Origin of the sequence: Rhodobacter viridis, from assembly GCF_003217355.1 — a bacterium.
Taxonomy (GTDB): Bacteria; Pseudomonadota; Alphaproteobacteria; order Rhodobacterales; family Rhodobacteraceae; genus Rhodobacter; species Rhodobacter viridis.
Window position 1 is genome coordinate 56,665 of sequence record NZ_QJTK01000004.1, and the last position, 55,866, is coordinate 112,530.

Here is a 55,866-nt window from a genome sequence, read left to right on the forward strand (position 1 = left end):
GAGGAAATGATCCCCGCCTGGGTCGAGGGCGTGCTGCAACCCGTCGAGAAGCTGGAGGCCCACAGGAAGGGCCTCCGCCATCTGGCGATCTCGGTCTTCGTGACGCGGGGCACGAAGGTGCTGCTGCAACAACGCGCGCTGTCGAAATATCACACGCCGGGGCTGTGGGCGAACACCTGCTGCACCCATCCCTATTGGGGCGAGGACGCGGCCACCTGCGCCGCGCGGCGTCTGGGGCAGGAGCTGGGCATCGTCGGGCTGAAGCTGCGCCATATGGGGCAGCTCGAATACCGGGCCGATGTGAACAACGGCATGATCGAGCACGAGGTGGTGGAGGTTTTCACCGCCGAAGCGCCCGAAGGCGTCGAGCCGCAGCCCGATCCCGAAGAGGTCGCGGATACCGAATGGGTCCGCATCGACGCGCTGCGCTCGGAGATCCACGCCAATCCGGAGCGCTTCACGCCCTGGCTGAAGATCTACATCGAGCAACACCGCGACATGATCTTTCCGCCGGTCGTGGCGTAAGATTTCGCCCGGGGCGCAAGCGCCCCGGGCGACCCGCGGGGGGCTCCGCCCCCCGCACCCCCCGGCGTATTTTGCCAAGGAAAAAGCCGGAGTGGGTTGAGCGTTTGATCGCTTCGCGGGGCGGATCCCCCGGGTTACTCTTTATCTTGCTCCAAATATCTCGGGGGTCCGGGGGCAGAGCCCCCGGCGAGTCGCCTTGGCGCAGCCAAGGCGAAATCTCACCCCTCGAGCCAATCCAGAATCATCCCCGACAGCCCGTCCGGCGCCACCTCGTGGATCAGATGTCCGCCATCGATCCGCCTGAGAGTGGGCAGCGGCAGGAACCGCGCTGCGTCCGCGGAGACATGGGCGGGCACCGCCTTGTCGCCATTCCCTGCAATCAGGAACACCGGCTTGGCGATCCTGGGCAGGGCGCCGATCAGCGGCCCGAGCTCCCATTGCGCCATCATCCGCAGCCCGCCATCCACATGCTCGGGGTTCTGGATCAGGAACGTGTATTGCGCCTTGCCCGCCGCGTCGATCGTGCTGCCGGTCATGTCGAGAAGCTGCCCGATCCTTTGCCGCGAGGCGCCGAACCGCGTCACCAGCGGCGCGGTGAAGGGCAGTGCGGCGAGGCCCCGCGCCATCATCGGGAAGATCACCCCTGCAACGCCCTCGAAGTGATCAAGCGCGGCGTTGACCCCCACCACCCGCGGCACGGGTGTCTCCAAAGCCAGTTGCAGCGCGATCGCGCCGCCCGCGGAATGGCCGATCACCGCCACGGGCTTGATCGCCATCTGCTGGCAGAGCTTCCAGACATCCTCGGCCATCGGTTTCAGGCCAAAGCGGTTGCGCGCGGTCGAGCGGGAACAGCCATGCCCCGGCAGATCGGGGACAATCACCCGATAGCCCGCGGCCACAAGCCCCGGGATCATGCGGCGGAAACTGTGGCCCGAGGCGCCAAGCCCATGCAGCAAAAGCAACACCGGCCCGTCAGCAGGGCCGGTGTCGATCACCCACCAGTCGATGGGCCCGACCCTGTGGCGCGCTGCGGCCGACCGATAGGGCCAGTTTGCCGGCAGCACGCGTGGGTCCATCGTTACGCCTCCAGAGCCGCTCCCAGAACGTCGGCCATCTTGTGCGCCGTCGCCCTTGGCAGGGCAATGTAGTGGGCGTCCATGTTGCGGGCAAGGTCGACCAGCGCCGGATTGGGCCGCATCGCCGTGTCGATGATCACCGCCGGCATGCCGCTGGCCCGGATCGCGCGCGCGACCTTGGTCGCCTGCTCACCAGCGAGTTCGCGGTTCGCCGTGCCATCCAGCGCGATGTTCCCGCGACCGTCGGTCAGCACCGCGATCGTCGGCGTCATGCCGCGCGAGCGCGCCTGTTTCGCCGTCACCATCGCCATTTCAAGCCCGCTTGCGAGCGGCGTGCCACCGCCGCCCGGAAGGCCCTGCAACTGCCGCTTCGTCTGCGTCAGCGAGCGGGACGGTTGCAGCAGAACTTGCGCCGCCGTACCCCGGAAGGTGATCAAGGACACATGGTCCCGCGCCGCATAGGCCCGGCCCAGCAGCAGCTCGACCGCGCCCTTGGCTTCCGACAGCCGCGCCACCGCCGCCGAGCCCGAGGCGTCGACGGCAAAGATCAGCACGCGGTCGGACATCTCCTTGCGGCGCTTGATGTGGATGTCGGAGCTTTCGACCAGCAGCACCCGTTCGGTGCCCGCGGGTGCCTGACGGCGCCGCAGGCCCTGCCACGGCGCGGCCGAGCGCAGCGTGGCCACCAGATCGATCTTGGCATCGTCTTCCAGCTTGCCCTTGCGCGCAGGCAGGGGGCGGCCGCGGCGGTTGCCGATCTGCTCTTGCCCGGCACCCTGACCGCCCGAGGCCGCGCGCAACCGGCTGCCCATGTTCAGCGTTTGCAGGATGTTGTCGGGCAGCATCGCCCGGACGGCCTCGACCACGATCTCGGGCGGGATGCCGTCGAGCGGGTCGATCTGATCCTGTTCGTCCTGCTGGTTCTCGCCCTCGTTCTGCTCCGGCGGTTCCGGCGGCGGCGGGGGAGGGGGCGGCGGCAGCTCTTCGAGCGGCAAGGCCCGATGCGCCAGCGTCAGTTCCGCAGCATGCAGCACGTCCTCGGCCTCGACGGTGGTGCGGCCCGCCAAAGCGGTCAGGATCCGCGCCGCGGTCAGCGCCAGCATCGGCGCGCGCAGGCTGCCGATGCCCAGTTGCCGACAGCCCTCGACAATCTCGCCCACGCGGTCGGCGGGCATCTTGACATGGGGCAGCAATTCCCGCGCGCGCTCGATCTGCGCGGTGTCGGGCAAAAGCCCGGGCCCGTCGATCGACCGCACCTCGGAGAGATCGACGAAGAGCCCGAGCCGATCCGCCACCGCATGCGGCAGCGCCTCGTCGGGTTCAGCGGCCTCATCCAGCGCGATCAGCGCATGCTGGCGCAGATCGAGCGCCTGCGCCAGACGCGCGCCCAGTTTCGCCGTGCAGCGTTCCGCCATCGGCAGGATGAAAACGCTCGGCCGATCCAGCATCCCGCCCTTCAGGACGGGTTTGCCGGAATGCAGCGTTTCGGCCACGTCGAGCCCGCCATAAAGCGCGCCATCATCCACGTTCGGCGGCAGACGGCGCAGCGCCATCGGGAAGGGCAGCTTGGCCAGCGTATCGGTGAAGGCCAGCCGGATCGGACCGGCGCGCGAGCGCAGCCACAATCCGCCGACCGCGGCGGGGTCGACCGTCAGCACCGCGAGGGCCGACTTCAGGCGTTCGTGGTCCATGTTACGGCAACGTTTCTTCGACCGTCCGGGCCACGCGGGCCGTCGAGCCAGCTTCATCAAGGGGATCGCGGCGCAGACGGTGCGAGAGCGCCATCGTCGCCACCCGCTTCAGGTGATCGCGACCCACGGCCGGCGCGCCTTCGAGCGCGGCCAAGGCACGGGCAGAGCGCAGCAGCGTCAACTCGCCCCGCAGACCGTCCGAGCCAAGCGCGATGCAGAGCGCGGCGCAGTCGTAAAGCGCGGTGTTCGGCGCCTCGACCTTCGGCAGACGCTCGCGCGCCTCGAGGATCTGGTTGCGAATGTCCATGTCCTTCGGACGCCATTCCTCGAGGAAGGCCTTCGGATCGGCGTCATAGGTGTCGCGGCGACGGATCACCTCGACCCGGGTTTCGACGTCGCGGGGCGACAGAACTTCGACCGACAGGCCGAAACGGTCCAGCAGCTGCGGACGCAGGTCGCCTTCTTCCGGGTTGCCCGAGCCGACCAGAACGAAACGGGCCGGGTGACGGATCGAGAGACCATCCCGTTCGACCACGTTCTCGCCCGATTGGGCGACGTCCAAGAGCAGGTCGACGATGTGATCTTCCAAGAGGTTGCATTCGTCGATGTAGAGATAGCCGCGGTTGGCACGGGCGAGCAGGCCCGGCTCGAAGGCTTTCTCGCCCTTCGAGATCGCGCGTTCGATATCGAGCGCACCGACCACGCGGTCTTCCGACACACCGAGCGGCAGGTCGACCACCGGGGTCGGCTTGCGCACCACCTCGGTCGAGATCACGGTCGCCCAATCGGGGATCATGTCCACGTTCGGCGAGGACACCGGGCAGCCCGCGACCGCTTCGATTTCGGGCAGCAGGGCCGCCAGCGCGCGCACGGCGGTCGATTTGCCGGTGCCGCGGTCGCCAAAGACCAGAACGCCGCCGATGCCGGGATCAACCGCGGTCAACAGCAGCGCCAGTTTCATGTCTTCCTGACCGACGATGGCAGAAAAGGGAAATACGGGTCTCGTCTTCGCCCCGGAGGCGGAGGGTTGAAGTCGAGCGACGGCGGTAGTCATGCAGTTTCCCTTTCCAAGACTTTGCTGGCGAGCGGGTCCTTGCCCATCCAGCTTCCCTCGGTCCCAAGCAGTCGGAACCGGGCGTAGAGTTCTTCGGTGAACCAACCTTCTTCACGCGCAGCGCGGATCGCCTTGCCATGCGGCGTGTCGCCGCGGGCAAAGGCATTCATCTTTGCCACATCCGGCCAGATCGAGAAAGTCACTTGATGGAAAAGGGGAATTTCCCCGATCCCGATCTTGAACATCAGGTTCTGATCCTCGCCGACCTTTTCGGAAATCTTCGGCACGCGTGACCAGAAGGCATTGGCCTTGTGCGGCTTGATCGCGGCACGGGTCAGGGCGACGACAGGTTCGTTCGGGCTCGGTTCGGCGGGCGTTTCGGGCAGGAAGGCGTTCACACCGCCCCAGGTGCCGCGCGCCGAAAGCGGCTGCAGGTGAAACACCAGCGTTTCCGCGGCATGCGCGCGCCAGCGCTTCCAGACCGGATGGTTGGTCGTCACGTCGCGCGCGTCGGCTTCGGTGTCAAAGGCGGCCATGATCGCCCAGACGCGCCAGTTCGGCTTCGGCGTGAACCCCTCGCCGGTGCCGGACCCGCAGAGCTTGTAGAACTTCACCCGCGGCTCGTCGTTCAGGGGGCGGCGGGAGAGGATCATCTGGCTGATGACCCAGGGCAGCGAGCTTGTCCCGTCAAAGCGGAACAGGCTGAGTGAGGCGACAGGCATCTACGTCCTCCCCTAGAAAGTGTAACGTGATATTTACATCTGGCACCCTTGTAATGGAAGGCCTCAGACGTTTTGTCGCGAGACGGCGTCGACAGTTGTAAATCGGAATTGACGACCTATCATCCCATCAATGAAACCTGAAACTACCGAAGAAACCATGTCCAAGAACACAGAAGGTATGGGTCGCGCCGTCGTTATCGGTGCCGGCCTTGGCGGTCTTGCTGCGGCGATGCGGCTGGGCGCAAAGGGTTACAAGGTGACGGTCGTCGATCGTCTTGATCGGCCCGGCGGGCGTGGATCCTCGATCACCAAGGGCGGGCATCGATTCGATCTCGGGCCGACCATCGTCACGGTGCCGGACCGTCTGCGCGAGCTTTGGGCCGATTGCGGGCGTGATTTCGACAAGGACGTGACGCTTGCTCCGATGGAGCCCTTCTACACCATCGATTTCCCCGATGGCGAAAAATACACCGCTTACGGCGATGACGAGAAGGTCAAGGCCGAGGTGGCGCGCATCAGCCCCGGCGATGTCGAAGGGTTCCGCCATTTCATGTGGGACGCCAAGGCCCGCTATGAATTCGGCTATGAGAATCTCGGCCGCAAGCCGATGCACAAGCTGTGGGACCTGATCAAGGTTCTGCCGACCTTTGGCTGGCTGCGCGCCGACCGCTCGGTCTATGGCCATGCCAAGAAGATGGTGAAGGACGAGCATCTGCGCTTCGCGCTGTCGTTCCACCCGCTCTTCATCGGCGGCGACCCCTTCCATGTGACGTCGATGTATATCCTCGTCAGCCAGCTCGAGAAGAAATTCGGCGTCCATTATGCGATGGGCGGGATTCAGGCGATCGCCGATGCGATGGCGAATGTCATCCGCGATCAGGGCGGCGAAGTGCGGCTGAACACCGAGGTCGACGAGATCCTGGTGTCGCGCGATGGCAAGGCCACGGGCATCCGTCTGATGGATGGCACCGAGCTTCCGGCGGCCGTGGTCGTGTCGAACGCCGATGCGGGCCACACCTACAAGCGCCTGCTGCGCAACCGCGACCGCTGGCGCTGGACCGACGACAAGCTCGACAAGAAGCGCTGGTCGATGGGGCTTTTCGTCTGGTATTTCGGCACCAAGGGCACGGCCAAGATGTGGAAGGATGTGGGTCACCACACCGTCGTCGTCGGGCCGCGCTACAAGGACCACGTTGCCGACATCTTCATCAAGGGCGAGCTGGCCGAGGACATGAGCCTTTATGTCCACCGTCCGTCGGTCACCGATCCGACCGCCGCGCCGAAGGGCGACGACACCTTCTACGTGCTGTCGCCGGTGCCGAACCTCGGCTTCGACAATGGCGTGGATTGGTCGGTCGAGGCCGAGAAATACAAGGCCAAGGTGCTGAAGGTGATCGAGGAGCGGTTGCTGCCGGGCGTCACCGAGAAGATCACCGAAGAAGTGGTGTTCACCCCGGAGACCTTCCGCGACCGCTATCTGTCGCCGCTCGGTGCCGGGTTCTCGCTTGAGCCGCGGATCTTCCAGTCGGCCTGGTTCCGCCCGCACAACATCTCGGAAGAGGTCGATGGCCTTTATCTCGTCGGCGCGGGCACCCATCCGGGCGCCGGTGTGCCTTCGGTGATCGGCTCGGGCGAGCTTGTCGCGCAGATGATCCCGGATGCGCCGAAGCCCGAACCCACCGCGGCGGTTGCGCCCAAGGCCCGGTCGCCCCGGGCCAAGGCGGCGAAATGATCGCCGAAGCGGATATGGAGGTCTGCCGGGAGCTGATCCGCACCGGCAGTTACTCCCTCCATGCGGCGTCCAAAGTTCTGCCGGCGCGGGTGAGAGACCCCGCGCTGGCGCTTTACGCCTTTTGCCGCGTCGCCGATGACGAAGTCGACGAAGTCGGCGCGCCGCGCGACAAGGCTGCGGCGGTTCTGAAACTTGGCGACCGGCTGGAGGATATCTATGCCGGTCGTCCGCGCAATGCGCCCTCGGATCGCGCCTTCGCAGCGGTGGTCGAGGAATTCGAGATGCCGCGCGAATTGCCCGAGGCGCTGCTCGAGGGCTTCGCCTGGGATGCCGAGGGGCGGTGGTATCACACGCTGTCCGACGTGCAGGCCTATTCGGCGCGGGTCGCGGCGGCCGTGGGCGCGATGATGTGCGTGCTGATGCGGGTGCGCAACCCCGATGCGCTGGCGCGAGCCTGCGATCTGGGCCTTGCGATGCAGATGTCGAACATCGCCCGCGACGTGGGCGAGGATGCCCGTGCGGGCCGTCTCTTCCTGCCTACCGACTGGATGGTCGAAGAGGGGGTCGATCCGCAGGAATTCCTGCGTGATCCGCAGCCGACCAAGGGCATTCGCCGGGTGACCGAGCGTCTGTTGAACCGGGCTGACCGGCTTTACTGGCGCGCGGCGACGGGGGTGCGGCTTCTGCCCTTCGATTGCCGTCCGGGGATTCTGGCCGCGGGCAAGATCTATGCCGCGATCGGCACCGAGGTCGCCAAGGCGAAATTCGACAACATCACCCAGCGCGCGCACACGACCAAGGGCCGCAAGCTGTGGCTGGTGGCGAATTCCGCGATGTCGGCGACGGCGGCGTCGCTGCTGCCGCTCTCGCCGCGGGTGCATGCACGTCCCGAACCCGAAGTGGCGCATCTGGTCGATGCCGCCGCGCATCGCAACCTGCATCCGGAACGCTCGGAGGTGCTGATCTCGGCGCTGATGGCGCTGAAGGCGCGGGACAGGGGGCTGGTGGTCGATCGCGCCTCGTAAGGGGGTGTCCTGACGGGTTTCGTGAACGCCCGCGACGGAAAGTCACTGGATAAACACGCGCCCCGGGTTCACAACGGGGCGTGTTTCATTTGGGAGACCCGAGATGAGCCTGACCTTGTTTGCCGTCTATTTCGTTGCCTGCGCCTGCGCCGGGGCCACCGGGGCAATCTTCCGCCCGGGGGCCTGGTATGAAGGCTTGAAGAAACCGAGCTGGATCCCGCCGAACTGGCTGTTTCCCGTCGCCTGGTCCACGCTTTACATCCTGATGTCGATCTCGGCCGCGCGGATTTCGGGCTTTGCCGCGGAAAACGAACTGGCCGTGCTGGGGCTTGGGCTTTGGGCGATACAGATCGCCGTCAACACGCTCTGGACGCCGATCTTCTTCGGCCTGCACCGGCTGGCCGGGGGCATGCTGGTGCTGGTGCTGCTGTGGCTGAGCGTCTTTGCCACCTGCGTCGTGTTCTGGAGCGTCGATTGGGTTTCGGGGCTGATGTTCGTGCCCTATGTGGCCTGGGTCACCGCCGCGGGCGCGCTGAACTTCAGCGTCTGGCGGCTCAATCCGGGGGAAAAGCCGATCGAGCTTTGACCTGACTCAAGCTTGCAAAGGCCCGCCGGGATCACCGGCGGGCCTTTTTCTTAGTCCTTGTGTTTCCACCCGGCCCGGCGCGGCACCCGCACGGCCAGCATCGGTTTCAGGACCGGCTGGCGGAACCGCACCAGATCGAGCGCCTCGTGCATCCCCACCGTTTCCTCGCCGTCGATCTGCGTGCGCATCAGCGCGCGGGAATAGAACGGCGCTTCCAGCAGCGAATAGACGCCCGCCGGATGCGCGCCCGGATCGCAGCGGGTTTCGCGGCGCACGAACCACGGCGTGCGCTTCATCTTGACGAGCGGCGGCGGGGTGTCGATCTCGCACACCGACCCGTCCGGGTTGATCTGCACGGCCAGCGCCACCTTGGACCGGTCAAGCCGCGTCGCATCGTAGAAACACACCGTCCGGTCGCGCAGCGGAAACCGCCCCCAGGTCCAGAACGAGAAGTCCTCCTCCAGCGCGCGGTCGCCGAAATTGGCGTCGAAATAGCCGTGGCCGGTCCATTTGTGCCCCGGTGCCAGATCGACTTCGACATCGGCGATGGGCGCGAAGGGCCGCCAGGTGTGGCCCGCATCTGGCGTGAGCCGCACCTCGACCCCGGTCACCGCGCGCGGCGTCAGCACGACGCGACCCTTCAGCTTGCCCAGCTTCGGCAGCGCGCCCCATTCGTCAACGTCGATCACCAGTTCCTTGCCGGTCCAGGTCAGCTTCGACGGCCCGACCTGAAAGCTGTCGCGCGATTGCCGCAGGGCAGACCGGCCGCGGTCGGTCATCGTGAAGCGCCCGTCGGTGCCGGTCGTCACCATGTTGATGCAGCAGTGGTTTTGCGGCTCGCGCCGCCCCGACCAGCGATACCACGGGCTGAAGACCGAGCCGATGAAGGCGATCATCGAGAAGGCCTTTTCGCCGTCGTCGGAGATGCCGTCGCAATACCACCAGGCGTAACCGTTCGGCCCTACTTCGCGGCGGAAATCCGGTCCGCCAGCAAGGCCCGTGCTGCATGCGTCCCGGAAGTCAGCGCCATGGGCACCCCGGCACCCGGGTGCGTTCCCCACCCGCCAGATAGAGCCCCTTGAGCCCGGTTCGCGCCAAGGGCCGCCGGAACGTCGCCAGCGTCCCCTCCGGCGAGCCGCCGTAGATCGCCCCCAGCGAGCCCGGGAACCGCCGTGACAGCAGCGCCGGAGTTGTCAGCGCCTTGCTGTCCGGGTCCGGACTGAAGGTCAGTCCCATCGCGGCGAGCATCGGGAAGGTGCGTGCCCTGCATTGTGCCTCCTCCTGAGGAAAGGGTTGATGGCCTGCGGGGCCGTTCATGATGATCTCGAAGCGCTCGATTTCCGGCACCGGGGCGGCCATCTCGCGGTCCTGGGCACAGATGTAAAGCGTGGGTTCCTCGGGCATCTCGCCCGCGCCGATCGGGCCGAATTCCAGCTCGGGATCGGCGGTGAAGAAGACGTTGTGATGCGCGAGGTCCACCCCGATCGGCGTCGCGCCAAAGGCCCAGACCCAGGCGGAAAGGCTCGGATCGGGGCGGGCGGTTTTCTCCATCGAGGCGCGGGCGGCATCGCCCAGAAGCCCGTCGCGCAACGCCCCCGGATCGCCGTTGAAGATGCAGGCGTTGCAGGGGATCGAGGCGCCGGTCTCGATCTCGACTGCGGTCACCCGGCCTTCCTTGCGCACGATGCGCTTGGCCTTGGCGCCGTAATGGAACCGGACCCCCTTCGTCTCGGCGACGCGGGCCAGCGCGGCGGCCACGCCGTGCATCCCCTCGCGGATCGCCCAGACGCCCTGAACCTCGGCCTGCCAAATGAGCGACAGCACCGCGGGCGTCGCCCCCGGACGGCCGCCGACATAGGTGGCATAACGACCGAAAAGCTGCGCCAGCCGCGGGTCCTTGAAGGTCGCGCCGAGCAGATCGCGCATCGTCAGGCCGGGTCGCAGCGCGGGCCAAAGCTGCGGGCGCGTCACCGTTGCCGCAGCGATTCGCAGCAGATCCGGCTTCGGCGCGGCAATGACCGAGGCATGGAACGCCTCCCAGAGCCCGAGCGACAGCCGATCGAAGCGGCGGAATGCCGCAGCTTCCTTGTCGCCCGCAAAGGCGCGGATCGCCTCGATATTGGCCTCGGTGTCGGTGAAGAGGTCGAGCGAGGAGCCGTCGGGCCAGAAATGCCGGGCGAGTCGGGGCAGGGGGATCAGCGTCAGATGTTCGTCGGTGCGGGTGCCGCAGGCCGCGAAGAGCGCGTCCAGAACATGCCGCATCGTCAAGACCGTGGGCCCCGTATCCGCAGGCCCGCCGGGGGTCGGAACCGCCCGCGCCTTGCCCCCGGGCGCATCGCCCGCCTCAACAACCGTTACCCGCAGGCCCGCCGCCGCCGCACCGATGGCCGCCGCAAGGCCGCCCATTCCGGCGCCGATCACCACGACGTCCGTTTCACTCCGCATCGCTCGCTCCCGCACGCACCGCCATCCGCACCCCCTCGGGAGTGCAATTTTGTCCCATATTCTTGGGTGTACGTTTCAGTTTACACAGGTAGGTGCGAATGCCAATGTGCGTCGTGACGCAGCGGAGGGCTCTGTCATGTCTCTGGATAAACGTATCGAGTCGGCGCTGCTTAAGGCGCTGTCGCCCGAAGCTTTGGGCGAATGTCCGCCTCTGCTTGCCACCGCGCTGCCCTATGGCGTGTTCCCCGGTGGGGCGCGGATCCGGCCGACGATCCTTGTATCGGTCGCGCTCGCCTGTGGCGACGATTGCCCGGCCATCACCGATGCCGCGGCCGTGGCGCTCGAGCTGATGCATTGCGCGAGCCTCGTGCATGATGATCTGCCCGCCTTCGACAATGCCGACATCCGGCGCGGCAAACCGAGCCTGCACAAGGCCTATAACGAGCCGCTGGCGGTTCTGGCGGGCGACAGCCTGCTGATCCGCGGCTTCGAGGTTCTGGCCGATGTGGGGCACGTCAACTCCGACCGCGCGCTGAAACTGATTTCGAAGCTCGGTCAGCTTTCGGGCGCCCGTGGCGGCATCTGCGCCGGGCAGGCCTGGGAAAGCGAAACCAAGGTCGATCTGGCCGCCTATCATCAGGCGAAGACCGGGGCGCTGTTCATTGCCGCGACCCAGATGGGCGCGATTGCGGCGGGCTACGAGGCCGAGCCGTGGTTCGATCTGGGGATGCGGATCGGCTCCGCCTTCCAGATCGCCGATGACCTGAAGGATGCGCTGATGTCGGCCGAGGCGATGGGCAAGCCCGCCGGGCAGGACATCGCGAACGAGCGTCCGAATGCGGTGAAGACCATGGGCATCGAGGGGGCGCGCAAGCATCTGCAGGACGTTCTGGCCGGGGCGATCGCCTCGATCCCGTCTTGCCCCGGTGAGGCGAAGCTGGCCCAGATGGTGCAGCTTTACGCCCACAAGATCATGGACATCCCGGCCAGCGCCGAGAGGGGCTGATCGTGCCGAAGGACGACCAAGAGGGCGCGATGACCGATCAGACTTCCGCGCCGAGCCTGATGGGCAAACAGCCGCAAGTTCCCGGGCAGCCCGGGCCGGTGCCGGTGCAGCCGGGGCGGGTGAATTTCTTCACCCGTATCGCGCTGTCGCCGCGGTTGCACGAAATCTTCGAACGCATGCCGCTGATGCGCCGCGTCACCCGCCGCGAGGGCGAGGCACTGTTCGACGTCGTCTCGGGCTTCGTGCAAAGCCAGGTTCTGCTGGCCGTTGTCGAATTCCGGGTGCTGCACATTCTGGCCGGGGCGTCGTGGCCCTTGCCCGCGCTGGCCGAGCGTACCGGCCTGCCCGAGACCCGGCTGGCCGTGCTGATGCAGGCGGCGGCCGCGCTCAAGCTGGTGAAGTTCCGCCGCGGCCTGTGGCAGCTGGCGCCGCGCGGCGCGGCCTTCATCACCGTGCCGGGGCTCGAGGCGATGGTGCGCCATCACCCGGTCCTTTACCGCGATCTGGCCGATCCGGTGGCCTTCCTGAAGGGCGACACCGAACCGGAGCTGGCGGGCTTCTGGCCCTATGTCTTCGGGCCGCTGGCGCAGGAAGATGCGGGTCTGGCCGAGCGCTATTCGCAGCTGATGGCCGACAGCCAGCGCGTCGTCGCCGATGACACCTTGCGCATGGTCGATCTGCGCAACGCCAAACGGGTGATGGATGTGGGCGGCGGCACCGGGGCGTTCCTGCGCTCGGTCGCCAAGCAATATCCGGAGCTGCCGCTGACGCTGTTTGACCTGCCGCATGTGCTGGCCGTGGCGGAGCGCTTCAGCCCGAAGCTTGACTTCGCGCCGGGCAGTTTCCGCGACGATCCGATCCCGACGGGCGCCGATGTCATCACTTTGGTGCGCGTGCTGTATGACCATCCTGACAGCGTGGTCGAGCCGCTTCTGGCCAAGGTTCATGCCGCGCTGCCGCCGGGCGGGCGTCTGATCATCTCGGAAGCGATGGCGGGGGGCGCAAAGCCCGATCGTGCCTGCGATGTCTACTTCGCCTTCTACACGATGGCGATGAGCTCGGGGCGCACGCGCTCGCCCGAGGAAATCAAGCAAATGCTTGAAAAGGCTGGGTTCTCGAAGGTTTCCAAACCGCGTGCCCTGCGCCCCTTCATCACCTCGGTGATCGAAGCCGAACGCGGCTGACACGGCTGCGTTCGGACTTCGCCCCGCGCTCGAGGGGCAGAAAGTCGCACATCCGATTGGCGCAAAAGTGTCTAATCAAATTGACAGTCGGGCGTGTAAGTTCAATGATACACACAGGCGTGATCAGCCCGACTCTCCGGCTCGATCATACCGGGAGCACGTAATGGAAACGCAAGTCGTCATAATGTCCGGGCCGAAGGCCATCTCGACGGGCACCGCCGGTCTGACCGACCCCGGACCGGGGGATCTCGTTGTAGACATCGCCTACTCTGGCATTTCGACTGGCACCGAGAAATTGTTCTGGCTCGGCACCATGCCACCCTTCCCGGGCATGGGATACCCGCTTGTTCCTGGCTATGAAAGTTTCGGCGAGGTCGTTCAAGCCGCCCCCGACACCGGCTTCCGACCGGGCGATCACGTCTTCGTACCCGGCGCAAACTGCTTTACCGGCGGCGTGCGCGGGTTGTTCGGTGGGGCCTCCAAACGTCTTGTCACGGCCGCGTCGCGGGTCTGCCGCCTCGATGCCGCGATCGGACCCGAGGGGGCCCTGCTGGCACTCGCCGCGACCGCGCGTCATGCGCTTGCGGGCTTCGACAATGCTCTTCCCGATCTGATCGTGGGTCACGGCACGCTGGGCCGTCTGCTCGCGCGTCTGACCCTCGCTGCCGGTGGCAAGCCGCCGATGGTGTGGGAAACCAATCCTGCGCGTCGCTCGGGCGCGGTGGGCTACGAGGTTCTGGACCCCGAAGCCGACCCCCGTCGCGACTACAAGGCCATCTATGACGCCTCGGGCGCGCCCGGTCTGATCGACCAGCTCGTCGGGCGTCTGGGCAAGGGCGGCGAACTGGTGCTGTGCGGGTTCTATACCGTGCCGGTCAGCTTCGCCTTCGTCCCTGCCTTCATGAAGGAAATGCGCCTGCGCATCGCCGCCGAATGGCAGCCGGCCGACCTGTCGGCCACGCGCGCGCTGATCGAAAGCGGGGCGCTCTCGCTCGACGGTCTCATCACGCATCGTCGCCCCGCGGCGGAAGCGGCCGAGGCCTATCAGACCGCTTTCGAAAATCCTGACTGCCTGAAGATGATCCTTGACTGGAAAGATGCAAAATAATGACTGACGCACCCAACCTGAAGGGATTTGACGCCCGCCTGAGGGAAGAAGCCGCCGAAGATCCGACGCTCGAAATCCCCGAGCATCCGCCGACCAAGAAGACGCAGATCATCGCGATCTACGGCAAGGGCGGTTCGGGCAAGTCCTTCACGCTTGCGAACCTCAGCCACATGATGGCCGAAATGGGCAAGCGCGTGCTGCTCATTGGCTGCGACCCGAAATCGGACACGACCTCGCTCTTGTTCGGCGGCAAGAACTGCCCGACGATCATCGAAACCGCGACGAAGAAGAAACTCGCGGGCGAGGAAGTGAAAGTCGGCGACGTCTGCTTCAAATCGGGCGGTGTCTTCGCGATGGAGCTTGGCGGGCCGGAAGTCGGTCGCGGCTGCGGTGGGCGGGGCATCATCCACGGCTTCGAGCTTCTTGAAAAGCTCGGCTTCCATGATTGGGATTTCGACTTCGTCCTGCTCGACTTCCTCGGCGACGTGGTCTGCGGCGGTTTCGGTCTGCCGATCGCCCGCGACATGGCGCAAAAGGTGATCGTGGTCGGCTCGAACGACCTGCAGTCGCTCTATGTCGCCAACAACGTCTGCAACGCGGTCGAGTATTTCCGCAAGCTCGGCGGCAATGTCGGCGTGGCGGGGATCGTGATCAACAAGGATGACGGCACCGGCGAGGCGCAGGCTTTCGCGGAGGCGGCGGGCATTCCGGTTCTGGCCGCGATTCCGGCCGACGAGGAACTGCGCCGCAAGTCGGCCGCCTATCAGATCGTCGGCACCCATGCGACGCCCTGGGGCAAGCTGTTTGAAGAACTCGCGGGCAATGTTGCCGATGCGCCGCCGCTGCGGCCGCGCCCTCTGACGCCCGATGCGCTTTTGGGTCTCTTTGAGACGGATGAGGAATATCGGATCGTCGATCTGGTTCCGGCGACCGACGAAGACCTGCGTGGCTCGAACGCCGCGCCGAAGCAATCTCTGGAAGTGATCTACGACGATGTCTGACTGCACTGCCGTTGAAATCCGGACCGCTTGCATGGGGGGCCGGACATGACCGATCTTCCGCAAGCCGAAGGCGGCTGTGGCGCGGGCAACGAACGTCTGGCCGCTCAGGCCGCCGCTTCGGGCAATGCCGAGCTGATGGCGCGGTTCAAGGCCGACTATCCGGTCGGGCCGCATGACAAGCCGCAGACGATGTGTCCGGCCTTCGGCGCGCTGCGCGTGGGCCTGCGGATGCGTCGCGTCGCCACTGTTCTTTGCGGCTCGGCCTGCTGCGTCTACGGGCTGTCGTTCATCTCGCACTTCTACGGCGCGCGGCGCTCGGTGGGCTATGTGCCCTTCGATTCCGAAACGCTCGTCACCGGGAAGCTGTTCGAAGACGTCCGGGCCTCGGTCCATGATCTGGCCGACCCCGCGCGTTACGATGCGATCGTCGTCATCAACCTCTGCGTGCCCACCGCTTCGGGCGTGCCGCTGCAGCTGTTGCCGAACGAAATCAACGGCGTTCGCGTTGTGGGCATCGACGTGCCGGGCTTTGGCGTGCCGACGCATGCGGAAGCCAAGGACGTGCTCTCGGGCGCGATGCTCGCCTATGCGCGGCAGGAAATCATGGCGGGGCCGGTGCCTGCGCCGGTCTCTGGCCGGTCGGACCGCCCGACCGTCACGCTGCTGGGCGAGATGTTCCCGGCTGATCCGATGGTGATCGGGGCAATGCTGGCACCGATGGGGCTGGCCGTGGGGCCGACCGTGCCGATGCGCGACTGGCGCGAGCTTTATGCCGCGCTCGACAGCAAGGTGATTGCGGCGATCCATCCGTTCTACACCTCGGCGATCCGGCAGTTTGAAACCGCTGGCCGCGCCATCGTCGGCTCGGCACCGGTCGGCCATGACGGCACGATGGAATGGCTCGCCAATATCGGCCGCGCCTATGACGTCTCGGCTGACAAGATCGCCGCCGCGCAGAACGCCTTTGGTCCGGCGATCAAGGGTGCCATTGCGGGCGCGCCGATCAAGGGGCGGATCACCGTCTCGGGCTACGAGGGCTCGGAACTGCTGGTGGCGCGTCTTCTGATCGAATCCGGTGCCGAAGTGCCCTACGTCGGCACGGCCGCCCCCCGCACGCCCTGGAGCGCCTGGGACAAGGAGTGGCTCGAGGCGCGGGGCGTGGTGGTCAAATACCGTGCCAGCCTCGAAGACGATTGCGCCGCGATGGAGGGTTTCGAGCCCGATCTGGCCATCGGCACGACGCCCTTGGTGCAAAAGGCGAAATCGCTGGGGATCCCCGCGCTTTACTTCACCAACCTGATCTCGGCCCGGCCGCTGATGGGGCCTGCGGGCGCCGGATCGCTGGCGCAGGTGATGAATGCCGCCATGGGCAACCGTGAGCGCATGGGCAAGATGAAGGCCTTCTTCGAGGGCGTGGGCGAGGGTGACACCGCCGGGATCTGGCAGGATACGCCGAAGCTTTACCCCGACTTCCGCGAACAACAGCGCAAGAAGATGGAAAAAGCCGCCAAACTGGCCAAAGCCGAGGAGATGATCTGATGTTTCTCCTCGATCACGACAGGGCAGGGGGCTATTGGGGCGCGGTTTATACCTTCTGCGCCGTCAAGGGCCTGCAAGTGGTCATCGATGGGCCGGTGGGGTGTGAAAACCTGCCGGTGACCTCGGTGCTGCATTACACCGACGGGCTGCCGCCGCATGAATTGCCGATCGTCGTCACCGGGCTCGGCGAGGCCGAGCTGGGCCGCGACGGCACCGAAGGCGCGATGAGTCGGGCGTGGAAGACGCTTGACCCGCTGCTGCCCTCGGTCGTCGTCACCGGCTCGATCGCCGAGATGATCGGCGGCGGCGTGACGCCGCAGGGCACGAACCTGCAGCGCTTCCTCGCGCGCACCATCGACGAAGACCAGTGGCAATGCGCCGACCGCGCGATGACCTGGCTCTTTACCGAGTACGGCATGACCAAAGGCCGGATGCCGGGCGAGCGGATGCGCCCCGAAGGGGCGAAGCCGCGGGTCAACATCCTCGGGCCGATGTACGGCGCCTTCAACATGGCCTCGGACCTGCACGAGATTCGCCGTCTGGTTGAGGGAATCGGGGCCGAGGTGAACATGGTCTTCCCGCTCGGGACTCACCTGAGCGAGGTCCGAAACTTGGTGAATGCCGACGTGAACGTCGTCATGTACCGCGAATTCGGCCGGAACCTGGCAGAGATTCTCGGCAAACCCTATCTGCAGGCGCCGATCGGGCTCGAGAGCACGACGAAGTTCCTGCGCAGCCTTGGCGAACTGCTCGGATTGGACCCCGAGCCCTTCATCGAGCGCGAAAAACATGCAACTTTGAAGCCCTTGTGGGATCTGTGGCGATCTGTCACGCAAGACTTCTTCGCGACGGCGAGCTTCGGAATCTGCGCCACCGAGACCTATGCCCGCGGCATAAAAGCCTATCTCGAGGGCGATCTGGGCCTGCCTTGCGCCTTTGCGGTGGCCAGAAAGGCCGGAGAGAAGACGAAAAGCGACGAAGTTCGCGGTTTGATCCGCCAAACTCGCCCTCTGGTGGTGTTTGGCTCGATCAACGAGAAGATTTACCTGGCCGAAACCAAGGCCGGTCACGGCCCTGCGGCCTCGTTCGTGCCCGCCTCCTTCCCCGGAGCGGCAATCCGCCGCGCGACGGGCACCCCCTTCATGGGTTACATGGGTAGCGTCTACCTGCTGCAAGAAATCTGTAACGGACTGTTCGACGCGCTCTTCAATATCCTGCCGCTTGCTTCCGAAATGGACAGTGCCGCGGCAACGCCTGCTACCTTGCGTCGTGACATGCCCTGGGATGCGGATGCACAGGCAGCTCTGGACCGGATCGTGTCGCAACACCCGGTTCTGACACGGATTTCGGCGGCCAAGTCGCTGCGTGATGCGGCCGAGAAGGCGGCCCTCGATCAGGGGGCCGAGAGAGTGGTTCTAGAAATGGTCGAAGCCCTCGGGGATGCGACCATGGATCGGAAGGGGGGGAACTGAAATGCAAAGTCAACGTCTTCGCGCTCATGGCGTCCACCATGTCGACCGTGTGCCGCGGCCCGAGTTCGCCCTTTACTTCACGCTGATCCTGATCGTTGCGGTGCCTTTCGCGCTCGTCGGCTGGGTCATGTCTCTGGTGCGGGAACGCCGTGTCCCCGAGTGCGGGCCCTTCGCCCGTGCCTGGCGCGAGGCCGGCGAGATCACGCCCGAGATTTTCCGGCCCTGAGCCGGTGAGGAATTCCGGCGGGGGCCATATCCCCGACGGTTCGAGTTCTCCACGGGTGGGATGAGCCCCTCGTGGTGGAAATGCGGGATGGCAGGTGCCATTTCGTTTGCCCAGCCGCAGGGAATGCGGCGTCAGTCTGCCAATCCGGAGGTTGTTATGGCTGATAAGAACGACCTGAGCTTCACAGGTCTTACCGACGAGCAAGCGCAAGAACTGCATGCCGTCTACATGAGCGGGCTGTCGGCGTTCATCGCCGTCGCGGTGCTCGCCCATCTGGCGGTCATGATCTGGCGTCCGTGGTTCTGAGGAGAAACTGAAAATGTCCAAGTTCTATAAAATCTGGCTCGTTTTCGACCCCCGTCGCGTGTTCGTGGCTCAGGGCGTGTTCCTGTTCCTGCTCGCGGTGCTGATCCACCTGATCCTGCTCTCGACCCCCGCTTTCAACTGGCTGACCGTTGCCACTGCCAAGCATGGCTACGTGGCTGCTGCCCAGTAAGCGTTACTGAGCGTTGCGGGCGGGGCGAGGGTCTCGCCCCGCCCGCGACCATACCGCAAGACGCAACCCATCGGCACGATCTGAGGCCTTTTGCCGGGCCAAGGACCGTCCCGCAACAGCGGAGACACGGGCATGGCTTTGCTCAGCTTCGAACGAAAATACCGTGTGCCGGGCGGCACCTTGATTGGCGGGAGCCTTTTCGACTTCTGGGTCGGACCCTTCTATGTCGGGTTCTTCGGGGTCACCACCATCTTCTTCGCCACGCTCGGCTTTTTGCTTATCCTTTGGGGAGCCGCGATGCAGGGCACGTGGAACCCCCAACTGATCTCCATCTTTCCGCCGCCGGTGGAAAATGGTCTGAACGTGGCCGCGCTCGACAAGGGCGGTCTTTGGCAGGTTATCACCGTCTGCGCGACGGGGGCTTTCTGCAGCTGGGCGCTGCGTGAAGTCGAAATCTGCCGCAAACTCGGGATTGGCTTCCATATCCCGGCCGCCTTCTCGATGGCGATCTTCGCCTATCTGGTGCTGGTCGTGATCCGTCCGATGCTGATGGGGTCGTGGGGCTATGCCTTCCCCTATGGGATCTGGACGCACCTCGACTGGGTCTCCAACACCGGCTACACCTACGGCAACTTCCACTACAACCCGTTCCACATGCTGGGCATCAGCCTGTTCTTCACCACCGCCTGGGCGCTGGCGATGCACGGGGCTCTGATCCTTTCGGCGGCCAACCCCGTCAAAGGCAAGACGATGCGGACGCCGGACCACGAGGACACCTACTTCCGTGACCTCATCGGCTACTCGCTCGGTACGCTCGGCATCCACCGCCTCGGCCTGCTTCTCGCGCTGAACGCGGTGTTCTGGTCGGCCTGCTGTATGCTCGTCTCCGGCACCATCTACTTCGATCTGTGGAGTGACTGGTGGTACTGGTGGGTGAACATGCCGTTCTGGGCTGACATGGCAGGAGGCATCAATGGCTGAGTATCAGAACTTCTTCACCCAAGTGCAGGTGAGCGGTGAGCCCGAAATGGGGCTCAAGGAAGGGGTCGACACGTTCGAACGCACCCCCGCCACCTTCGTGAGCCTGCTCGGCTGGATGGGGAACGCCCAACTCGGGCCGATCTATCTGGGCATCGCCGGCATCACCTCGCTCGCTTTCGGCGCGGCTTGGTTCATGACGATCGGGGTCTGGTACTGGTATCAAGCCGGTTTTGATCCCTTCATCTTCATGCGCGACCTGTTCTTCTTCAGCCTGGAGCCGCCGCCGGCCGAATACGGTCTTGCGATTGCTCCGCTGAAACAAGGTGGCGTGTGGCAGATCGCGTCGCTGTTCATGGCGATCTCGGTCATCGCGTGGTGGGTCCGTGTCTATACCCGCGCCGAACAACTCGGCATGGGCAAGCACATGGCCTGGGCCTTCCTGTCGGCCATCTGGCTGTGGTCGGTCCTCGGCTTCTGGCGCCCGATCCTGATGGGGTCCTGGAGCTATGCTCCGCCCTACGGCATCTTCTCGCACCTCGACTGGACCAACCAGTTCTCGCTCGACCACGGCAACCTGTTCTACAACCCGTTCCACGGCCTCTCGATCGCTTCGCTCTACGGCTCGGCGCTCCTGTTCGCCATGCACGGCGCGACCATTCTTGCGGTGACCCGCTTCGGTGGTGACCGCGAACTCGAACAGATCGTCGACCGCGGGACCGCTTCGGAACGCGCCGCCCTGTTCTGGCGCTGGACGATGGGCTTCAACGCCACCATGGAAGGCATCCACCGCTGGGCGATCTGGATGGCCGTGATGGTGACGCTGACCGGTGGTATCGGCATCCTGCTCTCGGGCACCGTTGTCGACAACTGGTATGTCTGGGCGCAAGTCCACGGCTATGCCCCCGTGACCCCGTAAGGAGAAGAGACCATGTCCATGTTCGACAAACCCTTCGACTACGAAAACGGTTCCAAGTTCGAGATGGGACTCTGGATCGGTCGTCAGATGGCCTATGGTGCCTTCCTCGGCTCGATCCCCTTCCTGCTCGGCCTCGGCCTGGTGATGGGGTCCTACGGTCTCGGCCTGATGCTTCCCGAGCGGTCGCACCAGACGCCGACGCCCTACCCGAACACCAGCGAAATCGTGGTGATGCACACGACCGACGTCGTGTAAGACCCCTTCCCCCGGCCGCGCGTCGATGCGCGCGGCCGGGGTATTCCGTTCCGGGCCAAGGCTCCGGAAACTCCGGGGCCCACAGCCCCGAATCCCTTCCCTGTTAATTCAGGCACCTGGTGCCGCAGGTCCGACCCCCGCGGCACCCTTTTAGACCAGAAGGCTCATCGGAGGACGCAACCATGAGCGCCACGCCATCCCGCACCCCCCATCTTGACCGCGTGACCGGTCCCGCCGATCTGAAGGCGATGAGCATTGCCGATCTGACGGCGCTCGCCTCCGAAGTCCGGCGCGAGATCGTCGAAGTGGTCAGCCAGACCGGGGGGCATCTTGGTTCCTCGCTTGGCGTCGTCGAGCTTTCGGTCGCGCTGCATGCGGTCTTCAACTCGCCCGGCGACAAGCTGATCTGGGACGTGGGGCACCAATGCTATCCGCACAAGATTCTGACCGGTCGCCGGTCGCGCATGCTCACGCTGCGTCAGGCGGGCGGGATCTCGGGCTTCCCGAAACGGTCGGAAAGCCCGCATGACGCCTTTGGCGCGGGCCATTCCTCGACCTCGATCTCGGCCGCTTTGGGCTTTGCAGTCGGTCGGGAACTCGGTCAGCCGGTCGGTGACACGATCGCCATCATCGGGGACGGCTCGATCACCGCGGGCATGGCCTACGAGGCGCTGAACCACGCCGGCCACCTGAAATCGCGCATGTTCGTGATCCTGAACGACAACGACATGTCGATCGCCCCGCCCGTGGGCGCGCTGCAGCATTATCTGAACACGATCGCCCGTCAGGGTCCGTTCGCGGCGCTGAAAGCCGCCGCCGAGGGGATCGAAATGCATCTGCCCGGCCCGGTGCGCGATGGCGCACGTCGCGCGCGGCAGATGGTCACCGCCATGCCCGGCGGCGCGACGCTCTTTGAAGAACTCGGCTTCGACTATATCGGTCCGGTTGACGGGCATGACATGGCGGAACTGGTGGAAACGCTGCGCGTCACCCGCGCCCGCGCGTCGGGTCCGGTGCTGATCCACGTCTGCACCACCAAGGGCAAGGGCTATGCCCCCGCCGAAGGCGCCGAGGACAAGCTGCATGGCGTGTCGAAATTCGACATCGAGACCGGCAAGCAGAAGAAATCGATCCCGAATGCGCCGAACTACACCACTGTCTTCGGTCAACGCCTGACCGAGGAAGCCGCCCGCGATCAGGCGATCGTGGCGGTGACGGCGGCGATGCCGACGGGCACCGGTCTCGACATCATGCAAAAACGCTTCCCGCGCCGCGTCTTTGACGTGGGTATCGCGGAACAGCATGCGGTGACCTTTGCCGCGGGCATGGCGGCCTCGGGGCTGAAGCCCTTCTTGGCGCTCTATTCGAGCTTCGTGCAGCGCGGCTATGACCAGCTCGTGCATGACGTTGCGCTGCAAAACCTGCCGGTGCGGCTGATGATCGACCGCGCGGGTCTGGTCGGGCAGGACGGGGCGACCCATGCCGGGGCGTTTGACGTTTCCATGCTGGCGAACCTGCCGAACTTCACCGTGATGGCCGCCGCCGACGAGGCGGAGCTGTGCCACATGGTCGTGACCGCGGCGGCGCATGACAGCGGCCCGATCGCGCTGCGCTATCCGCGCGGCGAGGGGCGCGGCGTCGAGATGCCCGAACGCGGCGAAGTGCTGGAAATCGGCAAGGGCCGGGTGCTGACCGAAGGCACCGAGGTCGCGATCCTGTCCTTTGGCGCGCATCTCTCGCAGGCGCTGAAGGCGGCCGAGATGCTGGAAGCCGAGGGGGTCTCGACCACCGTGGCCGATGCGCGCTTCTGCCGTCCGCTCGACACCGATCTGATCGACCGGCTGCTCGACACCCACGCGGCGCTGATCACCGTCGAGCAGGGCGCGATGGGCGGCTTTGGCGCGATGGTTCTGCACCATCTGGCTCGCACCGGACAGCTGGAAAAGGGCCGCGCCATTCGGACGATGACGCTGCCCGATCGCTACATCGATCACGGTTCGCCCGAGGAGATGTATGCCTGGGCCGGTCTGACCGCCGAGGATATCCGCGACACCGCGATGGCGGCGGCGCGGCCGTCGAAAGCGGTGCGGATCGTTCACAGCGCGTAAGCGCGGCTTGTGCATCCTTGCGCGGACGGGACGGAATTTCGTCACGTCTGCGCAAAATGCTTGCCTGCGACAAGTTGTACATGAGACAGTCGGACAGGATCTCGCGGTCGGGCGGGGTCTGCAGTCGGGCGAATCTCTTGAAATTCCAACAAGTTTACTACGTGCTTGATCCGGAAAGCCGGATTCTGTGGATCGGCGGCGAATGGGACGAGTTTGCGCTGGCAAATGGCGGTTCGGGCGCGCGCTCGAACGCCGTGCTGGCCACGCCGCTTGCCCATCATGTGGCAGGGGTCGAAACGCGGGCGGCGCTGGCGCGGATGATCGACGCCGTGCGCGCGGTGCAGGGGCCATTGCGCATCGACTATCGCTGCGACAGCCCGACGCTGCTGCGCCGTTTCCAGATGACGATCCAGCCGATGAAGGACGGTCGCGTGCTGATGGTGCATGACCTGCGCGATGCCCGCGGTTTCGAGGAGGCGCTGCCGCACTGGCATGCCGACGAAGCGGCCGAGGCGCGGAAATGCTCGTTCTGCGGTGCGGTGCATCAGCCCGGACAGGGCTGGAATTTTGCCGAGGATCTGGGCGCGGATCACCCCGCGGCGGTCGATTACGTCATCTGCCCGGGATGCCGCGCGCAGATCGACGAAGTGGTGACAAGCCTGCACCAGCGCCGCGCGCCCAGCACCCCGATGACGGGCGGCTTTGGTCCCGGCGTGGAAGGCTAGATCCGCCGCAGCGCCGCCTTGGCGACCAGCGGCCCGGTCGCGACGCCCTCAGGGGCGCCGCCCAAAGGTTCCTCGGTGATGGCGAGCGTCGCATCGGCCAGCATCGGCCGGATCGCTTCCGGGATCGGCATCGCCGCCTTGCCTTGACGCGGCATCACGCCGAGCGAAATCGGCGCGGCGTTGCCCGCGATCACCCAAAGCTCGAAATCATGCCCCGGCGCGGGCGCATCGCCGCCCATCGAGACCCGCATCTCGCCCGTCTCGCTGTCGTAAAGCGCCGCCAGCCGCACCGCGCCATCCTGGGACACCATGTCCGACACCAGCAGCGGCCCGCGCGCGGGCAGGATCGGCTCACCGAGCGTCAGCAGCGCTGCGAGAAAGGCGACCGAGAGCCCCGAAGCCCCGGCGAGCCAGCGCCAGAGCCCGGCCCCCGTCCGCTCGGGTCTCCCGAAGACCCGCGTCTCGACACCGCCCCAGACCCGACCGGGCGGGGCCACCGGCGTCACCTCGTCGGCCAGCGGATCGAAGCGGCTTTCCCAGCGGGCCACCTCGCGCGCGAAATCCGGATCGGTCGCGATCCGCCGCACCGCCGCCTGCCGTTCCGTGCCGGGCAGCGTGCCCAGCACATATTCGCCCGCCAGCGCGATATCGTCCTGCCGCAACCCGCTCATCCTTCCAGACACTCCCGCAGCGAGATCAGCGACCGGCGCAGCCAGGACCGCATCGTGTTGAGCGGCACGGCAAAGCGCTCGGCCAGTTCCAGATAGCTTTCGCCCTCCACATAGGCCCTTCGCACGGCTTCGGCGCGGGTGGTGTCAAGGCGCGTCATGCAATCGTCAATCCGCCGCCCTTCCGAGGCGCGGATCGCCGCCGCTTCGGGGCCGGGGGCCTCGGCGGGCAACTCTTCCAGTGCCTCGACGCCGATCTCGCCGCCCTTGCGCCGCCGCAGCCGGTCGATGCACAGGTTGCGCGTGACCGAATTGAGCCAGGCGGCGGGGCTCGCCACCTCCGGCACATAACGGTCGGCATTCATCCAGATCTTCACGAACACATCCTGCAAGGCATCCTCCGCTTCCCGGCGGTCCTTGAGGAGACGCAGGCAGAGGCCAAAAAGTTTCGCGCCCTGCACGGAATAAAGCCGCTCGAAGGCCGCACGGTCGGCCAGCGCCACCCGCGCCAGCAGATCGCCCAGATCCTGTCCTGCATCCGCCATCTGATCCGGTTGCCTTTCGCCGCTTTTGTCGTTTCGGACGCAACCTTTTGCCCGCCGGTTGCGTCTTGTCGAGAGGAGAATGCCACGAGGCCCGCCGCGATGACAACCGCCGCGGTTGCACTTGGCGGCAACGCCCCGCAGGATGGGCGCAAAGGGAGGACGAGGATGGACCGCAAGCTGCTGGCGCCCTTGACGCTGATCGTCGCTTTGACCTTTGCCGGATCGCCGTTCCTCTCCGAGGGCTTTCGCGGCTTCACGCCGTCGCAATTCCCGGTCGTCGCCGATCGCTGGCCGGTGCAGCCGGTGGGCTGGGCCTTCTCGATCTGGGGGGCGATCTATCTGTGGCTGATCGTGGGGGCGGGTTACGGGCTCGTCCGGGCATGGCGCAACCCGGACTGGCAGGAGATGCGGCTTGCGCTGATCCTGTCGCTGGCGGTCGGCAGCTTCTGGATCACGGTGGCGAACCTGCAGCCGGTGCTGGCGACGGTGATGCTGATCTTCATGGCCGCGACCGCGAGTGCCGCCTTTCTGCGGGCGCCGACCGGCAAAGGCGGGGCCGGGCTTTGGGCGGCGGGACCGGTCGGGCTTTATGCGGGCTGGGTGACGGCGGCCTGTGGCGTCGCCATCGCGATCACTTTGGGCGGGCAGGGGGTGTTGACCGGCCAGCAGGCGGCCTATCTGTCGCTGACGGGGGTCATTCTTGCCGCGCTGATCGTCGTCTGGCGCCGCCCCGAGGTGCCAAGCTACGCCTTTGGCGCAGGCTGGGCGCTCTTTGGGGTGATCGTGTCGAATGCCCGGGCGGGGGACTGGCCGGTGCTCTCTCTCGCGGCTGGCGGGCTTTTGCTCGTGACGGCAACGCTTCTTTTGCGCAGGAGGAAACTGCAATGAATCTCAAGCTGATGGCAGCCGCGGTCCTGACCGGTTTCGGGGCGCTTTCCACCCCTGCCGTGCAGGCGCAGGAGGCGGCGGCGCCGACCTTCACCTTCCCCTCGATCGAGGGCGGCGTGATCGACACGGCTGCTTATCGCGGTCATCCGGTGCTGGTCGTCAACACCGCCTCGCTCTGCGGGTTTACCCCGCAGCTGGAAGGGCTGCAGGCGCTGCACAAGGTCTGGGGGCCGAAGGGGCTGATCGTGCTCGCCGTGCCCTCGGACGATTTCAAGCAGGAGCTGGACAGCGGCAAGGAAGTGTCGGAGTTCTGTACCGTCACCTATGGCATCACCTTCCCGATGGCCGACATCACCCATGTGCTCGGCGACGAGGCGCATCCGTTCTACAAATGGCTGAAGGAGACGCAGGGCTTTGTGCCGCGCTGGAACTTCAACAAGGTGCTGCTCGATGGCAATGGCAAGGTCGTGGCCACCTGGGGCTCGATGACGAAGCCCGAAGGCAGCGCGATCCGTGGCGCCTTCGAGCCGCTTTTGCCGCAAAGCTGAGATGGCGAAGAGGGTCCAAAAGGGCGATCTGCCGCAAAAGCTCTGTGCCTGCTGCGGTCGCCCGTTCACCTGGCGCAAGAAATGGGCGCGGGATTGGGAGAACGTCCGGTTCTGCTCGGACCGTTGCCGCCGCGCGCGATGAGGCTGGTTTTCATCTTGGGCGATCAGCTCACGCGGGGGATCTCGTCGCTCGACGGGCTCGACCCCGCGCGCGATGTCGTGCTGATGGTCGAGGTCGCGGCCGAGGCCACCTATGTCCGCCATCACAAGCAGAAACTGGTGCTGGTCCTCTCGGCGATGCGCCATTTTGCCGAGGAGTTGCGGGCCGAGGGGATCACGGTCGATTACGTCCGTCTTGATGACCCCGAAAACCGTCAGGATTTCAGTGCGGAACTGGCCCGTGCCGTCGCCCGGCATCGGCCCGAGGCGGTTGTGGTGACGCATCCGGGCGAATGGCGGGTGCTGCAGCTGATGCAGGGTTGGTCCGAGGCGCTTGGCGTGCCGGTCGAGATCCGCGACGATGATCGCTTCCTGTGTCAGCCCACGGAATTCGCGCGGCTGACCACGGCGGGCAAGACCGGGCGGATGGAGTATTTCTACCGCGAGATGCGGCGGCGCACCGGGCTGTTGATGGAGGGCGCAAAGCCCCTCGGCGGCAAATGGAATTACGACGCCGAGAACCGCAAGGCGCTGCCGCGCGGCCATCGCGCACCGAAGCGCAAGCGCTTTGCCCCCGATGCGGTGACGGCCGAGGTGATGACCTTGGTCGAGACCCGGTTTGTGGATCACTTCGGCACGCTTGATCGCTTCGGCTGGCCGGTGACGCGGACCGAGGCGCTTCTGGCGCTTGATGATTTCCTGCGCGTCGCTCTGCCGTCTTTTGGCGATTGGCAGGATGCGATGCAGGCGGGGGAGGATTTCCTCTATCATTCCCTGATCGCGCCCGCGCTGAACATCGGGTTGCTGACCGCGCTCGAGGTCGCGGCAGCGGCGGAACGGGAATACCTTGAGGGCAGGGCGCCCCTCAATGCGGTCGAGGGCTTCATCCGGCAGGTGATCGGCTGGCGCGAATTCGTGCGCGGGATCTATTGGACCGAGATGCCCGGCTATGCGCAAACGAATGCCTTGAACGCGACGCGGCCGCTCCCGTCGTTCTACTGGACCGGCGACACGCGGATGCGCTGCATCGCCGAGGTGGTCCGGGGCACGCGCGAGAATGCCTATGCCCATCACATCCAGCGCTTGATGGTGACGGGCAATTTCGCGCTGCTGGCCGGGATTGCGCCTGCCGAGATCGAGGACTGGTATCTCGCCGTCTATGCCGATGCCTTCGACTGGGTGGAGCTGCCGAATGTGCATGGCATGGTGGCGCATGCGGATGGCGGGCGGCTGGGGTCCAAGCCCTATGCGGCGGCGGCGGCCTATATCGGGCGGATGTCGGATTACTGCCGCGGCTGCGGTTATGATGCGAAGGCGCGGACCGGGCGGAATGCCTGCCCGATGAATACGCTCTACTGGAATTTCCTGATCACCCATCAGGCCCGGTTCGGCAAGAACCCCCGCATGGCGCTGCCCTACAAGGCTTTGGCCGCGATGGGGGAGGGGGAGCGGGCCGCGATCACCGCCGAGGCCGCGGCGTTCCTTGCGAAAATGAAAACGCCGGAGGCAGAGCCCCCGGCGCAGATCTCGATGCCGTGGTGATCAGCGGCCGCGAATGCGCGGATCAAGCGCGTCGCGCAGCCCGTCGCCGATGTAGTTGACCGAGAGCACCGTCAGCGAAATCGCGATGCCGGGCAGGATCACCCGCATCGGGTACAGCTGGATCTGATCGACGGCGTCGAACAGAAGCCGCCCCCAGGTCGGGAAGTCCGGCGGGAAGCCGAGGCCCAGGAACGACAGTGCCGATTCCGTGATGATCGCCGAAGCGATGCCAAGCGTGGCCGAGACCATGATGGGCGACATCACGTTCGGCAGGATGTGGCGCAGCACGAGCCGATGCGCGGGCGTGCCGATCGAGCGCGCCGCCAGAACGAATTCGCGTTCCTTCAGCGCCAGCACCTCGCCGCGCACGATCCGCGCGGTCTGCATCCAGGAGGTCGCCCCGATCGCGGTGACGATCAGCAGGAAAATCCCGCCCTCGGGGCCGAAGCCTTTCGACAGCGGATCGCGGAACAGCGTCACCATCAGCAGCAGCAAGGGCAGCAGCGGCAGGGCAAGGAACAGGTCGGTCAGCCGCATCAGATGCCCGTCGAGCCGCTTGAAATAGCCCGCCAGCACGCCGATTGCCGCGCCAAGGAAGATCGAGAGCGACATCGCGGTCAGACCGACCGAGATCGAGACCTTGCCCCCCGCCATCATCCGCGCGAGCAGGTCGCGGCCCAGCTGGTCGGTGCCCAGGGGATGGGCGAGCGAGAAGCCCTTGTTGCGGGCGCGGAAGTCGACATAGGTCGGGTCCATGTGCCAGACGAGCGGCCCGATCAGGATCAGGCCGAGGATCGCCACGAAGATCGTCAGGCCGACCAGCGCGCCTCTGTGGGTCTTGAACTGGTCCCAGACATCCCACCACTGATTGCGGGGCGGGCGGATTTTGGTGGTGGTGTCAGTCATAACGGATCCGCGGGTCGAGGATGCCATAAAGCAGGTCGGCAATCAGGTTGAAGAGCACGATCAGCACGGCAAAGATGAAGGTCAGCGTCATCACCATCGGCAGGTCGTTGGCATGGATGGCGAGGATCAGCTGCTGGCCGAGCCCGTTCACCTTGAACACCTGCTCGGTGATGATCGCCCCGCCAAAGATCGAGGGCACGCCCAACGCGATCACGGTGACGACGGGGATGAGCGAGTTGCGCAGCACGTGGATCAGCACGACGACGCGCTCGGTCAGGCCCTTGGCGCGGGCGGTGCGGACGTAATCCTGCCCGAGGTTGTCGAGCATGGATGAGCGCATGAACCGCGAGATCTGCGCCGCGTTGAACAGCGACAGCACCGTGACCGGCATCACCATCTGCTTGAGCTGCTTGGTGAAACTGGCCCAGTCGGTGACCTGCAACGTGGTGTCGTAGACCATCGGAAACCATTGCAGCTTGACCGCGAAGATCACGATCAGCACGACGCCGGTAAAGAAGGTCGGCACCGAAAAGCCGATCATCGAGATGAAGGTGCCGAGGTTGTCGAACCAGGAATACTGTCGATAGGCGGAGAGGATGCCGATGGGCACTGCGATCAGCACGCCGATCACGTAAGCCGAACCGACGACGATCAAGGTTTGCGGCATGCGCTGCGCGATGATGTCCATCACCGGCTGACGCGACTGGAACGAGATCACGCGCTGCATGTCATCGGCCATGTGGGTGCCGAACAGAGTGTCCCACAGATGCATCGGCTCGATCCAGAACATCTGCTTGAGCCAGAGGAAATAGCGGATGTACCACGAGGCATCGAGGCCAAGCGCGGTGCGCATCTTCGCCTTCACTTCGGGCGGCACGGTCAGGGGAACCTCGCCCAGAGGGTCGCCGGGGGCGGCCTCGAGCAGCAGGAAGATCACCAAAGAGATGATCAGAAGCGTCGGGATCGCGATCAGCAATCGTCGCATCGTATACTGGAACATCGGCGCCTCGGCTCGTCTCTCGTGTCTCTCGGGGGGTGGCGGGGGGCGCCGGGCCAACGGCCCGGCGCCCCCCGCCCGGGTCGGACCGGCCTTGCCGGTCCGACCTCACGGTCTCTCATGCTGCGATCACTTCGCCCGCGACCAGTCGGCCACGTTCCAGTATTCGCTGTCCCAGGCGTTCATGTCGACGCCCACGAGGGTGTTCGACACGGCCGAGAAGCGGGCCCGGTTCGCCAGCGGCACGGTGACCATCGCATCCTTGGTGACCATGTCGTTGAGCTTCTTGATCTGGTCGGCACGCTTGGCCGGATCGGCGGTGGTCAGCATTTCCTTGATCAGCGCGTCATAGTCCGGGTTGCAGAAGCGCGGGATGTTCTCGCCCTGCCACTGGTCTTCCGGCTTCGGCGCCTTTTCACAGGTCAGCTGTGCCAGATAGGCCTGCGGGTCGGTCCCGTCCCATTCGTTCGCGAACATCTGCACGTCGGCGTAGAACTTCTGGAACGTGTCGGGCGAGCCTGCATCGCCGCCGAAGAACACGGACGGATCGATCTGTTTCAGCTCGACTTCGACGCCGATGTCGTTCCACCACTGCTTGATCATCGCCTGGAAGTTCTGGCGGATCGGGTTGACCGAGGTCTGATAGACGAGGCTCAGCTTCTTGCCGTCCTTGTCGCGGATGCCGTCGCCGTCGCTGTCGGTCCAGCCCGCTTCATCGAGCAGCTTCTTCGCGCCTTCCACGTCCTGCGTCAGGCAGCCGGTGTTGTCCGACGCGAACATCTCGGGCGCGGGCACCAGGTTGCAGGTCGGGCGGGCGGCTTCGCCATAGCCGATTTCCACCAGCAGCGAGCGGTCGATCGCTTTCGACAGCGCTTCGCGCACGCGGATGTCCGAGAAGATCGGATGCGGATGCTTGGCGGTCGAGCGCTCCCCCTCGGGCAGGGCCGAGGAGGCGTCGGTCATGTTCAGTTCGAGCCGTTCCACAAGGCCGCCGTAAGCGGTCATGAACTTGCCCTTGCCGGCGGCGATCATCTGCGCCTGCACCTCGGGCTCGATCTGGGTGTTCCAGCCATAGTCGTATTCGCCGGTTTCCATCACGGCGCGCGCGGTCGACATCGCGTCGTTGCCGCCCTTCAGCGTGGCGGTGGCGAAGGCCGGTTTTGCCGGATCGCGGTAGTTCGGGTTGGCGACGAAAACCGCCACGTCATTGGTCTTGAAGTCGGTGACCACGAACGGGCCGGTGCCGATCGGCTTGAAGTTCGCATCGGTGCAGCTCGAGGCATTCGCGCCGAGGCATTTCTCGAACTGTTTCTTCTGCAGGATGGGGGCAAGGGCGCCGACGAAGGCCGAATAGGGGTTCGTCTTCGGTTCCTTGAAGCTGATCTTCACGGTCAGCGGATCGACGGCTTCGATCTTGTCGATGCCTTCGAATTTCGACAGCTGCGCGCAGCCGCCGGCCGGGTCCATGCAGTATTGGCCGGTGAAGACCACGTCATCGGCGGTGAAATCGGTGCCGTCCGACCATTTCACGCCCGGCAGCAGTTTCCAGGTGATGGTCTTGCCATCGGCCGAGACGCCACCGTTTTCCAGCGTCGGAATCTCGACGGCCAGACGCGGCATCATCGTGCCATCGGGCTTGTAGGAGGCCAGCGGTTCCGAGACCATCGAGGAGGCGTTGATGTCCTTGGTGCCCGAGGACAGGTACTGGTTCATCGTCGAGGCAGCCTGCGACTGGATGATCTTCAGCTCACCGTCCGAGCCGCGTTCGGCGAACGCGGCAGGCGCGAAGGCCAGCAAAGCGGCGGCCCCCATCAATGCGGTCTTGAGTTTCATGCGTCCTCTCCTTCGTTGGATGCAGAGATCACGTTTGCTCGGGCTTCCCGCCCGGTCACTTCGCGCCGCCGTTACCCGGCGGTCTGATTGTGCAGATGGCAGGCGGTGAAATGACCCGGCGCCACTTCGCGGAACTCGGGTTCCACCGACCGGCACAGATCCATCACCTTCGGGCAGCGGGTGCAGAAATTGCAGCCCTTGGGCGGATTGGCGGGCGAGGGCACATCGCCCTTGAGGATGATCCGCTGCCGGGTGCTTTCGGCATTCGGGTCGGGCTCGGGCACGGCCGACAAGAGCGCCTGCGTGTAGGGATGCAGCGGCGCCTCGTAAAGCGCATCGCGGGTGGCCAGTTCGACGATCCGGCCCAGATACATCACCGCCACGCGGTCGGCGATGTGGCGCACCATCGACAGGTCGTGGCTGATGAAGAGATAGGTCAGCCCGAGGCTGTCCTGCAGCTCTTCAAGCAGGTTCACCACCTGCGCCTGAATCGACACGTCAAGCGCCGCGATCGGCTCGTCGCAGACGATGAAGCGCGGATTGAGCGCAAGCGCCCGGGCAATGCCGATGCGCTGGCGCTGGCCGCCGGAAAACTCGTGCGGATAGCGGTTGGCGAAATCGCGGTTCAGCCCGACCTTGTCCATCAACTCGTAGATCCGGGCGAGCTTTTGCGGCTTCGTGAGCGTCGTGTGCTCGTCAAGCGGCTCGCCGATGATCCCGGCCACCGTCATGCGCGGGTTGAGCGACGCCTGCGGGTCCTGAAACACCATCTGCATCTTCGGCCGCATCGCGCGCAATTCGCTCGGCGGCGCGGCCAGAACATCCTCGCCGTCGATCGTCACCGAGCCCGCGGTCGGTTCGTAAAGCCGCAGGATCGCCCGGCCGCAGGTCGATTTCCCGCAGCCCGATTCGCCCACCAGCCCCAGCGTCTCGCCTTCGTAGATGGTGAAGGTCACGTCATCGACGGCCTTCACATCGCCGACCTTGGCGCGGAACAGCCCCGCCGTGATCGGGAAATACATCTTCAGCCCTTCGACCTCGACCAGAGGCCGCTTGCCGCCGTCAAACATGGGCTTTCTCCGTCACTTCCTTGCGCGGGGCATTCGCGTCGAAATCCCAAAAACAGGCCGCATCATGGCCCGGGCCGACATCATAACGTGCCGGGTTGGCCGCGTCGCAAGCCGAAAAGCGCAAGCTGCAGCGGTCGCGGAACGGACAGGCGGCGGGCGCGGCGCGCAGGATCGGCGGCTGGCCCTCGATCACGTTCAGTTTCTCGGCCCGCTCGCCGCGCACGGAGGGCACCGTTTGCAACAGCGCGCGCGTGTAGGGGTGGCGGGGCTTGGCGAAGACTTCCTTCACCGTGCCATGTTCGACGATCTGGCCGCCATACATGACCATGATCCGGTCGGCGATGCCCGCGATCACGCCCAGATCATGGGTGATCCAGATGATCGCCATGCCGAGCTTCTGGCGAAGATCCTTCACCAGTTCAAGGATTTGCGCCTGAATCGTCACATCGAGCGCGGTCGTCGGTTCATCCGCGATCAGCACTTTCGGATCGCAGGCGAGCGCGATGGCGATCATCACCCGCTGCCGCATCCCGCCCGAGAACTGGTGCGGGAAATCTTTCAGCCGTCGCCCGGCGTCGGGGATGCCCACCAGCTCAAGCAGCTCCTGTGCCCGCACCTGCGCCTGCGCCTTGGTCATGCCCATGTGCTTCATCAGCGGCTCGCGCAGCTGATAGCCCACGGTGAAGACCGGGTTGAGCGAGGTCATCGGGTCCTGAAAGATGAAGCCGACGCCGGGGCCACGCACGGCACGCAGCTGGGCGGGGGTGCATTTGAGCAGATCAAGCCCGTCAAACATCACGCGGCCGTCCCGCACTTCGGCGGGGGGGCTGGGCAGAAGCCCGATCAGCGACATCATGGTGACGGATTTGCCCGAGCCCGACTCGCCGACGACACCCAGCAATTCGCCGGGTTTCAGATCGAACGAGACAGAGTTGACGGCATGCACCTCGCCGCCACGGGTGCGAAAGATCGTCTTGAGGTTCGTCACCTCGAGCACGGGCTGCGCTTCCTCGCGCATGGCGTCCCCCAGTCTTTGTATTTGCAGCGTTTCTTGGCGCTGGTTCTTCTTGGCGATCACCAAGTGGTGAACGAATTTTACCGAGTGTTAGAGATTTTCCCGCCCAGTGCAAGCGCTAACGCTGGGGAAGCCCTGCGGCCCGCGCATGTCGCTTGCCCGCGCGTCCGGGCTTGACCTTGGCCGGTTCGCGGTCAAGCCTTCCCCATCCCGACCCGAAGGAGCGCCCGATGCCGTTTGTGATTTCGCTCAATGATCCTGTCCGTTTTTCCGCCGCCTTGCCCAAGGCCGCCGATGTGGTGGTGATGGGCGCGGGGGTCGCTGGCGTGATGGCCGCTCATTATCTTGCGCGCGCCGGGCGTCGGGTGGTGGTTCTTGAAAAAGGCCGGGTGGCGGGCGAGCAATCTTCGCGAAACTGGGGCTGGATCCGGCAACAGGGCCGCGATCCGGCGGAATTGCCGATCATGCAGGAAGCGATCCGGCTCTGGGAGGAGATCGCGGCCGAGCTTGGCCCCGAACTTGGCTTCCGCCGCTGCGGTGTCGCCTATCTTTCCGACAAGCCCGCCGCGGCGGAGGGCTTCGCGGCCTGGGTCGATTTGGCGCGGGCGCATGGGCTCGAAAGTCATCTGCTTGGGCGGGCGCAACTGGCCGCAGCGATTCCCCATGCCACGAATTGGGTCGCGGGACTCATCACGCCGTCCGATGCGCGGGCCGAGCCTTTCGTCGCCGTGCCGATGCTGGCTGCGCGCGCGGTGCGGGCGGGGGTGACGGTGATCGAGCATTGCGCGGTGCGGGCACTGGATATCGTTGGCGGGCAGCTGGCGGGCGTCGTCACTGAAAACGGCCGCATCGCTTGCGAGCAGGTTCTGGTGGCGGCGGGGGCCTGGTCCTCGCTCTTCCTGCGCCGGCACGGGCTGAGCCTGCCGCAGCTGCTCGTCCGCTCGACCGTGGCGCAGACCGTGCCCCTGCCCGAGATCACGCAAGTGTCGGGCGTCGATGATGTCTTTGCCTGGCGGCGGCGGCTCGATGGCAGCTACACGGTCGCGCCCGGGACCTCGCACGACTTCTACATGGGGCCGGATGGGCTGCGGCATTTCCGGAAATACATGCCGCAGATGGCCCGCGATCTGTCGAAGACCTCGATCCATCCGCGCGCGCCCGAGCCGGGCTGGCCTGATGGCTGGACAACGGCGCGGATGTGGTCGGAGGATCGCGAAAGCCCGTTCGAGCGGTGCCGGATTCTCGACCCCGCGCCGAACCGGGTGTTCCTGCACAATGTCCAGCGCGCTTTCGGCCGCGCCTTCCCGTCTCTGGGCGAGCCGAAGCTGGTGCGCGACTGGGCCGGGATGATCGACGTGATGCCCGACACCGTGCCGGTTCTGGATGCCGCGCCGCTGCCCGGGCTTTTCGTCGCCACCGGGCTCTCGGGGCATGGGTTCGGGATCGGCCCCGGCGTCGGCCGGGTGATGGCCAGCCTGATGACCGGGCAATCTCCCGGCCATGATCTGAGCCGCTTCCGCTGGGGCCGTTTTACCGACGGATCAAAAATCGACCTCGGCCCCACCTTCTGACCTTGCCAAGGGCGGGCGTCCCTGCCAGCCTGCCCGGGCGATCCTGCCGTTTTCCATAGGAAGAGCAAGCACATGCCTGTCAAGAACCGCTTCGCCGAACTGCTGCCCGAGATCACTGCCTGGCGGCGCGACATTCACGAAAACCCGGAACTTCTGTACGAGGTGCACCGCACCGCCGCCAAGGTCGCGGGGCTTCTGCGCGACTTCGGCTGCGACGAGGTGGTCGAGGGGATCGGCCGCACCGGCGTCGTCGGCGTGATCAAGGGCCGCAGCGATACGGCGGGCCGGGTGGTGGGCTTGCGCGCCGACATGGATGCGCTGCCGATCGTGGAACAGACCGGGGCGGCGCATGCCTCGAAAGTGCCGGGCAAGATGCATGCCTGCGGCCATGACGGCCACACCGCGATGCTGCTGGGCGCGGCCAAGTATTTGGCCGAGACACGGAATTTCGACGGCACGGCGGTTGTCATCTTCCAGCCCGCCGAAGAGGGCGGCGGCGGCGGCAAGGCGATGGTCGACGATGGCATGATGGAGCGCTGGGGCATTCAGGAAGTCTATGGCATGCACAACATGCCGGGCTTCCCGGTCGGCAGCTTCGCGATCCGCCCCGGTGCGATGATGGCCGCGACCGATCAGTTCGACATCGTGGTGACCGGCAAGGGCGGCCACGCCGCGAAACCGCATGAATGCATCGACACGACGCTGGTGGCGTCTCATATCGTCGTCGCCATGCAGCAGATCGCGTCGCGCAATGTCGATCCGCTGAAGCAGATCGTCGTCTCGATCTGCACCTTCCGCACCGAGAGCGAGGCTTATAACGTGATCCCGCAGACGGTGCATCTGAAGGGCACGGTCCGCACGCTGGATGCGACGATCCGCGATTTCGCCGAAGGGCGGGTGAAGGAAGTGGCCGAGGGCATCGCTGCCGCGCATGGGGCGACGGTCGAGATCCGCTATATCCGCGGCTATCCGGTGACGATGAACACGCCCGAAAACACCGAGTTCGCGATCGACGTCGCGCAGGCGGTGTCGGGGCAGGTCGACACGTCGATGGCGCCGATGATGGGCGGCGAGGATTTCTCCTACATGCTGAACGCGCGGCCGGGTGCCTATATCTTCCTTGGCAATGGCGACAGCGCGATGGTGCACCACCCGGCCTATGATTTCGACGACAGCGCGATCCCCTTCGGGTCGAGTTGGTATGCGGGGATGGTCGAAAGCCGGATGCCCGCCGCCTGAGACGCGAAAGGGGGGCGCTGCCCCCCTCTTTGCCTTTCGGCAAATTCACCCCCCGGCATATTTGAGCCAAGAAAAAGATCATCGGTTTTTTCTTGGTTCAAATGCGCCGGGGGGACGGCCGCGAGGCCGCGGGGGGCAGAGCCCCCCTTCCTTACCGCAGCACCATCACCGAGCAGGGCGCGTGGCGCACGACGCGGGCGGCGGTCGAGCCGATCAGGAAATCGCCAAATCCCGGCCGATGTCCGGCGATCACGATGCAGTCGGCGCCGATCTCTTCGACCAGATCCAGGATCTCGTTCGCCGCATGGCCTTGGCGCAGCACCCCCGCGCCATTTTCGAATTCGTTTGCCAGCGCGTCGAGCTGGTTTTGCAGCGTCTGGCGCAGGTCGGCGTCATAGCCCTCGGGCATGTAGGAAATCGCATAGCCGGGCACGTCGGCCATCACATGCACGATGGTAATGCGCGCCCCCGGGGCCGCCAGCGTCCGCGCGACATTGAGCGCGGTGTCAGGGTTGTGTTCGGCATCGAAGGCGACGGGAACGATGATATTGGAATACATGGCGGACTCCTTTGAAGGCGTCGTTACGGATGAGCTCATATTGCCCGGAAAATGGGCGGGCACCTTGATACAGGTCACGCTTTCTGTCCGGTACTGCGCCGCGATTGTCAGCCTCCGGTGTGGTTCATGCCGCGCCCGACCTGCCCCGAGGCGCCGGACAGCCCATAAGCGAAATCATGCCCGCGCGGCTTGCGCCCGATCGCGGTGCGGATGGCATCAAGCAGGGCAGCATCGCCCTCAGAGCCGCGCAGCGGGCCGCGCAGATCGGTGCCGCCCTCCTGACCGAGACAGGGGTAGAGCGTCCCGGTGGCGCTGATCCGCACCCGGTTGCAGCTGTCGCAAAAGCCGTGGCTGAGGGGGGTGATGAAGCCGATCCTTTGCCCGGTTTCCGCGGCCCGGACATAGCGCGCAGGCCCGCCGGTGGTTTCGGGCAGATCGCTCAGCGTCAGATGTTCGGACAGTCGCGCCCGCACCTCCGCCAAGGACAGGAAGGTGGCGGCGCGGTCGGTCATCGGCATTTCGCCCACCGGCATCACTTCGATGAAGCTCAGATCATGGCCCTCGGCCCCGGCCCAAGTGGCCAGATCGATCAGCTCGTCCTCGTTCACGCCGCGCAGGGCGACGGTGTTGATCTTCACCCGCAGCCCGGCCGCTTTCGCGGCGGCGATGCCTGCCAGCACCGTGGCCAGATCGCCGCGCCGGGTGATCGCCGTGAACCTCGCAGGGCGCAGGCTGTCGAGCGACACATTCACCCGTTTCACCCCGCAGGCGGCCAGATCGGCGGCATGGGGGGCGAGCGTCGAGCCATTCGTGGTCAGCGTCAGCTCGCGCAGCGCGCCCGTTTCCAGATGCCGCGACAGCGCCCGAAACAGGCTCATCACGTTGCGGCGCAACAGGGGCTCGCCGCCGGTGATGCGCAGCTTCTGCACGCCAAGGCCGATGAAGGCGGTGCAGAGCCGGTCCAGCTCTTCGAGGCTCAGAAGATCGGCGCGCGGCAGGAACTGCGTGCCCTCGTCCATGCAATAGCTGCAGCGAAAGTCGCACCGGTCCGTCACCGAGACCCGCAGGTAGGTGATCCGTCGCGCGAAAGGGTCGATCAGGCGTTCCATGCCTTGAAGGTAGGCGAGCCGCCGCCGCCCGGCAAGGCCCGGCCGCGGCGGCTTGTCGCGGGCTTGCGACCTCAGGTCACTTTCGCCCGGGCGTGGAATTCGGGCCGGTCCCAGGCCCGGGTCGCCATCACCTCGGTCAGGATCGCGGTGGCGCGGTCGATCTCGGCCTCGCCGATGTAAAGCGGCGTGACGCCGAAGCGCAGGATGTCCGGCGCCCGGAAATCGCCGATCACGCCGCGGGCGATCAGCGCCTGCATGATCGCATAGCCCTGCGGATGGGCGAAGCTGACTTGGCTTCCGCGGGTGGCGGGATCGCGCGGGGTGACAAGGGTCAGATCGGGGCAGGCGGTTTCGACGGCGGCGATGAAGCGCGAGGTCAGTTCGATCGAGCGGGCGCGGATCTCGGCCATCGAGACGCCGTCCCAGACATCGAGCGCCGCGTCGAGCGCGGCGAGTTGCAGCACCGGCGGCGTGCCGACCCGCATCCGCGCCGTGCCGGGGGCGGGGCGATAGCCGGGCTCGAAGGCAAAGGGCGCGTCATGGCCGAGCCAGCCCGAAAGCACCGGCTGCACCTGCGCCGCGTGACGGGGGGCGACATAGATGAAGGCCGGGCCGCCGGGGCCGGAGTTCAGGTATTTGTAGGTGCAGCCCGCCGCGAAATCGGCGCCCGCACCGGCCAGATCGACCGGCACCGCACCGGCAGAATGGGCAAGGTCCCAGAACGCAAGCGCCCCCGCGGCATGGGCCTTGGCGGTCAGCGCTTTCATGTCGTGCTTGCGCCCGGTGCGGTAATCGACCTCGGTCAGCATGGTGACGGCGATGGTCTCGTCGATCGCGGCCTCGACCTCTTCGGGGGCGACGACGCGCAGTTCGTAGCCCTGACCGAGAAGCCCGGTCAGCCCCTGCGCCATGTAAAGATCGGTCGGGAAATTGCCGCTGTCGGACAGGATCACCCGACGCGCGGGGCGCAGTTGCAGCGCCGCGTCGAGCGCCTGAAACACCTTGATCGACAAGGTATCGCCCAGCGTCACCGCCCCCGGCTCCGCCCCGATCAGCCGCCCGATCCGGTTGCCCAGACGCTCGGGCAGGTCCATCCACCCGGCCTTGTTCCAGGCGGTGATCAGCATCGCCCCCCATTCGGCGCGGATCGCGGCCTCGACCCGCGCGGGTACCGCCCGCGGCAGCGGGCCAAGCGAATTGCCGTCAAGATAGATCACCCCTTCGGGCAGATCGAAAAGCGCCTTGGTGGCGGTAAAATCGGTGGTCATCGCGGTCTCCTTTCGGCCAAACTGGCGCGGGCGCCCGGCCGCCGCAAGGGGGGTTGCGCGGCGGCTGATCCGACGTCACCTTGGGGCGGGGAGGCCATCATGACCGTGAAAGACGCGCTGAGGGACATCGACCTGCCGCCGCTCTGGCTGGCCGCTTTCGCGGCCCTGGTCTGGATCACCGGAACCGTCGTGCCGCTGGCGCTGCCCTATACGCATCCGGTGGGCTATGCGCTGGTGCTGGCGGGCGTCGTGCTGACGCTGGTCGCCGCCGGACAGATGGTGCTGATGCGCACCACGGTCATTCCGCGCCGCGAGCCCTGCCGTCTGGTGACCTCGGGCGTCTTCGCGTTTTCACGCAACCCGATCTATCTGGCCGATGCGATGATCCTTGCCGGGCTGATCCTCGTCTGGGATGCCGCGCTGGCGGCGCCGCTGGTTCCGGCCTTCATGGCGCTGATCACGCGCCGCTACATTCGGGGCGAGGAAGTCGCCATCGCCACGCTCTTTGGACCCGAGTATCAGGCCTATCGCGCCCGCGTCCGCCGCTGGCTGTGACCTATTTGCTGCATTGCAGAAAAATCGTCGCACCCCGTCGCAATCGCTGTGCCAAATCCGCGCTGCGGCAGGGCAGGTGACCCCCGCCAAACCCTTGAATCCGCGCCAAAATTGTCAGCGGTAACATGGTATGCAAAGGTATACCGCGGGGGTGGCCCAACCCGGCACCAGTTTTGCGACTCTTACGTGTGACCAAGCGCTTGTGAAACTTTCTTACGCAGTGTTAAGAGGTCTCGCCACGTTTTGTCCCCGGGCTGAAATCGTCCCGGGGCAGCATTGGGAGAGACAGAAGTGAAAATCGGCGCTCCGAAGGAGATTTTCGAGGGAGAGGCGCGTGTTGCGCTGACCCCCGACTCTGCGGTCCAGCTTCAGAAGCTGGGGCACACTTGTTTCGTGGAAGCGGGCGCGGGCCATGCCGCGGGCTTTGAAGATACCGCCTACGAGGCCGTCGGCGTGACCGTCGTGAAGGGCGCCGAGGCGCTTTTCGACGCGGTGGACGTCGTGGCCAAGGTGCGCCCGCCGGTCGAGGCCGAAGTGGCCCGCCTGAAGTCTGGCAAGACGCTGATTTCCTTCTTCTATCCGGCGCAGAACAAGGATCTGCTCGAGGCTGCCAAGGCCACCGGGGCGACTGTTATCGCGATGGACATGGTGCCGCGGATCTCGCGCGCGCAAAAGATGGACGCGCTCAGCTCGATGGCGAACATCTCGGGCTACCGCGCGGTGATCGAGGCGGGCAACAACTTCGGCCGCTTCTTCACCGGTCAGGTGACGGCGGCAGGCAAGGTGCCCCCGGCCAAGGTGCTGATCGTTGGCGCGGGCGTTGCGGGTCTGGCCGCGATCGGCGCCTCGACAGCGCTGGGCGCGATCACCTATGCCTTTGACGTGCGTCCCGAAGTGGCCGAACAGATCGAATCGATGGGCGCCGAATTCGTCTATCTCGATTTCGAGGAGCAAGCGCAGGATGGCGCCGCGACCGGCGGTTACGCCGCGCCGTCCTCGCCCGAATTCCGCGACGCGCAGCTGAAGAAATTCCGCGAACTCGCCCCCGAGATGGACATCGTCATCACCACGGCGCTGATCCCCGGCCGCGACGCGCCGATCCTCTGGACCAAGGACATGGTCGAGAAGATGAAACGCGGCTCGGTCATCGTCGATCTGGCGGCCGAGCGTGGCGGCAACTGCGAGCTGACGAAGAAGGACGAGAAAGTCGTCACCCCGAACGGCGTGACCGTGATCGGCTACACCGACTTCCCCTCGCGCATGGCGCAGCAGTCGTCGCAGCTTTATTCGACCAACATCCGTCACATGATGACCGACCTGACGCCCGGCAAGGACGGCGTCGTGGTCCACAACATGGAAGACGACGTGATCCGCGGCGCGACCGTGACCTTCGAGGGCGCGATCACCTTCCCGCCGCCGCCGCCGAAAATCGCGGCGATCGCGGCGCAAAAGCCGAAGGAAAAGGCCAAGGTCCTGACGCCCGAAGAAATCCGGGCCGCCGAGAAAGCCGCCTTCCGCAAGGAAACCCGCAACCAGATCCTGATGCTGGGCATCGGCGGCGCGCTGCTGCTCTCGATCGGGCTCGTGGCTCCGGCTTCGTTCATGGCGCACTTCATCGTTTTCGCGCTGTCGTGCTTCGTCGGCTTCCAGGTGATCTGGAACGTCAGCCACTCGCTGCACACGCCGCTGATGGCGGTGACGAACGCGATTTCCTCGATCATCATCCTCGGCGCGCTGCTGCAGGTGGGGTCGAGCTCGTTCCTCGTCATCCTGCTCTCGGGCGTTTCGGTCTTCATGGCGGGCATCAACATCTTCGGCGGTTTCATGGTCACCCGGCGCATGCTGGCGATGTTCCAGAAGTCGTAAGCGGAGGAAAGAACAATGGATTTCGGTTTCACCACGGCCGCTTACGTCGTTGCGGCAGTTCTGTTCATCCTCTCGCTCGGCGGCCTGTCTGGGCAGGAAAGCGCGAAACGTGCCGTCTGGTACGGCATCGTCGGCATGGCGCTGGCCGTGGCGGCGACGCTGGTCGGGCCGGGGCAGGGGCTTTGGGTCCTGTCGCTCCTCCTTCTGGGCGCGGGCGGCTTCTATGGCATGAAGGTCGCGAAAAAGGTCCAGATGACCGAGATGCCGCAGCTCGTCGCGGCGATGCACTCGCTCGTCGGTCTGGCCGCCGTTCTGGTCGGCTACAACGCCTATATTGAATCGGTGCGCGTGCCGGGCATGGACGATGCCGCGAAAGCGGCGCTCGAGGGCTTTGCGGCGCTCGTCGCCCACAAGACGCCGACCGAGCTTGCGATCCTGCGCGTCGAGCTGTTCCTTGGCGTCTTCATCGGGGCCGTGACCTTCACCGGCTCGATCATCGCCTTCGGCAAGCTCGCGGGCAAGGTCGACACCAAGGCGAAGAAACTGCCGGGCGGTCACTTCCTGAACGCGACGGCGGCGCTGGCTTCGATCGCCATGCTCGTGCTCTTCATGCTCGGCTATGGCTCGCTGCCGCTGATCGGGATGACGCTGCTGGCGTTCTTCATCGGCTATCACCTGATCATGGGGATCGGCGGCGCCGACATGCCGGTCGTGGTGTCGATGCTGAACAGCTACTCGGGCTGGGCCGCGGCGGCGATCGGCTTCTCGCTCGGCAACGATCTGCTGATCGTGACCGGCGCGCTGGTCGGCTCCTCGGGCGCGATCCTGAGCTACATCATGTGCAAGGCGATGAACCGGTCGTTCATCTCGGTGATCCTGGGCGGCTTCGGCAATACCTCGGGTCCGGCGATGGCGGTCGAGGGCGAGCAGATCGCTATTGACGCGCAGGGCGTGGCCGATGCGCTGTCGGAAGCCGACAGCATCATCATCATCCCGGGCTATGGGATGGCGGTGGCGCAGGCGCAGATGGCGGTGTCGGAGCTCACCTCGGTGCTGCGGGGCCGTGGCAAGACCGTGCGCTTCGCGATCCACCCGGTTGCGGGCCGTCTGCCGGGGCACATGAACGTGCTGCTGGCCGAGGCGAAGGTTCCCTACGACATCGTTCTGGAGATGGACGAGATCAACGAGGACTTCCCGAGCACCGACGTGGCGATCGTCATCGGCTCGAACGACATCGTGAACCCGGCGGCGCAGGAAGATCCGAACTCGCCGATCGCCGGGATGCCGGTGCTGGAATGCTGGAAGGCGAAACAGGTCTTCGTGTCGAAGCGCGGTCAGGGCACGGGCTACTCGGGGATCGAGAATCCGCTGTTCTACAAGGAAAACACCCGCATGTTCTACGGCGATGCGAAGAAGTCGCTGGAAGAACTGCTGCATCTGATCCGGCACTGAGCTGTATCAGACCCGACCACAGGCCCCGCCGGAAACGGCGGGGTTTTTCATTTCGCCCCGGCTGCGCCGGAGCGACCCGCCGGGGGCTTTGCCCCCGGACCCCGAAGATATTTGGAGCAAGATAAAAGAGCGCCCGACGGCTTGCCGAACGCTTGATGGGTAGGTTTTGGGGGGAAGGGCAGGCTTCCGAAGCCTCGGATGGAGCCATTCCGCAAAGGTCAAAGCCGAGCCTTAGGCTTTTCCCTGGCAAAATACGCCGGGGGGTGCGGGGGGCGGAGCCCCCCGCGGGTCGCCTCGCGCAAGCGAGGCGAAATCTTACGCGTGGATCGCGCCGTCGCCGCAGGCCAGTGCCGCTTCGCGCACCGCTTCCGAATAGGTCGGATGCGCGTGGCAGGTCAGCGCGATATCCTGCGCCGAGGCGCCGAATTCCATCGCCACGCAGATCTCGTGGATCATGTCACCCGCCGACGGGCCGATGATGTGGGCCCCCAGCACCCGATCCGTCGCCGCATCGGCGAGGATCTTCACGAAGCCTTCGGCCTGGAACACCGCCTTGGCGCGGCCGTTGCCCATGAAGGAGAACTTGCCGACCTTGTAGGCCCGGCCTTCCTGCTTCAGCGTTTCCTCGGTCTTGCCGACGCAGGCCACCTCGGGCGTCGTGTAGATCACGCCGGGGATGACGTCGTAATTCACATGGCCATGCTTGCCCGCGATCACCTCGGCCACCGCCATGCCCTCGTCCTCGGCCTTGTGGGCGAGCATCGGACCCACGATCGCATCGCCGATCGCATAAAGGCCCGGCACAGTCGTCGCCCAATGGCTGTCGGTCTTCACTTGCCCGCGCGGCAGCATCTCGACGCCGAGCGCCTCGAGCCCCAGACCCTTGGTGAAGGGCTTGCGGCCGGTCGCGACCAGCACCACCTCGGCCTCGATCGCATGGGCGCTCTCGTCCTTGCGCAGGGTATAGCGCACGGTGTTCTTGCCCTTCGCCTTGTCGACGCCCTGCACGGCGGCGCCCAGAACGAATTTCAGCCCCTGTTTCGACAGGATGCGCTGCAGCCCCTTGGCGACTTCGCCGTCCATGCCCGGCGTGATCGCGTCGAGATATTCGACCACCGTCACCTCGGCGCCAAGCCGCGCATAGACCGAGCCGAGTTCCAACCCGATCACCCCCGCGCCGATCACCACCATCGATTTCGGCACCTTTGCGAGCGACAGCGCCCCGGTCGAGGTGACCACGGTCTGCTCGTCGATCTCGATGCCGGGCAGGCCCGAAGATTCCGAGCCGGTGGCGATGACGATGTTCCTGGCCGTGTGGACCTCGTCGCCGACCTTCACCTGACCCGGCGCCGGGATCGAGCCCCAGCCCTGCAGGTAGGTCACCTTGTTCTTCTTGAACAGGAACTCGATGCCCTTGGTGTTGCCGTCGATGACGTCCTGCTTGTAGGACTGCATCTTCGCCCAATCGACCTTCACCTTGGCGCCCATCAGGCCCATCTTTTCGAAGTTCTCGTGAACCTCGTGCAGCTCATGCGTCGCGTGCAGCAGCGCCTTCGAGGGAATGCAGCCCACGTTGAGGCAGGTGCCGCCCAAGCTGCCGCGCCCTTCGACGCAGGCGGTCTTCAGGCCCAATTGCGCGCAGCGGATGGCGCAGACATAGCCGCCCGGGCCGCCGCCGATGATGATGACGTCAAATTCTGCCATGGTCATTCCCCTGACGAATGGCGGGGGGCGCTGCCCCCCGGGCCCCCCGAGGTATTTTCAGCAAGATGAAAGGGAGGCGGTTTGCAGGAAGGGGGCGGGTGGACCGCCCCCTGCGGCATCGGACCGGATCAGAGATCCATCAGCAGGCGGCGCGGATCTTCCAGCGCCTCTTTCACGCGCACAAGGAATGTCACCGCGCCCTTGCCGTCGACGATGCGGTGATCGTAGGAAAGCGCCAGGTACATCATCGGGCGGATCACGATCTGACCGTTCACCACCACCGGGCGGTCCTGAATCTTGTGCATGCCGAGAATGCCCGATTGCGGCGGGTTCAGGATCGGCGAGGACATCAGCGAGCCGTAGACGCCGCCGTTCGAGATGGTGAACGAGCCGCCCTGCATCTCCTGCATCGTCAGCTTGCCATCCCGGCCGCGCTTGCCCAGTTCCGCGATCTCGCGTTCGATATGGGCGAAGCCCTTCTGATCGGCGTCGCGCACCACCGGCACCACAAGGCCCGAGGGCGTGCCCACGGCCACGCCCATGTGGACGTAGTTCTTGTAGATGATGTCGCCGCCGTCGATCTCGGCGTTCACTTCCGGGATTTCCTTCAGCGCGTGGCAGCAGGCCTTCACGAAGAAGCCCATGAACCCAAGCTTCACGCCGTGTTTCTTCTCGAACTGGTCCTTGTAGACGTTGCGCAGGTCCATCACGCCCGACATGTCCACCTCGTTGTAGGTGGTCAGCATCGCGGCGGTGTTCTGCGCGTCCTTCAGGCGACGGGCGATGGTGGCGCGCAGGCGGGTCATCTTCACCCGCTCTTCGCGCATCGCATCCTCGGCCGGGACCGGCGCGCGCGGGACCGACGCGGGCGGCGGCGCGATCGAGACTTGCGCGGTCTGCATCGGCGCGGGCGCGACGGGGGCCGGGGCGGCAGCGGCGGCCGCCACGTCTTCCTTCATGATCCGGCCATCGCGGCCAGACCCTGCGACCTGATCGGGCGACAGACCGGCTTCGGCCATCGCTTTCTTGGCCGAGGGCGCATGTTCCACGTCCTTCGCGGGCGCGGCAGCAGGCGCCGCGGCCGGGGCGGGGGCGGCGACCGCCGGAGCAGCGGCAGCACCGGCACCCGCGGCCATGATCGCCAGACGACCGCCCGCGGCGACCGAGGCGCCCTCGGGGGCGAGGATCTCGCTCAGCACGCCCGCGACCGGCGCCGGAACCTCGACCGAGACCTTGTCGGTTTCAAGCTCGCACAGGATCTCGTCCTGCGCGACGGCATCGCCCGGTTTCTTGAACCAGGTGGAAACGGTGGCTTCGGCAACGCTTTCGCCCAGCGCGGGGACCATGACATCCGTCATCTTGACCTCTTGAATCTGCGGCGCGGCTTTTTGAGGGGCTGCCGGGCCGTCGAGTTTGGGTTGCGCGGGCGCCATCGCGCCAGCGGACAAAAGCACGGCCAGAAGGGCGTTCACCGCCACCGTCTCGCCTTCCTTGGCGATGATCTCGCTCAGCACCCCCGCAGAGGGGGCGCGGACTTCGACCGTCACCTTGTCGGTTTCAAGCTCGCAGAGCATCGCATCGGCCACGACCATCTCGCCCGGTTTCACGAACCAGGTGGCGACAGTGGCTTCCGAGACGCTTTCCCCAAGCCCGGGAACGCGGATCTCGGTCATCTCAGCCCTCCAGCGCGTCGTTCACGAGGGCTTCCTGCTCGGCCTTGTGGCGCGAGGCGAGGCCCGTGGCCGGCGAGGCGGACGCGGCGCGGCCCGCATAGCGCGCGCGGCCATGCTTCGCCCCGATCTTCGACAGAACCCATTCGAGGTTCGGCTCGATGAAGCTCCAGGCGCCTTGGTTCTTCGGCTCTTCCTGACACCAGATGATCTGGGCATCCTTGAAGCGGCCGAGTTCCGTCACCAGCGAATGCGCCGGGAACGGGTAAAGCTGCTCGACACGCAGGATGTAGACGTCTTCCAGACCCCGCTTGTCGCGTTCGGCGAGCAGGTCATAGTAGACCTTGCCCGAGCACATCACGACGCGGCTGATCTCTGCATCGGGTTTGGTCGTCATTTCCGAATTGCCGTGATGCTGCGCATCGGCATCGTCCCACATCACGCGGCGGAAGAACGAGCCGGTGGTGAATTCGTCGGCCTTGGACACGCAGAGCGGATGGCGCAGCAGCGATTTCGGCGTCATCAGGATCAGCGGCTTGCGGAAGTTGCGGTGGATCTGACGGCGCAGGATGTGGAAGTAGTTCGCGGGCGTCGAGCAGTTCGCGACGATCCAGTTATCCTCGGCCGAGAGTTGCAGATAGCGTTCAAGCCGGGCGGAGGAGTGCTCCGGCCCCTGACCCTCGAAGCCATGCGGCAAGAGACAGACAAGGCCCGACATCCGCAGCCATTTCCGTTCGCCCGAGTTGATGAACTGGTCGAACATGATCTGCGCGCCGTTGGCGAAGTCACCGAACTGCGCTTCCCACAGCGTCAACGCATTGGGCTCGGCCAGCGTGTAGCCATATTCGAACCCGAGCACGGCATATTCCGACAGCATCGAGTCGATGACTTCGTATTTCGCCTGACCGGGCTTGATGTGGTTCAGGGGATAGTAGCGTTCCTCGGTCGCCTGATCGATCAGCCCGGAATGGCGCTGGCTGAAGGTGCCGCGGGTGCAGTCCTGCCCCGCCAGACGCACCGGGAAGCCCTCGGCCAGAAGCGAGCCGAAGGCCATCGCCTCGGCCGTGGCCCAGTCGAAGCCCTTGCCGGTTTCGAACATCGCCTTCTTGGCGTCGAGCTGGCGCGCCACCGTCTTGTGGATGTCGAAATCTTCCGGATAGGAGGTCAGCGCCTTGCCAACCTCGGCCATCAGCTCGGGCGAGATCGGGGTCACCCCCGCGTCGTAATCCGAGCTTTGCCGGTCGAGGTGCTTCCAGCGACCATCAAGCCAGTCGGCCTTGTTCGGGCGGAAGGTCTTGCCGGCCTCGTATTCCTCGTTCAGCTTCGCCTGGAAGGCGGCTTTCATATCCTCGATCTCGCCCTCGGGGATGAGGCCGTCGGCCACGAGACGTTCGGTGTAAAGCTGCAGCGTGGTCTTGTGGCCCTTGATGTTCTTGTACATCGCCGGGTTGGTGAACATCGGCTCGTCGCCTTCATTGTGACCGAAGCGGCGGTAGCAGAAGATGTCGATGACCACGTCCTTGTGGAACTTCTGCCGGAACTCGGTCGCCACCTTGGCGGCGTGCACGACGGCCTCCGGGTCGTCGCCGTTGACGTGGAAGATCGGCGCTTCCACCATCAGGGCGATGTCGGTCGGATAGGGCGAGGTGCGGCTGAAATGCGGCGCCGTGGTGAAGCCGATCTGGTTGTTCACGACGATATGGATGCAGCCGCCGGTGCGGTGCCCCTTGATGCCGGAAAGCTGCAGACATTCGGCGACGATGCCCTGACCCGCAAAGGCGGCATCGCCGTGCAGCAGGATCGGCAGAACCTGCGTGCGGTCTTCGTCATGCGCCTGATCCTGCTTGGCGCGGACCTTGCCCAGAACGACCGGGTTCACCGCTTCAAGGTGCGACGGGTTCGCGGTCAGCGACAGGTGGACGGTATGGCCGTCAAAGGCGCGGTCCGACGACGCGCCAAGGTGATATTTCACGTCGCCCGAGCCGTCCACATCCTCGGGCTTGTAGGAGCCGCCCTGGAATTCGTGGAAAATCGCGCGGTAGGGTTTCGCCAGCACCGTCGCCAGAATGTTCAGACGGCCGCGGTGCGGCATGCCGATGACGACTTCCTTGAGCCCAAGCGCACCGCCGCGCTTGATGATCTGTTCCATCGCCGGAATGAGCGCCTCGCCGCCATCAAGGCCGAAGCGCTTGGTGCCGGTGTATTTCACATGCAGGAATTTCTCGAAGCCCTCGGCCTCGACCAGCTTGTTCAGGATGGCGCGGCGGCCTTCGCGGGTGAACTGGATTTCCTTGCCGTAGCCCTCGATCCGTTCTTTCAGCCAGGCGGCTTCCTCGGGGTTCGAGATATGCATGTATTGCAGCGCAAACGTGCCGCAATAGGTGCGCTTGAGCACGTCGAGGATCTGCCGCATCGAGGCGACCTGCAGGCCCAGCACGTTGTCGATGAAGATCATCCGGTCCATGTCGGCATCGGTGAAGCCGTAGGAGCGCGGGTCAAGCTCCGGGTGCGGCTCGCCCGAGCGCATGCCAAGGGGATCGAGATCGGCGATCAGGTGGCCCCGGATCCGGTAGGCGCGGATGATCATCAGCGCGCGGATGCTGTCCAGCACGGCGCGCTTGATCGCCTCGTCCGAGACCTGCACGCCCGCGGCCTTCACCGCCGCCGCCAGTTTCTCGGCCGCGGCCTTGTTTTCCTTCGGCGCGACGGGCATCGGCCATTCGCCGGTCATCGCGGCGGTCAGATCGTCATTGGGGGAGGGCGGCCAGTCGGCACGCGCCCAGCTCGGCCCGTGGGCCGAGCGCTTGGCGTCAAGCTCGGTGTCGCCAAGGCTTTCGAAGAAGGAGGCCCAGTTCGGATCGACCGAGGTCGGATCCGCAGCATAGCGGGCGTAGAGCTGCTCGACATAGTCCGCGTTCGCCCCTTGCAGGAAGGACGAAGCGTGGAACTGGTCGTTCGGTGTGTGGTCGTTCATGGGATGATCCTTGCGAGATCGGCTGCGGGAACGGCCGGAGGCCGGAGGGATACGGGGTTCCGGCGCGCGAGGGACGCGCCGGCACGGGTTACTTCAAGAGCTGACGGGAAGGCGGCGCTTTGCCCGGCGCGGTTGTCCGTGGGCGGGGGCCGAGAGGACCCGGGGCACCGGGGCGGTCACCCCGGTGCAGGCCGCATCGCGCGGCTGGGGGAGGATCGGAGCGAGCGTGAGGGGACGCATCGTCTTTCCTTTCAGGACTGAGGCCTTGCGAGCCTAGTTGCACTCCACCACAAGGGTCTTCATCCCCGGGACCCGGTCCCCGGGCTCGGCGACATGGGACGACTTCAAACTGCGGCCATAATGGTTGCAAAGTCGTTCCGGTGCGCCTTTCACCGCCGCCTTGTCGGCCGCGAACAGGTCGAAATAGACATAGGACCGTTTCGCATCGCCCGAGATCGCCGCGACGGCATCGCTGTTGATGCCGGTCATCTTCTCGAAATCCGCTTTCGGCCGGTTGTCGACCGGGATCGGCGGGGCGAGGTCCTGCCCCGTCGAGGACGGCGCAAGCTCGACCTGCATGCAGGCGGAAAGGGTAAGCATCAGGAAGACGGCCGGAAGGGCCGACGCGGAACGGAGCATTCTTTGCCTCGGGCAGGTTAGCGGCGATAGGGGGAAGCGACGCCGGGAAGTCCGGCGGCGGCGTTGCAGGCGATGTCGTAATTGCCACCGGTGTTTTCGGCGCCGCAGGTCGCAGCGGTGCCGTCGACGATCGTGCCATTCGTGCGCGCCGAATTCGCCACCGCATAGCCGGTCGAGCCGGTCGGTGTCATGCCCGCGGGAACCTTTTGCGTCGTCACGATCGGATAGGTGGTGATCGGACCCGAAGCCGAGGGATCGATCACCGTCGGATCACCGCAGCCCGCCAGAGCCAGCGCGGCAAGGGTCATCGCCGCGGTTGTACGTTTCAGCGTCATTCGTACCTCCCGTTCTGGCCTTTCGGCCGGTGTTGTCCGCGTCTTTCGGGGCCCGACACCCCGTCTTGCCAGTGGGTGGAGCCGCGGCCTCCTCTGCCGCGGCCCCGCGGGGCCTCAGCCCTTGATCGCTTTCAGCACGGCTTCGCCGAGGTGGGCGGGGCTGTCCGCCACCACGATGCCCGCGCGCTTCATCGCTTCGATCTTGCTTTCCGCATCGCCCTTGCCGCCCGAGACGATGGCACCGGCATGGCCCATGCGACGGCCGGGAGGCGCGGTGCGACCGGCGATGAAACCGGCGGTCGGTTTCCAGCGGCCTTTTTTCTTTTCCGCCATCAGGAATTCGGCGGCTTCTTCTTCGGCCGAACCGCCGATTTCGCCGATCATGATGATCGAGGTGGTTTCCGGGTCGGCGAGGAACATCTCGAGCACGTCGATATGCTCGGTGCCCTTGATCGGGTCGCCGCCGATGCCCACGGCCGAGGATTGGCCCAGGCCCACGTCGGTCGTCTGTTTCACCGCTTCATAGGTCAGCGTGCCCGAGCGCGAGACGACGCCCACCGAGCCGCGCTTGAAGATCGAGCCCGGCATGATGCCGATCTTGCACGCATCCGGCGTCATCACGCCCGGGCAGTTCGGCCCGATCAGGCGCGATTTGCTGTCGATCAGCGCGCGTTTCACCCGCATCATGTCCAGAACCGGGATGCCTTCGGTGATGCAGACGATCAGCTCCATCTCGGCGTCGATCGCTTCAAGGATACTGTCCGCGGCGAAGGGCGGCGGCACATAGATCGCCGTCGCATGGGCGCCGGTGACGTGTTTCGCCTCGTGGACCGAGTTGAAGACCGGCAGGCCGAGATGCTCGCTGCCGCCCTTGCCGGGGGTCACGCCGCCGACCATTTTCGTGCCGTAGGCGATGGCTTGTTCAGAGTGGAAGGTGCCCTGCGAGCCGGTGAAGCCCTGGCAGATGACCTTGGTGTTTTCGTTGACGAGGACTGCCATCTTCTTAGCCTTTCACCGCTGCCACGATCTTCTTCGCGCCGTCGGCGAGATCGTCCGCGGCAATCACATTGAGCCCCGACTTGGCGATGATGTCCTTGCCAAGCTCGACGTTCGTGCCCTCGAGACGCACGACCAGCGGAACCTTCAGGCCAACTTCGGTCACCGCCGCCAGCACGCCTTCCGCGATGATGTCGCAGCGCATGATGCCGCCGAAGATGTTGACCAGAATGCCCTTCACCTTCGGATCCGAGGTGATGATCTTGAACGCCTCGGTCACCTTTTCCTTGGTGGCGCCACCGCCCACGTCAAGGAAGTTGGCCGGTTCGGCGCCGTAAAGCTTGATGATGTCCATCGTGGCCATCGCCAGACCCGCGCCGTTCACCATGCAGCCGATCTCGCCATCAAGCGCGATGTAGTTCAGGTCGAACCGCGAGGCTTCGAGTTCTTTCGGGTCTTCCTCGGTCACGTCGCGCAGGTCCAGCACGTCGGGCTGACGGTAAAGCGCGTTGTTGTCGAAGCCGAGCTTCGCATCGAGAACCTTCAGATGGCCGTCGGTGGTGACGATCAGCGGGTTGATCTCCAGCATCTCCATGTCCTTCTCGAGGAAGGCCTTGTAGAGCTTCTTGATCAGCGCCACGCATTGCTTGACCTGATTGCCTTCAAGACCCAGCGCAAAGGCGATGCGGCGGCCGTGGAAATCGCTCAGACCCGTCGCCGGATCGACCGAGAAAGAGAGGATCTTTTCGGGCGTGTGGGCCGCGACTTCCTCGATGTCCATGCCGCCCTCGGTCGAGCAGACAAAGGACACGCGCGAGGATTTGCGGTCGATGAGCAGCGCGAGGTAAAGCTCGCGCGAGATGTCCGAGCCTTCCTCGATATAGATGCGGTTGACCTGCTTGCCGGCCGGGCCGGTCTGGTGGGTCACAAGGGTGCGGCCCAGCATCTGGCGGGCCAGCGTTTCGGCCTCGGCCACGGACCGGGCCAGACGCACGCCGCCCTTTTCGCCCGCTTCGGCTTCCTTGAAATGGCCCTTGCCGCGACCACCGGCGTGGATCTGCGCCTTGACCACCCAGAGCGGGCCGTCGAGTTCGCTGGCAGCTGCCTTGACCTCATCTGCCTTGAGCACGATGCGACCGTTCGAGACCGGGCAGCCGTAGCTCTTGAGCAACTGCTTGGCCTGGTATTCGTGGATATTCATGGCATTTATCCCATGCTGATGTGTTTGGGGTGGTTTGGCACATTCCGCCCCGGGCACAAACCCAAAATTGCGCAAAGACCGGGCGTTCCGGAAGAAAAATCGGCTTTGTGATCACGGGTCGCAAATGTGTGATCACAAAATGCTGCAAGGCAGCGAACTTGATTGCGTTAACGGAATCGGCTTTGGTTTTCGCAAGGAAATTTCAAAACCGGGGTTGCTATGGCAAGTTGGGGCGTGGTTGCGCTGGTCGATGAACCGGCGGTGTTGCTGGCGGCTCATGCGGCGCATCATCTTGCGGCGGGGGCGGCCGAGGTGCACCTGTGGCTTGACCGGCCCGACCCGGAGGCCACCGATCTTCTGGGCGCGGTGGCGGGGGTGCATCTGCATCACGCGGGCGAGGATGGCTGGGCGTTTCAGGGTGGCGGGCAACGTCCGAAACTGCACACCGCGCGGCAGAAGTATATCGCTTCGAAGACGCTCGCCGAGACCCGGCTCGACTGGGTGATGCATTGCGACGCCGACGAGTTTCTGACCGCGCCGGGGGGCAGCGTGGCCGAGGTGCTCGGCGCCGCGCCCGCGGCGCTCGACTGGGTTGCCGTTGATGTGGCCGAGCGGGTGCAGATCGGCGGGCGCGCCGGTGCCGATATCTTCGCGGGCGCCTTCCGGAGGCCCTGGCGCGCCTTTGCCACCGAGGGCGCCGAGGTCTTCGCCGCGGCGGCGCGCGAGTATCTGCATCACGGCATCGCCGGGCATCACAACGGCAAATGCTGTGCGCGGGCGGGGCGGGGGCTGTTCGTGGGCGTGCATCACGGGCTGAAAACCTGGGCGGGCGAGCGCGCGCCCGCGCACGGGTCGCTGCCGGGGCTGCGTCTGCTGCATTTCGACGGGCTGACCGAATTGCACTATCTTCTCAAGATATTGCGCCGCGCGCAGGGGGGTGTTCCCGGCGCGCCCTCGCGCCACAGCGCGGCGCGTCTGGTGCAGATTGCGGCGGTGGCGGGAAGGGCGGGCGATGCGCAGCGGCTGCACCGGATCTGGCGACTGGCGAAGACGCTCGACCGCCCGCAGGCGGCGGCGCTCGAGACGCGCGGGGTGCTGAGCCACGACGCGCCCGGCATCGCGCAATGTCTCGAGGCGCAGCTCGGCTTTTGCCCCGACCTCAGTCCCGCCGCCTTCGACCGGGCGCTGATCGCGCGCGAGCGGGATTTGCTGGAAAGCCTTCGGGCCGAGTTCGGCTTTGACCCGGAAAGCCTTGCGTGAGCAACGAAAAAGGGCGGGGAAACCCCGCCCTTTCGAGAGATGTCGGATCGCTCAGGCGAGCGTCGGATCGATCGCCTTGCAGGCCGCGACCAGACCTTTGACCGCGTCGACCGACTTGTCGAACATCGCCTGTTCGGCATCGTTCAGCTTGATGTCGATGACTTTCTCGATGCCACCGGCGCCGATGATCGTCGGCACGCCGACATACATCCCATCGAGGCCGAAGGCGCCATCCACCCAGGCCGCGCAGGGCAGCAGGCGTTTCTGGTCATTGAGGTAAGCTTCCGCCATTTCGATCGCCGAGGTGGCGGGCGCGTAGAAGGCCGAGCCGGTCTTCAGCAGGCCGACGATCTCGGCGCCGCCGTCACGGGTGCGCTGGATGATCGCGTCGAGCTTGTCCTGCGTGGTCCAGCCCATCGACACCAGATCCGGCAGCGGGATGCCCGCGACGGTCGAGTAACGCGCCAGCGGCACCATCGTGTCGCCGTGGCCGCCCAGCACGAAGGCGGTGACGTCGCGCATCGAGACGCCGAATTCGACCGAGAGGAAGTGACGGAAGCGCGCCGAGTCGAGCACGCCGGCCATGCCGACGACTTTTTCGGCCGGTAGGCCCGAGAATTGTTGCAGCGCCCAGACCATCGCATCGAGCGGGTTGGTGATGCAGATCACGAAAGCGTTCGGCGCGTATTTGGCGATGCCTTCGCCGACCGATTTCATCACCTTGAGGTTGATGCCCAGCAGGTCGTCGCGCGACATGCCCGGCTTGCGCGGAACCCCGGCGGTGACGATGCAGACATCTGCGCCCGCGATGTCTTCATAGGTGTTGGTGCCCTTGAAGCAGCCGTCGAAGCCCTCGGAGGGACCGGATTCGGCGATGTCGAGCGCCTTGCCCTGCGGCGTGCCCTCGGCGATGTCGAAGAGGACGACGTCCCCCAGTTCTTTGATCGCGGCGAGGTGGGCAAGCGTGCCACCGATCTGACCGGCGCCGATAAGGGCGATCTTGGGTCGGGCCATGGGTTCCTCCACAGGTCGGGAATGGTGTAAGCGTGGCGAAGGACTAGCGTCTCGGGGCTGGTCTGGCAAGGGCGCTGCGGGGCAGCAAAGCCGCTTCCTTCGAATAGTATGCGATTGCATACCGCCAACTGCACATTGTTTGCGCTAAACATTTCCTTGCGGCGCGGCCCCTGATCGGGGAGAGCCGGGCGGACGCGCAGGTGATTCTCGGAGGGGCGATGGAACTGGATGCTTTCGGCTGGCTCATGGCGGTGCTGGCGGCGGTCAGCGTCGGCATGGCGAAGGGGGGCTTGCCGATGATCTCGTCGCTTTCGGTGCCGCTTCTGGCGGGGTTGATGAACCCGGTCGCGGCGGCGGGGCTGCTGCTGCCCGTCTATATCGTCTCGGACGTGTTCGGCCTGATTGCGTAC

The 55,866-nt window shown here is 65.5% G+C and carries 53 protein-coding genes (2 of these 53 cut by a window edge); 29 read left to right on the forward strand and 24 right to left on the reverse strand.

All coding sequences use genetic code 11. The annotated features are described in order from the left end of the window. Positions 1 to 525: the 3' portion of an isopentenyl-diphosphate Delta-isomerase gene (gene idi, locus C8J30_RS07405; RefSeq protein WP_181420808.1), read on the forward strand. It extends 6 nt beyond the left edge of the window; 525 of the gene's 531 nt are visible here — the last part of the coding sequence; the start codon falls outside the window, past its left edge; the stop codon is at positions 523 to 525. A gap of 218 nt (positions 526 to 743) precedes the next feature. On the opposite strand, the gene bchO is transcribed toward idi, so the two are convergent. Genes bchO through crtA form a run of 4 tightly spaced genes read right to left on the reverse strand, consistent with a single transcriptional unit; the run spans position 744 to position 5,068 of the window. After that, complete coding sequence (bchO, locus tag C8J30_RS07410) at positions 744 to 1,601, reverse strand: alpha/beta fold hydrolase BchO (RefSeq protein WP_110805089.1); 858 nt, start codon at positions 1,599 to 1,601, stop codon at positions 744 to 746. Between the two features lie 2 nt (positions 1,602 to 1,603). Further along, positions 1,604 to 3,292, reverse strand: a complete 1,689-nt coding sequence (locus C8J30_RS07415; RefSeq protein WP_110805091.1) for a magnesium chelatase subunit D — start codon at positions 3,290 to 3,292, stop codon at positions 1,604 to 1,606. A gap of 1 nt (position 3,293) precedes the next feature. Next, positions 3,294 to 4,346: a magnesium chelatase ATPase subunit I gene (gene bchI / locus C8J30_RS07420; RefSeq protein ID WP_110805093.1), complete on the reverse strand. Its 1,053-nt coding sequence runs from the start codon at positions 4,344 to 4,346 to the stop codon at positions 3,294 to 3,296. Continuing rightward, positions 4,343 to 5,068 carry a spheroidene monooxygenase gene (gene crtA, locus C8J30_RS07425; RefSeq protein ID WP_110805094.1) on the reverse strand — a complete coding sequence of 242 codons (726 nt, stop codon included), beginning with the start codon at positions 5,066 to 5,068 and terminating at the stop codon, positions 4,343 to 4,345. The genes bchI and crtA overlap by 4 nt, the downstream gene beginning before the upstream one ends. Positions 5,069 to 5,189: 121 nt before the next feature. Here crtA and C8J30_RS07430 point away from each other — a divergent pair, with 121 nt between their 5' ends. The 3 genes from C8J30_RS07430 to tspO all read left to right on the forward strand — a co-directional run bounded on the left by C8J30_RS07430 (position 5,190) and on the right by tspO (position 8,411). Beyond that, positions 5,190 to 6,800, forward strand: a complete 1,611-nt coding sequence (locus C8J30_RS07430) for a phytoene desaturase (protein WP_394341921.1) — start codon at positions 5,190 to 5,192, stop codon at positions 6,798 to 6,800. Then, entirely contained in the window at positions 6,797 to 7,825 is a 1,029-nt protein-coding gene (crtB, locus tag C8J30_RS07435) for a 15-cis-phytoene synthase (RefSeq protein ID WP_110805098.1), read from the forward strand. Before C8J30_RS07430 ends, crtB begins: the two co-directional genes overlap by 4 nt. Before the next feature lie 103 nt (positions 7,826 to 7,928). Further along, entirely contained in the window at positions 7,929 to 8,411 is a 483-nt protein-coding gene (tspO, locus tag C8J30_RS07440; protein ID WP_110805099.1) for a tryptophan-rich sensory protein TspO, read from the forward strand. A gap of 50 nt (positions 8,412 to 8,461) precedes the next feature. Here the strand turns inward: tspO and crtC are convergent, their stop codons facing one another. Both crtC and crtD read right to left on the reverse strand, forming a co-directional pair. Further along, entirely contained in the window at positions 8,462 to 9,307 is an 846-nt protein-coding gene (gene crtC / locus C8J30_RS07445; protein WP_110805101.1) for a carotenoid 1,2-hydratase, read from the reverse strand. Between the two features lie 124 nt (positions 9,308 to 9,431). After that, a complete protein-coding gene (gene crtD, locus C8J30_RS07450) occupies positions 9,432 to 10,856 on the reverse strand; it encodes a 1-hydroxycarotenoid 3,4-desaturase CrtD (RefSeq protein WP_342767524.1) in 1,425 nt (474 codons plus the stop codon). A gap of 136 nt (positions 10,857 to 10,992) precedes the next feature. Here crtD and C8J30_RS07455 point away from each other — a divergent pair, with 136 nt between their 5' ends. From C8J30_RS07455 to C8J30_RS07520, 14 genes are all read left to right on the forward strand, one after another. Then, positions 10,993 to 11,862: a polyprenyl synthetase family protein gene (locus C8J30_RS07455; protein WP_110805103.1), complete on the forward strand. Its 870-nt coding sequence runs from the start codon at positions 10,993 to 10,995 to the stop codon at positions 11,860 to 11,862. A gap of 2 nt (positions 11,863 to 11,864) precedes the next feature. Next, positions 11,865 to 13,046 (forward strand): methyltransferase, encoded by a 1,182-nt coding sequence (locus tag C8J30_RS07460; RefSeq protein ID WP_110805104.1) that lies wholly within the window; start codon positions 11,865 to 11,867, stop codon positions 13,044 to 13,046. 163 nt (positions 13,047 to 13,209) lie between these two features. Then, on the forward strand, positions 13,210 to 14,154 hold the full coding sequence (bchC, locus tag C8J30_RS07465) for a chlorophyll synthesis pathway protein BchC (RefSeq protein WP_110805106.1): 945 nt from the start codon (positions 13,210 to 13,212) through the stop codon (positions 14,152 to 14,154). Next, positions 14,154 to 15,155, forward strand: coding sequence for a chlorophyllide a reductase iron protein subunit X (locus C8J30_RS07470; protein WP_110805108.1), 1,002 nt, complete (start codon positions 14,154 to 14,156; stop codon positions 15,153 to 15,155). The genes bchC and C8J30_RS07470 overlap by 1 nt, the downstream gene beginning before the upstream one ends. Before the next feature lie 45 nt (positions 15,156 to 15,200). Then, positions 15,201 to 16,694 (forward strand): chlorophyllide a reductase subunit Y, encoded by a 1,494-nt coding sequence (gene bchY, locus C8J30_RS07475; RefSeq protein WP_110805110.1) that lies wholly within the window; start codon positions 15,201 to 15,203, stop codon positions 16,692 to 16,694. Beyond that, the gene (gene bchZ / locus C8J30_RS07480; RefSeq protein WP_110805112.1) at positions 16,694 to 18,166 is read left to right on the forward strand and encodes a chlorophyllide a reductase subunit Z; all 1,473 of its coding nucleotides are present in this window, start codon (positions 16,694 to 16,696) and stop codon (positions 18,164 to 18,166) included. Before bchY ends, bchZ begins: the two co-directional genes overlap by 1 nt. 1 nt (position 18,167) lies before the next feature. Then, positions 18,168 to 18,392, forward strand: coding sequence for a cytochrome PufQ (gene pufQ / locus C8J30_RS07485; protein WP_110805114.1), 225 nt, complete (start codon positions 18,168 to 18,170; stop codon positions 18,390 to 18,392). A gap of 156 nt (positions 18,393 to 18,548) precedes the next feature. Continuing rightward, positions 18,549 to 18,698 (forward strand): light-harvesting antenna LH1, beta subunit, encoded by a 150-nt coding sequence (gene pufB, locus C8J30_RS07490; RefSeq protein ID WP_013066435.1) that lies wholly within the window; start codon positions 18,549 to 18,551, stop codon positions 18,696 to 18,698. A gap of 13 nt (positions 18,699 to 18,711) precedes the next feature. Next, entirely contained in the window at positions 18,712 to 18,888 is a 177-nt protein-coding gene (gene pufA / locus C8J30_RS07495) for a light-harvesting antenna LH1, alpha subunit (protein ID WP_013066436.1), read from the forward strand. Positions 18,889 to 19,020: 132 nt separating this feature from the next. Continuing rightward, positions 19,021 to 19,869 carry a photosynthetic reaction center subunit L gene (gene pufL, locus C8J30_RS07500; protein ID WP_110805116.1) on the forward strand — a complete coding sequence of 283 codons (849 nt, stop codon included), beginning with the start codon at positions 19,021 to 19,023 and terminating at the stop codon, positions 19,867 to 19,869. Beyond that, positions 19,862 to 20,785 carry a photosynthetic reaction center subunit M gene (gene pufM / locus C8J30_RS07505; protein WP_110805118.1) on the forward strand — a complete coding sequence of 308 codons (924 nt, stop codon included), beginning with the start codon at positions 19,862 to 19,864 and terminating at the stop codon, positions 20,783 to 20,785. Before pufL ends, pufM begins: the two co-directional genes overlap by 8 nt. Before the next feature lie 12 nt (positions 20,786 to 20,797). Beyond that, a complete protein-coding gene (pufX, locus tag C8J30_RS07510; protein ID WP_110805120.1) occupies positions 20,798 to 21,040 on the forward strand; it encodes an RC-LH1 core complex protein PufX in 243 nt (80 codons plus the stop codon). 182 nt (positions 21,041 to 21,222) lie between these two features. Next, positions 21,223 to 23,148: a 1-deoxy-D-xylulose-5-phosphate synthase gene (gene dxs, locus C8J30_RS07515; RefSeq protein ID WP_110805122.1), complete on the forward strand. Its 1,926-nt coding sequence runs from the start codon at positions 21,223 to 21,225 to the stop codon at positions 23,146 to 23,148. Positions 23,149 to 23,285: 137 nt separating this feature from the next. Then, positions 23,286 to 23,873 carry a hypothetical protein gene (locus C8J30_RS07520; RefSeq protein ID WP_146227875.1) on the forward strand — a complete coding sequence of 196 codons (588 nt, stop codon included), beginning with the start codon at positions 23,286 to 23,288 and terminating at the stop codon, positions 23,871 to 23,873. Here the strand turns inward: C8J30_RS07520 and C8J30_RS07525 are convergent. Together C8J30_RS07525 and C8J30_RS07530 are read right to left on the reverse strand one after the other, a co-directional pair. Beyond that, positions 23,870 to 24,544 carry an anti-sigma factor gene (locus C8J30_RS07525; protein WP_110805126.1) on the reverse strand — a complete coding sequence of 225 codons (675 nt, stop codon included), beginning with the start codon at positions 24,542 to 24,544 and terminating at the stop codon, positions 23,870 to 23,872. The genes C8J30_RS07520 and C8J30_RS07525 overlap by 4 nt on opposite strands. Then, the gene (locus tag C8J30_RS07530; RefSeq protein WP_110805127.1) at positions 24,541 to 25,086 is read right to left on the reverse strand and encodes a sigma-70 family RNA polymerase sigma factor; all 546 of its coding nucleotides are present in this window, start codon (positions 25,084 to 25,086) and stop codon (positions 24,541 to 24,543) included. The genes C8J30_RS07525 and C8J30_RS07530 overlap by 4 nt, the downstream gene beginning before the upstream one ends. 165 nt (positions 25,087 to 25,251) lie before the next feature. On the opposite strand from C8J30_RS07530, the gene C8J30_RS07535 reads away from it, so the two are divergent. From C8J30_RS07535 to C8J30_RS07550, 4 genes are read left to right on the forward strand one after another with little or no spacing between them, the layout of a single operon-like run. Further along, complete coding sequence (locus C8J30_RS07535) at positions 25,252 to 25,974, forward strand: hypothetical protein (RefSeq protein ID WP_110805128.1); 723 nt, start codon at positions 25,252 to 25,254, stop codon at positions 25,972 to 25,974. 11 nt (positions 25,975 to 25,985) lie between these two features. Further along, on the forward strand, positions 25,986 to 26,522 hold the full coding sequence (locus C8J30_RS07540; protein WP_245909725.1) for a glutathione peroxidase: 537 nt from the start codon (positions 25,986 to 25,988) through the stop codon (positions 26,520 to 26,522). A 1-nt stretch (position 26,523) separates the two neighbouring features. After that, positions 26,524 to 26,664, forward strand: coding sequence for a DUF2256 domain-containing protein (locus C8J30_RS07545; RefSeq protein ID WP_110805130.1), 141 nt, complete (start codon positions 26,524 to 26,526; stop codon positions 26,662 to 26,664). Then, positions 26,661 to 28,223, forward strand: coding sequence for a cryptochrome/photolyase family protein (locus C8J30_RS07550; protein WP_110805131.1), 1,563 nt, complete (start codon positions 26,661 to 26,663; stop codon positions 28,221 to 28,223). The genes C8J30_RS07545 and C8J30_RS07550 overlap by 4 nt, the downstream gene beginning before the upstream one ends. Here C8J30_RS07550 and C8J30_RS07555 read toward each other — a convergent pair whose 3' ends face one another. The 5 genes from C8J30_RS07555 to C8J30_RS07575 form a co-directional block, all read right to left on the reverse strand. Continuing rightward, positions 28,224 to 29,129 carry an ABC transporter permease gene (locus C8J30_RS07555; protein ID WP_110805133.1) on the reverse strand — a complete coding sequence of 302 codons (906 nt, stop codon included), beginning with the start codon at positions 29,127 to 29,129 and terminating at the stop codon, positions 28,224 to 28,226. Next, positions 29,122 to 30,129: an ABC transporter permease gene (locus tag C8J30_RS07560; RefSeq protein WP_110805135.1), complete on the reverse strand. Its 1,008-nt coding sequence runs from the start codon at positions 30,127 to 30,129 to the stop codon at positions 29,122 to 29,124. Before C8J30_RS07560 ends, C8J30_RS07555 begins: the two co-directional genes overlap by 8 nt. Before the next feature lie 126 nt (positions 30,130 to 30,255). Then, positions 30,256 to 31,959, reverse strand: coding sequence for a peptide ABC transporter substrate-binding protein (locus C8J30_RS07565; protein ID WP_110805137.1), 1,704 nt, complete (start codon positions 31,957 to 31,959; stop codon positions 30,256 to 30,258). A gap of 71 nt (positions 31,960 to 32,030) precedes the next feature. Continuing rightward, positions 32,031 to 33,029, reverse strand: coding sequence for an ABC transporter ATP-binding protein (locus C8J30_RS07570; RefSeq protein WP_110805139.1), 999 nt, complete (start codon positions 33,027 to 33,029; stop codon positions 32,031 to 32,033). Beyond that, on the reverse strand, positions 33,022 to 34,047 hold the full coding sequence (locus C8J30_RS07575) for an ABC transporter ATP-binding protein (protein WP_110805373.1): 1,026 nt from the start codon (positions 34,045 to 34,047) through the stop codon (positions 33,022 to 33,024). The genes C8J30_RS07570 and C8J30_RS07575 overlap by 8 nt, the downstream gene beginning before the upstream one ends. 227 nt (positions 34,048 to 34,274) lie before the next feature. Here C8J30_RS07575 and C8J30_RS07580 point away from each other — a divergent pair, with 227 nt between their 5' ends. Both C8J30_RS07580 and C8J30_RS07585 read left to right on the forward strand, forming a co-directional pair. Continuing rightward, the gene (locus C8J30_RS07580) at positions 34,275 to 35,615 is read left to right on the forward strand and encodes an NAD(P)/FAD-dependent oxidoreductase (protein ID WP_110805140.1); all 1,341 of its coding nucleotides are present in this window, start codon (positions 34,275 to 34,277) and stop codon (positions 35,613 to 35,615) included. Between the two features lie 72 nt (positions 35,616 to 35,687). Next, complete coding sequence (locus C8J30_RS07585) at positions 35,688 to 36,854, forward strand: M20 aminoacylase family protein (RefSeq protein ID WP_110805142.1); 1,167 nt, start codon at positions 35,688 to 35,690, stop codon at positions 36,852 to 36,854. 151 nt (positions 36,855 to 37,005) lie between these two features. Here C8J30_RS07585 and C8J30_RS07590 read toward each other — a convergent pair whose 3' ends face one another. From C8J30_RS07590 to kynU, 3 genes are all read right to left on the reverse strand, one after another. Beyond that, a complete protein-coding gene (locus C8J30_RS07590; RefSeq protein ID WP_110805144.1) occupies positions 37,006 to 37,413 on the reverse strand; it encodes a universal stress protein in 408 nt (135 codons plus the stop codon). A gap of 107 nt (positions 37,414 to 37,520) precedes the next feature. Continuing rightward, positions 37,521 to 38,522, reverse strand: coding sequence for a GTP 3',8-cyclase MoaA (gene moaA, locus C8J30_RS07595; RefSeq protein ID WP_110805146.1), 1,002 nt, complete (start codon positions 38,520 to 38,522; stop codon positions 37,521 to 37,523). Positions 38,523 to 38,593: 71 nt separating this feature from the next. After that, positions 38,594 to 39,790, reverse strand: coding sequence for a kynureninase (gene kynU, locus C8J30_RS07600; RefSeq protein ID WP_110805148.1), 1,197 nt, complete (start codon positions 39,788 to 39,790; stop codon positions 38,594 to 38,596). A gap of 99 nt (positions 39,791 to 39,889) precedes the next feature. On the opposite strand from kynU, the gene C8J30_RS07605 reads away from it, so the two are divergent. The 3 genes from C8J30_RS07605 to C8J30_RS07615 all read left to right on the forward strand — a co-directional run bounded on the left by C8J30_RS07605 (position 39,890) and on the right by C8J30_RS07615 (position 43,663). Continuing rightward, positions 39,890 to 40,345, forward strand: a complete 456-nt coding sequence (locus tag C8J30_RS07605; protein ID WP_245909726.1) for a methyltransferase family protein — start codon at positions 39,890 to 39,892, stop codon at positions 40,343 to 40,345. A gap of 291 nt (positions 40,346 to 40,636) precedes the next feature. Beyond that, positions 40,637 to 42,211 (forward strand): Re/Si-specific NAD(P)(+) transhydrogenase subunit alpha, encoded by a 1,575-nt coding sequence (locus tag C8J30_RS07610; RefSeq protein ID WP_110805150.1) that lies wholly within the window; start codon positions 40,637 to 40,639, stop codon positions 42,209 to 42,211. Positions 42,212 to 42,226: 15 nt separating this feature from the next. Continuing rightward, positions 42,227 to 43,663: an NAD(P)(+) transhydrogenase (Re/Si-specific) subunit beta gene (locus C8J30_RS07615; RefSeq protein WP_110805152.1), complete on the forward strand. Its 1,437-nt coding sequence runs from the start codon at positions 42,227 to 42,229 to the stop codon at positions 43,661 to 43,663. 315 nt (positions 43,664 to 43,978) lie between these two features. Here C8J30_RS07615 and lpdA read toward each other — a convergent pair whose 3' ends face one another. The 7 genes from lpdA to sucC all read right to left on the reverse strand — a co-directional run bounded on the left by lpdA (position 43,979) and on the right by sucC (position 53,182). Next, on the reverse strand, positions 43,979 to 45,367 hold the full coding sequence (gene lpdA, locus C8J30_RS07620) for a dihydrolipoyl dehydrogenase (protein ID WP_110805154.1): 1,389 nt from the start codon (positions 45,365 to 45,367) through the stop codon (positions 43,979 to 43,981). A gap of 128 nt (positions 45,368 to 45,495) precedes the next feature. Beyond that, the gene (odhB, locus tag C8J30_RS07625) at positions 45,496 to 47,040 is read right to left on the reverse strand and encodes a 2-oxoglutarate dehydrogenase complex dihydrolipoyllysine-residue succinyltransferase (protein ID WP_110805156.1); all 1,545 of its coding nucleotides are present in this window, start codon (positions 47,038 to 47,040) and stop codon (positions 45,496 to 45,498) included. A gap of 1 nt (position 47,041) precedes the next feature. After that, entirely contained in the window at positions 47,042 to 50,011 is a 2,970-nt protein-coding gene (locus C8J30_RS07630; protein ID WP_110805158.1) for a 2-oxoglutarate dehydrogenase E1 component, read from the reverse strand. Between the two features lie 273 nt (positions 50,012 to 50,284). Further along, positions 50,285 to 50,650, reverse strand: coding sequence for a hypothetical protein (locus C8J30_RS07635; RefSeq protein WP_110805160.1), 366 nt, complete (start codon positions 50,648 to 50,650; stop codon positions 50,285 to 50,287). A 17-nt stretch (positions 50,651 to 50,667) separates the two neighbouring features. Beyond that, positions 50,668 to 50,985, reverse strand: a complete 318-nt coding sequence (locus tag C8J30_RS07640) for a hypothetical protein (protein ID WP_110805162.1) — start codon at positions 50,983 to 50,985, stop codon at positions 50,668 to 50,670. A gap of 114 nt (positions 50,986 to 51,099) precedes the next feature. Continuing rightward, complete coding sequence (gene sucD / locus C8J30_RS07645; RefSeq protein WP_110805164.1) at positions 51,100 to 51,984, reverse strand: succinate--CoA ligase subunit alpha; 885 nt, start codon at positions 51,982 to 51,984, stop codon at positions 51,100 to 51,102. 4 nt (positions 51,985 to 51,988) lie between these two features. Then, positions 51,989 to 53,182, reverse strand: coding sequence for an ADP-forming succinate--CoA ligase subunit beta (gene sucC, locus C8J30_RS07650; RefSeq protein ID WP_110805165.1), 1,194 nt, complete (start codon positions 53,180 to 53,182; stop codon positions 51,989 to 51,991). A gap of 219 nt (positions 53,183 to 53,401) precedes the next feature. Between sucC and C8J30_RS07655 the strand changes: the two genes are divergently transcribed. Then, positions 53,402 to 54,442, forward strand: coding sequence for a glycosyltransferase family 2 protein (locus tag C8J30_RS07655; protein ID WP_110805167.1), 1,041 nt, complete (start codon positions 53,402 to 53,404; stop codon positions 54,440 to 54,442). A 51-nt stretch (positions 54,443 to 54,493) separates the two neighbouring features. Here the strand turns inward: C8J30_RS07655 and mdh are convergent, their stop codons facing one another. After that, positions 54,494 to 55,456, reverse strand: a complete 963-nt coding sequence (gene mdh, locus C8J30_RS07660; RefSeq protein WP_110805257.1) for a malate dehydrogenase — start codon at positions 55,454 to 55,456, stop codon at positions 54,494 to 54,496. A 224-nt stretch (positions 55,457 to 55,680) separates the two neighbouring features. On the opposite strand from mdh, the gene C8J30_RS07665 reads away from it, so the two are divergent. Further along, positions 55,681 to 55,866, forward strand: partial view of a sulfite exporter TauE/SafE family protein gene (locus C8J30_RS07665; RefSeq protein ID WP_181420814.1) — the 5' end (the start) only. Its footprint extends 549 nt past the window's final position; the window shows 186 of its 735 coding nt (coding positions 1-186); it begins with the start codon at positions 55,681 to 55,683; its stop codon lies off the right edge, out of view.

Bases quoted from the DNA above. Each gene is read 5' to 3' on its own strand.
- C8J30_RS07655 (WP_110805167.1), top strand. From the start codon at position 53,402: ATGGCAAGTTGGGGCGTGGTTGCGCTGGTCGATGAACCGGCGGTGTTG.
- C8J30_RS07545 (WP_110805130.1), top strand. From the start codon at position 26,524: ATGGCGAAGAGGGTCCAAAAGGGCGATCTGCCGCAAAAGCTCTGTGCC.
- pufL (WP_110805116.1), top strand. From the start codon at position 19,021: ATGGCTTTGCTCAGCTTCGAACGAAAATACCGTGTGCCGGGCGGCACC.
- C8J30_RS07575 (WP_110805373.1), bottom strand. From the start codon at position 34,047: ATGCGCGAGGAAGCGCAGCCCGTGCTCGAGGTGACGAACCTCAAGACG.
- lpdA (WP_110805154.1), bottom strand. From the start codon at position 45,367: ATGGCAGAATTTGACGTCATCATCATCGGCGGCGGCCCGGGCGGCTAT.
- C8J30_RS07630 (WP_110805158.1), bottom strand. From the start codon at position 50,011: ATGAACGACCACACACCGAACGACCAGTTCCACGCTTCGTCCTTCCTG.
- kynU (WP_110805148.1), bottom strand. From the start codon at position 39,790: ATGACCACCGATTTTACCGCCACCAAGGCGCTTTTCGATCTGCCCGAA.
- mdh (WP_110805257.1), bottom strand. From the start codon at position 55,456: ATGGCCCGACCCAAGATCGCCCTTATCGGCGCCGGTCAGATCGGTGGC.
- sucD (WP_110805164.1), bottom strand. From the start codon at position 51,984: ATGGCAGTCCTCGTCAACGAAAACACCAAGGTCATCTGCCAGGGCTTC.
- tspO (WP_110805099.1), top strand. From the start codon at position 7,929: ATGAGCCTGACCTTGTTTGCCGTCTATTTCGTTGCCTGCGCCTGCGCC.
- crtA (WP_110805094.1), bottom strand. From the start codon at position 5,068: ATGCCTGTCGCCTCACTCAGCCTGTTCCGCTTTGACGGGACAAGCTCG.
- odhB (WP_110805156.1), bottom strand. From the start codon at position 47,040: ATGACCGAGATCCGCGTTCCCGGGCTTGGGGAAAGCGTCTCGGAAGCC.
- C8J30_RS07415 (WP_110805091.1), bottom strand. From the start codon at position 3,292: ATGGACCACGAACGCCTGAAGTCGGCCCTCGCGGTGCTGACGGTCGAC.
- dxs (WP_110805122.1), top strand. From the start codon at position 21,223: ATGAGCGCCACGCCATCCCGCACCCCCCATCTTGACCGCGTGACCGGT.
- C8J30_RS07635 (WP_110805160.1), bottom strand. From the start codon at position 50,650: ATGCTCCGTTCCGCGTCGGCCCTTCCGGCCGTCTTCCTGATGCTTACC.
- C8J30_RS07530 (WP_110805127.1), bottom strand. From the start codon at position 25,086: ATGGCGGATGCAGGACAGGATCTGGGCGATCTGCTGGCGCGGGTGGCG.
- C8J30_RS07560 (WP_110805135.1), bottom strand. From the start codon at position 30,129: ATGTTCCAGTATACGATGCGACGATTGCTGATCGCGATCCCGACGCTT.
- sucC (WP_110805165.1), bottom strand. From the start codon at position 53,182: ATGAATATCCACGAATACCAGGCCAAGCAGTTGCTCAAGAGCTACGGC.
- C8J30_RS07580 (WP_110805140.1), top strand. From the start codon at position 34,275: ATGCCGTTTGTGATTTCGCTCAATGATCCTGTCCGTTTTTCCGCCGCC.
- moaA (WP_110805146.1), bottom strand. From the start codon at position 38,522: ATGGAACGCCTGATCGACCCTTTCGCGCGACGGATCACCTACCTGCGG.
- pufX (WP_110805120.1), top strand. From the start codon at position 20,798: ATGTCCATGTTCGACAAACCCTTCGACTACGAAAACGGTTCCAAGTTC.
- C8J30_RS07615 (WP_110805152.1), top strand. From the start codon at position 42,227: ATGGATTTCGGTTTCACCACGGCCGCTTACGTCGTTGCGGCAGTTCTG.
- bchZ (WP_110805112.1), top strand. From the start codon at position 16,694: ATGTTTCTCCTCGATCACGACAGGGCAGGGGGCTATTGGGGCGCGGTT.
- pufA (WP_013066436.1), top strand. From the start codon at position 18,712: ATGTCCAAGTTCTATAAAATCTGGCTCGTTTTCGACCCCCGTCGCGTG.
- C8J30_RS07585 (WP_110805142.1), top strand. From the start codon at position 35,688: ATGCCTGTCAAGAACCGCTTCGCCGAACTGCTGCCCGAGATCACTGCC.
- bchY (WP_110805110.1), top strand. From the start codon at position 15,201: ATGACCGATCTTCCGCAAGCCGAAGGCGGCTGTGGCGCGGGCAACGAA.
- C8J30_RS07555 (WP_110805133.1), bottom strand. From the start codon at position 29,129: ATGACTGACACCACCACCAAAATCCGCCCGCCCCGCAATCAGTGGTGG.
- C8J30_RS07565 (WP_110805137.1), bottom strand. From the start codon at position 31,959: ATGAAACTCAAGACCGCATTGATGGGGGCCGCCGCTTTGCTGGCCTTC.
- C8J30_RS07640 (WP_110805162.1), bottom strand. From the start codon at position 50,985: ATGACGCTGAAACGTACAACCGCGGCGATGACCCTTGCCGCGCTGGCT.
- C8J30_RS07470 (WP_110805108.1), top strand. From the start codon at position 14,154: ATGACTGACGCACCCAACCTGAAGGGATTTGACGCCCGCCTGAGGGAA.
- C8J30_RS07540 (WP_245909725.1), top strand. From the start codon at position 25,986: ATGGCAGCCGCGGTCCTGACCGGTTTCGGGGCGCTTTCCACCCCTGCC.
- pufQ (WP_110805114.1), top strand. From the start codon at position 18,168: ATGCAAAGTCAACGTCTTCGCGCTCATGGCGTCCACCATGTCGACCGT.
- crtB (WP_110805098.1), top strand. From the start codon at position 6,797: ATGATCGCCGAAGCGGATATGGAGGTCTGCCGGGAGCTGATCCGCACC.
- crtD (WP_342767524.1), bottom strand. From the start codon at position 10,856: ATGCGGAGTGAAACGGACGTCGTGGTGATCGGCGCCGGAATGGGCGGC.
- C8J30_RS07605 (WP_245909726.1), top strand. From the start codon at position 39,890: ATGACCGTGAAAGACGCGCTGAGGGACATCGACCTGCCGCCGCTCTGG.
- pufM (WP_110805118.1), top strand. From the start codon at position 19,862: ATGGCTGAGTATCAGAACTTCTTCACCCAAGTGCAGGTGAGCGGTGAG.
- crtC (WP_110805101.1), bottom strand. From the start codon at position 9,307: ATGATCGCCTTCATCGGCTCGGTCTTCAGCCCGTGGTATCGCTGGTCG.
- C8J30_RS07525 (WP_110805126.1), bottom strand. From the start codon at position 24,544: ATGAGCGGGTTGCGGCAGGACGATATCGCGCTGGCGGGCGAATATGTG.
- bchO (WP_110805089.1), bottom strand. From the start codon at position 1,601: ATGGACCCACGCGTGCTGCCGGCAAACTGGCCCTATCGGTCGGCCGCA.
- bchC (WP_110805106.1), top strand. From the start codon at position 13,210: ATGGAAACGCAAGTCGTCATAATGTCCGGGCCGAAGGCCATCTCGACG.
- C8J30_RS07535 (WP_110805128.1), top strand. From the start codon at position 25,252: ATGGACCGCAAGCTGCTGGCGCCCTTGACGCTGATCGTCGCTTTGACC.
- pufB (WP_013066435.1), top strand. From the start codon at position 18,549: ATGGCTGATAAGAACGACCTGAGCTTCACAGGTCTTACCGACGAGCAA.
- bchI (WP_110805093.1), bottom strand. From the start codon at position 4,346: ATGACTACCGCCGTCGCTCGACTTCAACCCTCCGCCTCCGGGGCGAAG.
- C8J30_RS07570 (WP_110805139.1), bottom strand. From the start codon at position 33,029: ATGTTTGACGGCGGCAAGCGGCCTCTGGTCGAGGTCGAAGGGCTGAAG.
- C8J30_RS07455 (WP_110805103.1), top strand. From the start codon at position 10,993: ATGTCTCTGGATAAACGTATCGAGTCGGCGCTGCTTAAGGCGCTGTCG.
- C8J30_RS07550 (WP_110805131.1), top strand. From the start codon at position 26,661: ATGAGGCTGGTTTTCATCTTGGGCGATCAGCTCACGCGGGGGATCTCG.
- C8J30_RS07590 (WP_110805144.1), bottom strand. From the start codon at position 37,413: ATGTATTCCAATATCATCGTTCCCGTCGCCTTCGATGCCGAACACAAC.